Genomic DNA, 57,671 nt, shown 5'->3' with positions numbered 1-57,671 from the left:
CTGAAGCCCCTGATCGGCCGGCTGCACTCTCGACTTTTCAGCCTGAGAAATGAAATTATCCATATTTTGCTTGGCTTCCGCATATTTTCCATCGGCATACAATTGATAAGCCCGCAGTTTAAATTTGATCGGATCATTGATCTTATCAAAAATTTTATCCAATACCTGCTTGGAGTTTGCATAATCTTCATTGGTAAAATAAAGCTTGGCAATTTCCAGCTGGGTATAAGGATCTTCATCCGCATATTTTGTATAGTTGATCAGATCCTGAGTTGCTTTTGCGTTCTGCTGGTATCTAATGTCATAGGCAGCTAATGCTTTATAAGCAGGAGCATAGCTCGGATCAGTTGCAATTGCCTTATCAATACTTGTTTTTGCCTGCTGCCATTGTTGTGCAGCCATCCAAAGCGTACCGATTCTTGTATAAACAGAAGCCTTGTTCTTTGCTAACGGAAGTGCCTTATCATAAGCAGTCATTGCATCTCCCGGCATTCTTTTCAGACGGTAAGCGTCTCCTAAAGTATAGTAATAATAGGCAGGAACCCCTTTCTTCTCTGCTCTTTCAATAGCCTTATTCAGGAATTGGATTGCAAGGTCCGGCGAGTTGTTCTTTTCAAATAAAGTCAACGCTTCAGCAGCTCTGAAAAGTACTTCAGCATCTTTTTCACGGGAATCCGATACAATTTTCTGGATCTCGGCTACTGCATTTTTATCACCTTTTCCGAGCTTTACGGTGGCAAGTCCAAGTTTATTTAAATAGCTTTTGCTGTCTGCTGCAAGGCCTTTATTAAAATTATCGGTAGCCGCTGCGTAATCAGGCTCCCCTTGTTTTAAATAGGTATTTCCTAAGTAGAAGTAATTTTCAGCCGTAGGTGCTGAAGCAATCATGTTCGTAAAATTAGTTTTTGCCTGAGCATATTTATCGCTGTCTACGCTGTTGATCCCGTCCTGTACGGTCTGCGCAAAGGCAAAGTTGGTAAAAAACACCACTGCCGCACCAAAGGCAATCTTCTTTACATTCATATTCATTATATCTTTCATTTTATAATTCTAATCTAAATTTCGATTTATATTGACACAATTTCCAGACCAAAATACTATAATTATTTTGGTTAAAGGATTAATTTAATACTTTTTAACGCATCTGTACTTCTCTTCTGTACAGGTTATAAGGCTGCAATCCTTCTTTCTGAACGATCATCTGCCCAAGCTGGGTGCAGGAATACCGGATAAAACCGTTAGCAATGTTGAAGTTGCCTTCATTTGTTAAAAAATACAAAACTCTGGTAAAGGGATAATTCATTTTCCGTAGGTTTTCATAATCCGTATCATAGAGTTTCCCATGGCTTTCAACAGGAAGAATCTTAACCTTGTTCCTAAGTTGTTCAGATTCCTTGTCATAAGGCCGGCTGAAAGTATTTAATCCGATAACCCCGATTTTGTCAGGATACTTATTTAACTCTTCAATAATATTTTTATTGCCGGGAATTACGGAAAATTTTAAATCTCTGGGCTGTTTCTTAAGCCTCTGTGCAACAAAATTAAGATTGCTGGAATTTGTTCCGTCAAAAATAAACTCTTTGTTTTCAGACTGCATCCCTTTACTTATTTCGTCCATAGAAATACTTTCTTTGGTTGAATTTTTAGGAACAATAAAAACCACGGCATCGGCAGCAAAGCGGGCCGGTAAAAAATTACGGTCAACACGCTCCTTGTAGGTTTTCATTTCTTCAGGAGACAGATCTCTCGACATGACAACAATTCTTGCCTTATCATTCAATAAATCAAGAAATCCGAGATCCTCTTTTTTTGTGGAAACTTTAATTTTTGTTTCAGGGTAATTGATCATGTATCCTTCCGCCAGAGCTTCGGTTACACTTTTGAAAGATTCATCTGTAAGAATCGTCATTTCCCCTTTATGATAAGATGGCGACTTATCTTCGTTTTTACAGCCGCTTGTTATTACACTGAGAACAAACAGCATCATCATGGTAATCCTACTCTTCATTTCCTGAACTTTTGATTCTTGTAATTGCTCTGTAGATCCTGAAAATCCCATAGAGAATAAGCAGTGCACCCAATGCATAAGCGACACCCGGTTCCAGTACGGTGAAGAAGAATTTGTAAAAAATTACAACACCTCCCAGAACGATATAAAATAACCCCGTAACGAGGGATAACCAATTGAACATCATCTAACAAAAATACCAAAAAAAATAAAAAGAGAAGCATAAGCTTCTCTTTTTTCGTATTATTTAAAAGATAGATAATATAATTATCCTTCAAAATTCATAGTCAGCGGTAATCTGAATCGGTAACGTACAGACTGTCCGTTGATTTTAGCCGGAGTCCATTTGTTTTTAATCGATTTGATTGTTCTGATCGCTTCAGAATTGAAATCGGAATTTCCTCCTGACGCCTTCACATCGGTGATACTTCCATCTCTCTCTACTACGAAAGTGATTTCTGTTTTTACTGTACCTTCATCTCCGTTCATTGCAGAACCGTCGAAGTTACTTGAAACCTTATTACGGAATGCATTGATCCCACCAGGGAATTCTGCAGTCTGCTCTACCTCCGTATACACCTGGTTTTCATTAACCTGAGGTTTAACCTCTGCAGTTGATGTTCTTGTACCGGTAGATGGCGGCGGTGGTGGCGGTGTATAAGCCGGAGCTTTCACCCCTTCCTGATTGTTCAGACCGGTCGTCGTTTCCAACTGCTTGGAAATTGGCGGCGGCGGTGTTTCAATTTTTGGAGCTTTTACAGGCTCAGGAACTACGTTCTGAATAACCTCGATTTTTTCCTCTTTTGGCGGAGGTGGCGGTGGAGGTGGTTCTTTTTCTTTCGGCTGCTCGATAATTTTATCTTCCTGCAGGACATCTACCAACTCTGCCTTTACTTCCTGTTTAGGCGGCTCGGTAAGTCTTTTGATGGTAAGATAAATGAATGGAGACAAAGCAGCCACAAGGAACAGTGCGGTTCCGATGATAAAAGATTTTGTCAGAAGTTTTGGATACTGATTTCTTAAATCATACGCGCCATATTCCTTGTTTCTATTTTCAAATACGATCTCATCTAAAGTAAGATTCGGATCGTACACATTTTCATTTGCCATAGATTTACAATTTTATGGTTTAAATTACTTTGTAGCCGGTGCTGTAGCAGCAGCCGCTCCGGAATTACCCACTTTTCTGTCGTAAATAGCTTTCTCCCAAGGTTTCAGATCGGTAACCCCGTACTGCTCACTTTTGGTGATGGCCATTTCGTCAAGAATATCCACAAAGTTTTTGTATACGGCATCGTCAGTCGGTTTGATAATCACTGTAAATTTGGATTTATCTGCCGCATTGGCTTTTGCCTGCTCAATCACCTTTCTCACCCCTTCTCTATCAAAGGTCGTTTCGTTAAGATTCTGATCGGTAAGCGAGGTATTATCCTGCTGGTGCCAGAAGATCTTATTGTCTTTTCCTAATAATAAAGAAATAGAATTTGAAAGTTTAATTTCGGTTGGAGGTGGTTTTTGTTTGTCATCTTTCGGTTTTGCCGGAAGACCCAGATCCATCACATTCGGTTTAGAGAATGTCGTGGTGAACATAAAGAAGGTAATCAAAAGAAACCCTAAGTCCACCATCGGAGTCATATCTACGCGGGTATTCTGCTTCTTGGACCTAACCTTGCCGCCTTTCCCGCCTTTTTCCTGTACTTGTACTTCTGCCATTTCTAAATGATATTATTCATTAGGTTTACCTTCTTGTGATGTAATCAACCAAAATTTAAGAAAATCGATATCTCTTAAACCCTCAAATAAGCTTTTCACTTTCGGATATTCAGTAGTCACGTCACCTTTAATGGCTAATTTATAACCAGGATTAACGGCCAGACTTTCTTTTACCCAATCTACTAATTGCTTATTTGTACTATCCATAGGAATCCCGGTAGGACTCTTGAAATTCTTCTGCGCGTCATCTGGCAAATCAAGATAGCTTTTCAGCTGGTTCATAGGAACGCCGATAGCCTGTACTTTCTGGAATGCAGCTTTTTCATTATTGTCAAAAGTAACACCGTACTTTTTACCCATATTGTCCAAAAGCTGTATTCTTTCTGATGCATTCTCTACGGGCTGGAAATAAAATTTTCCGTCCGGAGTAGCGTTGATGGTCATCAAGCTGGCATCAGGAAGTAACTTCTCTGATATTGAAGATGGCGGTTTGATCTGCTCCACGTCAGGTTTTTTAAACTGAGTGGTCAAGATAAAGAATGTAAGCAGCAGGAATGCAACGTCACACATTGCCGTCATATCCGTCACTACTCCATGTCTTTTTGGTTTGACTCTCGCCATTATTATTAATGATTTTTAATTAAACTTCTTTTTACTTAGACCAATTCTCTGCTGATTAGTTAAATTCAGCGAAAGACTGCTGGATGCTCATAGCGATCTCATCGATCTTATAAGTCAATCCGTCGATTTTAGAAGTAAAATAATTATAAAGGATAATAGCGATTGCTGAAGTACCGATACCTAAAGCCGTGTTGATCAAAGCCTCGGAAATACCTGTAGAAAGTGCAGCCGCATCCGGAGTACCACCTCCTGAACCTAATGCAAAGAAGGCCTTGATCATCCCGATTACCGTACCCAAAAGTGCTACTAACGTTGCAACCGTACCTAAAGTGGAAAGGATCATCATGTTTTTCTCAAGCATCGGCATTTCAAGCGTGGTTGCTTCTTCAATCGCTTTGTTAAGCGCTACCATTTTCTGTTCTTTGTTCAGTGTTGTATCGTGAGATAAAGCCTTGTAAGTTGTAAGACCTTCTTTCACTACATTACCTACAGAACCCTGCTGTCTGTCGCACTCTTCCAAAGCTTCATCAATTTTGTTCTGATTAAGCAAGCTTCTTACCTGGATAACGAAATTGTCTAAGTTTCCTTTTCCTGCAGCCCTTCCTAAAACCAATGCTCTTTCAATAGAGAACACGATTACGGTAAGCATGAAGGTAATAAGGATCGGTACGATAACCCCTCCTTTGTAGATAATACCTAAGAACGACTCTGGGTGAATGTCTTTTCCTTCAACATCGGAAAAAGCAACAGATCCTGCACCAAGCTTATCTGCATCTTTAAAGTTTCCTGGGCTACCCAAGACGAATAAATAAATACAAATTCCTATTGCAAAGATGATAGGAATAATAATAGCCGGGTTTAAACCTCCCGCTTTTCTAGCAATTACTTGCTCATCATTTTTTGAAACATTCATTTCCATATTTAACTAAATTATATTGTTTTAAAATTTTACAAGATGTAAATTAAAGGCAAAAATAATTAAAATGCAAGAGTCTTAAATAAACATTTGCCTTTTTTTTGATAAGGAAATTTTAATACACTTCCGATATTATAATTATATTCTTTTTTTTTGGCAATATTTTTCAATTTCTATATTTACATTGAAAATATAAAAAATTTTAGCCTTCATTTTTTTTAATTTGCCAATGTTAATTTTTTTTTAAATTACTATATTCACAATTCTGTGAGGCACCACAATGATTTTATTTGGGATTTTACCGTCGAGAATCTGTTGCATTTTTTCATCCTTCAGGACCTCATCTTCCACTTCTTTTGCCGAAAGCTGAGCAGGAAGTGAAATTTTGAACTTCATTTTACCATTGACGCTTACCGGGTATTGGATTTCATCTTCCACCAGATAATCTTCATTCAGCTCTGGAAACTTCTCAAACTCGATGGATTCATTATGACCCAGCAGGCTCCAGAGCTCTTCACAGATATGCGGGGCGTACGGAGAAATGATAACGGCAAGAGGTTCTAAAATATTGCGCTTGTTGCATTTTATTTTCTGAAGTTCATTTACCGCGATCATAAATGATGAAACAGAAGTATTGAAAGAGAAATTCTCGATGTCATAAACCACCTTCTTTATTAAGGTATGTAAAACTTTATATTCTGCTTTTGTAGGTTCGTCGTCAGAAACTTCAAAAACCTCACCATTAAAATATAAATTCCAGAATTTTTTCAAAAATCCGTATACTCCGCTTAATCCTTGCGTGTTCCAGGGCTTGGATTGTTCCAGTGGTCCAAGGAACATTTCGTATAGTCTCAGTCCGTCGGCTCCGTATTCTTCGCAGATGTCGTCCGGGTTAACAACATTGTATTTTGATTTGGACATTTTTTCCACTTCACGGCCTGTAATGTATTTTCCGTCTTCCAGAATAAATTCAGCATCCGCATAATCCGGTCTCCAGGCTTTGAAAGCTTCCGTATCCAGTTCGTCGGAGGTTCCTTTTAATAAAGAGACATCTACATGGATCTGCTGGGTCTGATATTCTTTGGCCAAATTTTTAGATACATACTGATTGGTACCATCGATCCTGTACACAAACGCACTCATCCCCAAAATCATCCCCTGGTTGATCAGCTTCTGAAAAGGCTCGCTATGACTGATATATCCTCTGTCCTTTAAGAACATGTTCCAGAAACGGGAATACAGCAAGTGGCCGGTCGCATGCTCGCTTCCGCCGATGTATAAATCCACCTGACCCCAATATTCGGTAAGTTCTTTTTTTACAAATGCTTCATCATTGTGCGGATCCATGTATCTTAAAAAATACCATGAGCTTCCCGCCCATCCCGGCATCGTGGATAACTCCAATGGGAAAACGGTGGTTTCATTTAGTAAACCAGTATCCACGACTTTCTGGCTGATTTCGTCCCAGGCAAATGCTTTCGCATTCCCCAACGGCGGATCTCCGTCTTCAGTCGGTAAATATTTTTCAACTTCCGGAAGTTCCAAAGGCAGTGCAGAAACCGGTAAAGTGTAAGGCATTCCATCCTTATAATATACGGGAACCGGTTCTCCCCAGTACCTTTGTCTGGAGAAAATCGCGTCCCGCTGTCTGTAGTTGGTGGTTCCGTGGCCGATTGCTCTTTTTTCAATAGCGGAAATAATCAGTGCTTTGGCATCATTATAATTCAGCCCGTTTAAGAAATCGGAATTCACACATACGGAATCTTTGGAATCGAAAGAAGCTTCCTGAACATCTTCGTCCGTCTCCACGACTTTCTTGATTTCAAGATTGAATTTCCTGGCGAAACGGTGATCGCGTTCGTCATGCGCAGGAACGGCCATTACCGCTCCGGTTCCATAACCCATGAGCACATAATCCGAAATGAAAACCGGCATTCTTTCATTGCTGAAAGGATTCACGGCATAACTTCCGGTAAAGGCACCTGAAACGTTTTTCACGTCCGACATCCGGTCCCTTTCGGTTTTTTTTGAAGTTTCTTCGATATAGTTTTCGATTTCCGTTTTCTGGGCTTCGGTCGTAAGGGCTTCTACCAAAGGATTTTCAGGCGCCAGCACCATGAAGGTTGCCCCGAAAATCGTATCCGGCCTTGTAGTGAAGACTTCCACCGTTTCATTCTGCCCTTCGATGCTGAACTTCACCTGTGCGCCCTGAGATTTCCCGATCCAGTATTCCTGGGAATCTTTCAGGGGCTGTGGCCAGTCCAGTGTTTTTAGTCCCTGCAACAATCTTTCGGAATAAGCAGAGATCCTCATGCTCCACTGCATCATCTTTTTCTGGAACACCGGAAACCCTCCCCTCTCGGATTTTCCGTCTTTTACCTCATCGTTTGCCAGAACCGTCCCTAATGCCGGACACCAGTTCACGGTTGTTTCCGCCCGGTAAGCCAGACGGTAGTTCAGAAGAATGTCTTCTTTATCCATATTGGAAGCAGCGTTCCACTCGTCTGCGGTGAAATCAAGCTCCTCGTTCTGGTTGGCATTCAGTCCCTGTGTTCCTTTTGTTTCAAAATGTTGAATAAGCGTCTGAATAGGTTCGGCCTTATCGGTATCCTTATTATACCATGAATGGAACAGCTCAATGAAAATCCACTGGGTCCATTTATAATAAGAAGCATCGGAAGTTCTTACTTCGCGGCTCCAGTCGAAAGAGAAACCGATTTTCCGCAGCTGCTCCTCATATCGGGTAATATTTTGCTCGGTCGTGATCGCAGGGTGCTGTCCGGTCTGGATGGCATACTGTTCAGCAGGAAGTCCGAAACTGTCATACCCTACCGGGTGAAGCACATTGAATCCCTGGTGCCTTTTGTATCTTGCATAGATATCAGATGCAATATATCCAAGCGGATGGCCTACGTGAAGCCCTGCCCCGGAAGGATAGGGAAACATATCGAGAACATAAAATTTAGGTTTGTCTGTGCTGTCGGAAGTTTTGTACGTTTGGTTATCTTCCCAGTATTTCTGCCACTTTTTTTCTATCTGCTGATGATCGTAAAACACGTTTATTATAGATGTTAGATGTTAGACTTTTGAAAACGGATTACGTTTATAATGTAATCTCTCATTCAATATTCACAAAAATAATGATTTTAAAAGAAATGGAAATTTAAATTTGAATTAAATCTCATAAAACAAAAAATCCCATCCTGAGATGAGATTCTGTATAGTGTATTGAATTATTCAGAAGCTTACTGAGGAATTCTCTTGAAAGTATAGGTTTCGGAATGGAACTTCGTAGGATCGGTTTTATCTTCAATCATGATGTTCATGGAAGTATCGCTGATGCTGATGATTTTTCCCTGGTCCGGTTGTACGATCCCCTGATATTTGATCTGGATGGCTTTGCTTTCCTTATCATAGGTATAGCTGAAAGTTCTGTCGAAAGTCGGGGTACAGGTTCCCGGTGTCGTACTGTCTCCCATATCTTTTCTTTTTCCCGCATTTCCTGAAGAGAAAGTCCATCTTGATGTTTGCTGACATGTGGTATCAAAAGAAATTCCGTCGGAAACCGGCGTTCCTACAGTAGGCACTGTGGTCACTACTTTCTTGATCGGCTGCCACACGCCTACCAGCGGAGCTTCCATCACTTCCGTGGTATCATCGTTACAGCCCGTTGCTACGAATAATGATAAACCTGCAAATAATAATGCTAATTTCTTCATGTTCAAATTTTTCAAGGGCTAAAATTATGATTTATTTATATTATTATACAATTTTTTTGAAAAAAAATTATCAAATTTTATCATTTTCTGTTTATGAGCATTATAAAATCTTTCGAATAACCTTTATTTAATAAACATTCGTCATCAGAAAGCCATTTGTATTCTGCGAAAAAAACTATTTTTGCACAAAACAGTACAAATGCAAGACCTGACGAAAAATAATTTTGATTTCATCCGTGTTCTCCTCGCTTTTATCGTTTTCGTTGGGCATCTGGGTGCCTTAAGCGCTTCTCCCGAACTTAAAATTTTTGAAAACAGCCCGGTGGAAATTGCCGTCTTCGGATTTTTTGTGGTGAGCGGTTTTCTAATTGCCAGGAGCTATGAGCGGTCTTCCGGTTTAAAAAGCTATCTCAGAAAGAGGATCCGGAGAATTCTCCCGGCTTATCTGCTGGTGGTTTTCCTCTGTGCGATTCTCTTAAGCCTGATCAGCACTTATTCCTTCAGAGAATATTTCAGCAATATGCAGGTTTACAAATACCTGTTCTGGAATTCGATTTTTTTAAATTTCAAAGCCCCGTGGCTTCCGGGTGTGTTCGGCAACCAGGCCGTCAACGGAGCCCTGTGGACCCTGAAAATAGAAATGAGCTATTACTTCTGTGTCCCGCTGCTTTTCCTGCTGTTCGGAAAGAATAACAAATACCGCAATATCAGCTTACTCATTATCTATTTCCTATCACTGGTTTATCTTAATTATTTTGAATTGCTCGGTAAAATTTCAATGGCCAAACAGCTTCCGGGAACGCTATCCTATTTCATTCCGGGAATGCTGATTTATTTTAATTTTGAATGGTTCATCAGACATAAACATACCCTTTTCATCGTTGCCATTCTTACGGTGTGGATCGATCTGATAACAAACATCCAGTTTTTTTCACCGATGATGATCGGGATTATTGTGCTGTATCTTGCCTATTCCCTCAAGTTCCTGAACAATTTCGGGAAGTACGGTGATTTTACCTACGGCATTTATATTTTTCATTTCCCGATTATCCGGACTTTTACCGCCTTAGGCCTTTTCCGAGATTATAACCCGTATCTGATGGCTGTGGCCTGCATGCTGGTGGTGATTGCCGTAGGAGTAAGTTCGTGGCACTTTTATGAAAAAAAATTCCTATAATCCATCTATGAAAGAACTGGTTTCTATTATTACGCCTTCCTATAATTCTGCAGAATTTATTGAGGAAACCATACAGTCGGTCCTGAATCAGACGTATGAAAACTGGGAATGGCTGATTTCCGACGACCGTTCTACGGATCATACCGTTGAAATCATCAGAAAATACAAGGATCCGAGAATCAAGCTTCAGGTGCTGGAACAAAACGGCGGTGCTGGAAATGCCCGGAATAAAAGCCTCGGACGGGCGGAAGGAAGATATATTGCCTTTCTGGACTCCGATGACCTCTGGTACCCGGAATACCTGGAAACCATGACCGGTTTTATGCAGGAAAACAAGGCAGAACTGGTCTATTGCAATTATTCAAGATGCGATGAGCATACGATGGAACCGATTTTAAAGGACTTTGAGGCGGATACGGTTGTTACATTTTCCAATCTTCTTAAAACCTGCAGGCTGGCCCCGGTTTCAACGATGTACGACACCCGGAGGGCCGGGAAATTTTTCTTTCCCATAAAAAGCAAGCGCGAAGACCATGTGATGTGGCTGAACCTGCTGAAAGAAATCCCCAAAGGCTATCCGCTGAATAAAACTCTGGCCAAATACAGGATGCGCGAAAACAGTGTTTCGAGAAAAAAGAAAAACATCATCAAAGACCAGTATCTTGTCTATAAAGAATTCATGGGATTCTCTACCCTTACCTCTTTATACTACACTGCGAACTGGGCCATGAACGGATTTCTGAAATATTCGAAATTTTTTAATTAAATTTAAGAATGGAATATTCAAAAGAGTTTAAAGCCGCCCTCAGCAATTTTTCTTCTACTGAAAAAGACCGGCTGATTTTCAGACTGTTGAAAAAAGACAAGCTTCTATCCAAAAAACTGTATTTTGAGCTGATTGATCCTGAAACAACGGATAATAAGCGGGATGACATGGAAGAAACGGTTCAGGAAAAGGTTCTTCAGGCTTCAAAATACATCAGCAACCAGAAATATTTCCTGTCGGTGATCCGTAAAATAAGCGCGGAAATTACGGAGCATGTAAAAATCACAACCGATAAGTTCGGAGAAGTTACCCTCAATTTATTGTTGGTGAATGAAATCCTGAAGTATAACGAAGATCTCAGCCGCCAGCGGTTCGACAATGTCTACAAACTGTACCTGTACCTGATCAATAAGACGGTCAGGGCCCTTCTGCTGATCCGGAAACTGGACGCAGATTACTGGATGGAGATCGATGAATACCTGGATCCGCTGAAAGAAAAGATTCTCCGGAACAATTACCTCTCGAAGCTTTTCATCAACAATGGTATTGATTTCAAATGGCTGACCAGCGATCAGATTCCCGTGAATTTCGATCAGGTGATCAAAGACATTAGAAGCAGAGGATTTTTAAGATAAGATTTTTCTTAAAATCAGTTCGGTAGATTCCGGTTTTTCCGATACAAAGTTTTCCGCCTTCTCAGACATCGATTGAAGCAGCTCTCCGTTATTGATCAGGAACAATACAAAATCGGCAGCAAGCCCGGTATTTTCAAAGGAACGGCCGCCATCGACGGCAATCAGCTCATCGGCTTCCGGATTTTTTTTATAATGGTTACCGAAAATAACCGGAACACCAAAAGTAGCCGCTTCCAGGATATTGTGCAGCCCGGCATCGTGAAAGCCACCGCCTACCACCGCAATATCTGCATAAGAATAAAGTTTGGAAAGCAGTCCGATGCTGTCGATGATCAAAACAGTTGAATCAGAATTTTTAACGGACCTATCAATTTCACTGTAAAGAAGAGCCTCCGGGAACATCTGCTTCAGATTCTGAACCCTTTTGAGATCATGAGGCGCAATAATCAGTTTGGCATAAGGACTTAACTGTGAAACTTCCTCCGCTATTTTTTCCTCTGCCTGCCATGAGCTTCCGAAAACCACAGCCATATCATTCCCGATGAATTCCCGTATAAAATCCACATGATTGTTGCGGTCTCTCAGCTGTTTCACCCGGTCGAACCGTGTATCGCCGGTAACGGAAGACTGGCTTAAGCCTACAGTTTTAGCCAGTGCGTAGGACATTTCAGTCTGATGGAAAATCCAGTCGATATTCATCTTCAGCTGTTCTACAAACCATTTTCCGTAGGAGGTAAAAAATGATTGCCGGTCATAGAATAAAGCGGAAATCACATAAGTCTTAACCCCTTTGCTTTTTAACACTTCCAGCAGGTTATACCAGTAATCGTATTTCACCGTAAAAAATAGTTGAACATCAAACTGATCCACAAATTCTTTTATATACGACTTTTTATCAAATGGCAGATAACAGATTACATCTGCCTTATTTTTTCTTTTAACGACATGTTCATATCCGGATGGAGAAAAGAAAGTCACCAGGATTTTATGATCGGAAAAATTTTCTTTCAGTTTTTCCAACACCGGCAATCCCTGTTCATATTCTCCGAGACTGGAAGCATGCATCCAGATCACTTTATCGGATTTTGAAAAGTTTGCCTTTACTTTCCGTAAAGATTCTTTTCTTCCTTCAACGCCCTTTTTAGTTTTATCATCAAACAAAGAAAGGACCTTCATCCCGAAGATGAGCAGATTAATGAATATATTGTATAATAAAGACATCCTTTAGCTTTTGCTTAAACCTCTGAAAAACTGAATTCCCCCGAAAATGACAGCGCCGTAAGCGATTATCCCTCCATGCCCATTACTCAGGGAAATAATGGTAACAATCAGCCCTCCTGCAAACCATAATCCTCCGTATAGTAAATCATTCTTCGCTTGTTTCTGATTCTGCTGTTGTATCTGAGCCATCCTCAGCTTTCTTAATTGTTCAAGATACAATCTTTCTTCATCGCTTTTCTCTAAAACCTGCGTATTGGCAGCAGCATATTCTGTATAATCCTTCACCCCTTTCATTTCAAAAAATTCTTTTTCCAGCTGTTTGAAAGGTTTTCCGGCATTCTCTGAAAAGCCGGAAATCAAAGATTCCATTTGGCCGTTAATAGGAACATTCCTTTTTTTCAGTTCTGCAACCGATAAAAGAACCGTGGCCTGGTCATAGTTTTTCCAATTGACCAGAACTTCAGACAAACCTATATTTTTTGTTTGGGTAATTTCAAGTAAAGTTTTATTCATGTATTATTAGATTTATTCTGTAGTTAATCAGCTATTTGATTACACTTTTAATCACTCTCAGCTTATGCGTATGCTTATTCAGTTCTTTATTAAAGATTCCGGTAGAATCCAGGGTGTCGATCCTTACTTTGCCCGAGGCATGGATGATCCGCTGGTTCTCGAGCATAATTCCTACATGAACGATCTTCCCCTCAGGATTTTCAAAGAAGGCAAGATCACCGGGCCGGCTTTCCCCGATAAAGCTCAGGGATTCCCCGACGTTTACCTGCTGGGAAGCATCCCGGGGCAATTTGATCTCATGAATTTTATAAACCAGCTGGGTAAAACCGGAACAGTCTACCGCAAAAAAGCTTTTTCCGCCCCATAGATAGGGAACATTGATAAATTCTTTTGCCGTAAGCGCTATACTTTCGCGTACATCGTGGCTTCTTCTGGAAGCTACTGCCGGAAACTCTACTTCCGAACCCATCGAAAGAAGTGTTTTTCCGTCGTTCATCATAACGGAGGAGAAATCTTCAGTAACGACGGTCACTTTACGTTTAGCCAGTATTTCATCGGCTACCGGCCGGAGCTGTTTGGTATCCATCCATCCTTCGTAGCCGTCGTAGTGCATTTTTATTTTCGTCCAGTTTTTATTCACTTCCAGAATATCTGCACTTTCACCAAACAGTATTTCCGTCACAATTTCTGCGCGGTCAGATGCTTCTGCACGGACCGGTGCTACCGTAACACTACAAATTCCTTTATCCATCGTTTATATTATGTTTAAGGTTTAGGTTAAGACTGAGAAATCATGATCTATCTCAACTTTTACCTACCAGTTCTATTTTCTTCTCAGAAAATTTACCCCGTCACGCAAAGGTAAAATAAGATTTTCAAAATCGTCATCTTTGGCGATCAAATCATTGAGTTCCCTGATCACCTGAGTGGATTTCTGCGTAGGGTTTTCCTCCAGCACTTTGCCATACCAGAGCACATTATCGAACAGCACCACCGATCCGGATTTTGTTCTCGGCTTGATTAGCCTGAAATACTCTGCATAATTTTCTTTGTCGGCATCAATAAATACCAGATCAAAGATCTCATCGGTTTCTTTTAAAAATGCTTTGGCATCCTGAAGCTTAAAATCAATCTGTCCGGAAAATTCGCTTTCTGCAAAATATTTTCTGGGAAGGTAGGCTAAATCTTCATTCACATCAAGGGTGGTAATTTTTCCGTTTTTAGCCATTCCCGCTGTAAGGCAAAGTGTGGCATATCCGGTAAAAGTCCCTATTTCCAGAATATTTTCCGGCTGCATCATCCGGGAAATGATCGTTAATAATCTTCCCTGCTGGTATCCGGAAATCATATGCGGCTGGGTCGTCTTCCGGTAGGTTTCCCGTCTCAGTTTTCTCAGGATTTCCGGTTCTGATGAAGCATGGGTTTCAAGATATCGGTCCATCTCCGGATTTTTTTCTTCAAAAAAGCTCATTGTACACGTTTTAGGCAGTTCAAATTTAATTAAATATAACAAAAGCGGCGATATAAAGGCAAAGATTCTAAAAAAACAGGCCGGTTTCTGATGCAAATTCCGTAAAAATACGGATGGTTTTGTTTCCAGATAGAACTACCTTTGCATGGCAGGGTAGAAACACATGTTTGCAGAAAAAAAACAAATTAACCACAAGAATCAAAAGACTCCGGATGCTGAAAAGACATCCGGAGTTCTCTTCAGCAAAACTAATAAACCAGAAATATCCTATTCATTTTTCAGAGAGTATTTCTTTATTTAAAAGTATTCATCTGATTAGCTAAAAAAAGAAATCCCGAATTGTTCGGGATTTCTTTTTTTATGGATTAAGGAGATCTGAAAATTATTTTTTCGGTGCGATATCCATTAATTTCATGAATTCATCAAGCTTAGGCATAATGATAATCTCCGTTCTTCTGTTTTCCGCTCTTCCGGAAACACTCATGTTAGTTGCCTTAGGATTGTATTCGGAACGTCCGCCCGCCGTAATCCTTGCCGGGTCCACACCAAACTGAGTCTGCAGTATTTTGGCGACTGAAGTCCCTCTTAAAGCAGAAAGATCCCAGTTGTCTCTTGGCAGGTTCGGTGAATTCAGGGCAGCATTATCGGTATTTCCTTCGATCAGCACAGAGTATTTATCGTAATCGTTGATTACTTTAGCTACTTTCCCCAATACTTCCTGAGCAGCAGGCAGAATGTTGTAATCTCCGGTTTTGTATAACATTTTGTCTGAAAGTGAAATCATAACCACTCCTTTCAGAACTTTCACCTGAACATCGCTGTCCGCTACGTTATCCAAAGACCGCTTCAGTTTATTAGACAGGGCCATATTCAGGCTGTCGTTTTTCGCATTGTTTGAAATCAGCTGTTTAATATAAGAGTTTGAAGAATTAATCTCCCCTACCAGCTTATCGATATTGGCAGAACTTTTTCCTGTGTTTGAAAGACACGCATCCAATGAAGACTTCAGCGCATCATGCTGGCTCTTCAGTAAATTATTTTCACTGGTAAGTGCCGAATTCTGAGACTTCAGATCCTGAATTTCCCTCTGTCTTTCTCCTACGTTTTCAATACACTGCTTGTAATTCGAGCTTAAGGCATCGTATTGCTTTTTGCTGATACAAGAAGTCATTCCCAGCGCCATTGCAGAAACTGCTAAAATTTTAAAAATTTTCATAAATAATCATTTTTAGACGGACCAAAGGTAACAAAATTCATTTTAATTATATAGGTTATCTTTGTACAAAGAAATTTCAAACTTCCATGTTGAACCTGTCAGCATTTAAAAGCCAGCTGGATAAACTGATCCATTCCCCTGAAAATCAAAGCTATCTCCTCGCCGTAAGCGGAGGTGCCGATTCTATGGTACTGGCCTTCTGTTTTAAGGAATTGGGAATCAGATTCCAGGTGGCGCATATCAATTATAAGCTCCGTGGAGAGGATTCGGAACGGGATCAGAAGACGGTGGAGAAGTTCTGCGGAGAGCATCATATTAAATTTCATTTATATTCGGTTTCCGGAAAAGACCGGAAGCCTGAGCATTCCATCCAGCTCTGGGCACGGGAACTGCGGTATGATTTCTTCAAACGGATCCAAAAAAGTGAGAACCTGGAATTCCTGGTGACGGCCCATCACCTGAACGACCAGCTGGAAACCTTTATCATCAACCTGTCAAAAGCGGCGGGCATAACCGGATTGAGCGGAATACCGGCCAACAGCAACCGGATCCTCAGGCCGCTTCTGGATTTTACAAAAGAGGAAATCTATGCTTTTGCTAAAGAAAACGGGATTGAATACCGTGAAGACCTTTCCAACAGGAAAAATGATTATTTAAGGAATAAGATCAGGAATGAGATTGTCCCAAAACTCATGGAGACCAATGACCACTTTTTAGACAATTTCAGGAAGAGTTCTCTTTACTTAAACCAGACGAAAGATTTTGTTCGGCAGCAGATCGGGGAAATAGAAAAACGCATCACGGTCTTTGATACATCCCGCAAAGTTTTATCAAAAGAACAGTTAAGCCGGGAAAGCGATTTCGTGAAATTTGAAATCTTGAAAAAGTACGGTTTTGATCAGGAAAAAGAAATTTCTAAAATTTTTAAAGCTGAAAACGGCAGCCGGTTTTTTTCCAAAGACTACCAACTGGTGGTGAACTATGATGAATTGATTTTAACCGAGAGGACTGATGACGAAGGACCGAAAAAAGATGATGAAGAGATCCTCCTGGTGGAAAAACCTGATTTTTCTGAAAACCAAATGGCGGTAAATCTCGAAAATATAATGGGCATTGAGGAAATCAATAAAAGCTTTGCCTGGGATTTTGATGCCCGTAAACTTCACTTTCCTTTGCTTTTAAGGAGACTTCAGAACGGTGATGAGTTTTACCCGTCCGGATTTTCAGGCAAAAAGAAAGTTTCCAAGTTTTTTAGGGACGAAAAATTATCTATTTTAGCGAGGCAAAAAATATGGATCCTGGCCGATGGTAAAAACTCCGTACTCGGGGTAATTCCTTTGCGGCAGGACCGGCGATATTCCGGGGATGAAAACACCGGAACTATTCTCAAAATTTTTAATAAGAAGTACAATGAAATTTAAAAACTGGTTTTTATTGGTGCTGTTGTTTCTGGCAACCGGCATCAATGCACAAATCAAAAATCCTGTAAAATTTAAATTTACCATCAACGAATTAGGCGACAATCAGTACGAAGCGGTACTGAATGCGACGATGGAAAGCGGCTGGCACATTTATTCCAAAGATCTTCCCGAAGATACCGGAATCCCGACCAGCTACAAGGTTTCCGGAAAAAATATCGAGCTGATCGGGAAGTTTACGGAAACCGGAAAAAAACATGAAGAGTTTTCCGAGGCTTTCGGAGGTAAGATTGTATTTTATTCCGATGCAGCGGGTTTTAAGCAGAAATTCAAATTGAAAGACGGTACAAAACCTGGAGATGTAGTAGCGGAGATCACTTACCAGACCTGTGACGACAGGGTGTGCCTGGCCCCGAACACCTTGGAATTCAATAAACAGGTAATGCCAAAAGGCACTGCCGAAGAAACCAAAACGGATGAAAAAGCAGCGCCGGCAAAAGATTCCGTACAGCCTGTAGTCGATACTTTAGGAGTTGTGGTTCAGAATACTGCTCCAATGGCGCAAACGGCCCAACTCGACCCTAAGCAATTGAAAATAAAATCCATTGATATTGCCCATCCTTTGACGGACTGCGGAACCGGATCGTCCAAGATCAGCGAAAACTACTGGACGTATCTTTTACTGGGATTTATCGGAGGGCTGATTGCCCTGCTGACCCCTTGCGTATTCCCGATGATTCCGCTAACGGTTTCTTTCTTTACGAAAGGGAACAAAAATCCGGCAAAAGGAAAAAGGGATGCCCTGATTTACGGGTTTTTCATTCTGTTGATCTTTGTCTTGCTAAGCGTACCTTTCCATCTGATTGACGGAATTGCCGGAAACGTATTCAATGAAATTTCGACCAATGTCTGGCTGAATATTGCTTTCTTTATCATCTTTATTTTCTTTGCAGGAAGCTTCTTCGGATATTATGATATTACACTGCCGAGTGCGGTCGCCAACAAATCTTCAAAGGCGGAAGAAGCCGGAGGGATTATCGGAATTTTCTTCATGGCACTGACGCTCGTAATCGTATCATTCTCCTGTACAGGCCCGATTCTGGGAAGTTTACTGGGAAGCGCCATTACCGGCTCGGCAAACGTTCCGATGCTTCTTACTTTCGCTTTAGGCGGTTTCGGACTGGCATGGGCCATTGTTTTCGGACTGCTGGCCTTGTTCCCGCAGGCTTTGCAGAGCCTTCCGAAATCCGGAGGATGGATGAATACCGTAAAAGTGGTTTTAGGTTTCGTAGAGCTGGCCCTGGCCCTGAAATTCCTTTCAAAAGCCGACCTGGTTTCCAAAACGTTCCTTATTAAAAGAGAACTTTTCATTGCCATCTGGATTATTGTTGCCATCGGATTAGTGATCTATTTATTCGGGCTGATCAGATTCCCGCATGATGATAAAAAGCCTAAAATTTCCATCACCAGAAAAATACTGGGTGTGTTGGGAATCGGTTTTATAATCTACCTGATCCAGGGACTGATTCCTGCCGAACGCCCGAAATTACAGCTGTTAAGCGGCATTTTGCCTCCGCTCAACGTCAGCTATTTCCACGATGAAAAAGACGGGATTTTAGGAATGCATCCCGAACATGACTTCTTTAAGGCCATTGAAATTGCCAAAAAAGAAAATAAGCCAATCCTGATCGACTTCACAGGCTACGGCTGTGAAAACTGCAGAAAAATGGAAGAGTTCGTCTGGAGCCAGGAAGATATTTTACCGATCCTTCAGAACGATGTTGTGCTGGCTTCTCTGTATGTAGATGACAAGGAAGAGCTTCCTGAAGATCAGAAGACCAAAATCGATCTCGGTGACGGGCAGATGAAAAAGGTACAGACCATCGGAGACCGCTGGAGCCTCTTCCAGACTGCGAATTTCAACAACAATTCCCAGCCGCATTATGTACTGCTGACTCCGGAAGGAAAAGTAATCAACACGCCGGTTTCAGGATATATGGAAAAGGAAAAATTCAAACAATTCCTTGAGTGCGGTGTCAATTATTACAAACAGAATAAATAAAAAATTCAAAACATTTCTAAAACTCATGCTGAAAGGCGTGAGTTTTTTTGTTTTGGCAGGTCATAAAATATTCATCAAAGGAATTCTGATTTTTATCCCGCTGACAGACAATCCATTTAACATAAAAAACAATATACTATTAATTATTTAATATCAATTTTATTTATCAGGTACGAAATTTGTATCTAACACGTTATTAAAGTAAGTATTTAACACCTTTTATTAAAAACTGTTTAACTTTTAAAAACTAATAATTATGGCAGAAGCAATTGCACAGGAAAAGCAGGGCGGAAGCAAGCAGAGAAAAAAACTGATCCGCGTAGACATGACCCCGATGGTCGATCTGGGATTTTTATTAATCACCTTCTTTATGTTTACCACGAACTTTACAAAACCTAACGTCATGGATCTCGGATTGCCGGCAAAAGGCCCCCATCAGCCGGGTAATGTAGTAGATGTAAGAAATCAGGTCACTTTTATCCTCGGTAAAGAAAACAGGGTATTTTATCATCAGCAGGCTAAAGAAGATTTAAACAGAAACAATCTGAAAGAAACGGATTTCAACGGGCTGAACATTACCAAAATTATCTCTGAAGCTTACAACAAAGCGCCTAAAAAAGAGAATTTCACGATCATTATTGAGCCGACCGACGATGCCAATTATAAAAACTTCGTTGATGTGCTGGACAATATCGCGATTTCGAAAAAGGAAAGATACGGCGTTACGGATATCAGGCCCTGGGAAAAGAAAGTTTACGAAGAATTAACCCGATAAAAGAGGAAGAGCATTTTCAGGATGCTCTTTTTTTATTTATTTTTGACTATAATTTTATTGAATGAAAAACTTTTTAACCGCAATCGCTGTTGCATCCGTACTTGTTTCATGTTCTAAAAAAGAAACCACTCCTTCCTCGGAAAAAGCAGACAGTACCAAAATAGTAGATTCCATTAATGCTGCAAGAACAAAGATCAACGACAGCATCCGGTCTAAAAATCATTTTAAAGATTTCAGCGGAACCCATCAATTCACCCATAATTCGATAAAAAATCCAGGTTCCGTACATTTTGAAAAAATAAAGGGAGAGGCCGACCATTATAACATCAAAGGAGATATAAGATCCGGTAAAAGTTATGTGCACATCAATGGTTTCATGGCAGTAGTCTCCGACAGGCATATGAATTTCACAGGGAATATTTCTGAAAGCGTAGCTGAAAGTGAAAACGGAAAACTTTATGTAAGGCAGGGAACAAAAACCTTTATGTCTAAAGACGGCGGAAAAACATACAGGCTGCAGGACATGGTAAATGGTTCGGGATTTGTTGAATATATTGACATTCACTTTTAACTGACGAACTATGCTGAACTTCGAGAAAAAAGGAAACGGAAAGGAAACCCTGGTCCTGTTGCATGGATTTATGGAAAACCTTTCAATCTGGAATGATATGGAACCTCATCTTTCCGAGGATTTTTCGTTGGTTAAAATCGATCTTCCCGGCCATGGGCAATCAGAGATCATTGCAGAAGTGCAGACGATGGAACTGATGGCGGAAGAAGTAAAAAAAGTCCTGGACGACCAGAACCTGAATAAAGTCCACCTGCTGGGCCATTCGATGGGAGGCTATGTTTCCCTGGCATTCGCTGAAAAATATCCGGACTCACTAAAGAGCCTGACTTTATTTTTCTCCACCTATTTTCCCGATGATGCTGAAAAGAAAGAACAGCGCATCAAAAGCTACCGCATCATCAAGGATGCATTTGCTCATTATGCCAGAGCCGGCGTACCGAACCTCTTTAATCCTAATGAGAAGGATATCCTGGAAGGAAAAACGGAAACCGCGCTGGAAACTGCCCTTTCCACCAATAACCTTGGGGCATTAGCCTCTGCAAAAGGGATGGTGGAAAGAACGGATAAAAGACATATCCTGGAAAACCTGGATGCCAAAATCCTGATTCTTGCCGGCAAGCATGACAACGCCGTAAAAACCGGAGTGATGATCAGGAACCTCCCTGACCGGACCAATATCAAATCCTACATCCTCGACTGCGGACACAACGGCCATTGGGAAAAACCGGCCATCTGTGCAGCCGTCATCAATACCGAACTTCTCCACAACCTGCCGAAACATCTGGTATTCTGATATGTTTGACTTCCTGTCCTCCAAAAAAAAGAAACCGGTGATCGGACTCACCCTTTCAGGGGGAGGCATGCGCGGAATCGCCCATATCGCCGTCCTGAAGGCCCTGGAGGAGTACCATCTGAGACCGGACATTATCTCAGGGACCAGTGCAGGCTCCATTGTCGGTGCATTTTATTCTTTGGGAAAAACGCCGGAAGAAATGATGGATATCGTCAAGCAGACCACATTCTTTTCCCGGTCTTACCTTAAACTTTCCAAAAACGGTATTTTCAGTTCTAAATTCATCATGAAGCTGTTTACGGATTATTTTCCTCAGGATAATTTTAATATCCTGAAAATCCCGGTCTATGTAGCGGCAACAGAAATGACCCACGGGATTGTTGATTTCTTTTCGGAAGGTGAATTGTTTGCCCCTTTACTGGCCTCTTCCAGCGTCCCGTTTATCCTGCCTCCGGTGAAAATAGGTGAAAAAATTTATGTGGATGGCGGCGTTCTGGATAATCTGCCGATCGAGCCGATTATGGACAAGTGCGATTTTCTGATCGGTTCCCATGTAAATTCCATCAGCTACGACAGCCTGGAAAAGATGAGCCTGATGAAGGAATTTGACCGGATCCTGCATCTTGCAATCGCCAAATCGGTTTATTCCAAAGCAAAGTCCTGCGATATTTTTTTAGACCCTCCCAAAATGACGAAATTCAGTCTGTTTAATAAGAAATTTCTGGATATGATGTTTCAGGAGGTGTACGAATATACCTGCAAGGAACTTGAAGAAAAAGGGTATTCAAGATTTGATAAGGATTAACAGGCTTATATTTTAATAAAATTTTCCTTAGCTTAAGGATTATTTTAATATGAATGTGAATTAGAGTACATTAAAAAATAAAATTAAGGCTAAATCAATCAGAGTTTTAAACAGAATTTCCCTCAGTTAGAATGAATAAGAGGTTTACGCTTCTGACAGGATTTTATCTTATTCTATAGTAAACCGTCCCTTTGGGATTTTAAAACAAGGTAAATCCGACTGTATCCATTTCAAATTCATTTAGTCATTGAACTAAAAATAAAAGTAAGACTATTAAATTTTGAATAGAATTACATTTAATGGATAACAAAAGACTTCGTTTTCGACGAAAGGAACTTCCGGCATACTGCTTCCCTATTCCCGCCTTTCCACTTCACTTTATTTTTCTATCTACAGATTTTCCTCCGCTTTTATTCTCTTTTTAAAGGTTTCGATGGTTCCCTGTAAAGACTCATCGGACTTTCCGCCGGCCGCATTGATGTGCCCTCCCCCGTTGAAATATTTCCTTGAGAACTGGTTCACGTCCATATCATCCTTACTTCTGAAAGAAATTTTAATAAAGTCCTCATACAGGTCCTCCATAAAGAAAGCTGCCATCTTTACACCGAGAATGCTCAGCCCGTAGTTTACGAAACCTTCGGTATCCCCTTTCTGGAAGCCATATTCTTTCAGTTCTTCTCTGGTAAGATATAAGATAGCCACTTTACCGTCTTTTACCACTTCTATTCTTCCCAGAATCAAAGCGAGAAGAAGCAGGCGGGACACCGTATTCGTATCCCAGGTATTGGATGTAATCAGGGCAGGATCGGCACCATGCTCAATTAAGTTGGCAATGATCCGGTGGGTCGCCGCACTGGTAGAACGGAACCTGAATCCGCCGGTATCCGTCATGATCCCGGTGTACAGGCACTCGGCAATATCTTTATTCACCAGTTTTTCATCATCCATCGCTTCGATGAAATGATACACCATCTGGCAGGTCGCCGGAATTACCGTATCGGAATAAACAAAATCAAACTTTTCAGGCTGCTGGTGATGATCGATCAGGATTTTCTTGCCTCTCGCATTTGTCAGCCAGTCTCCGAGGATACCGATTCTTGACGGCGCATTGAAATCCAGGCAGAAAATTACATCCGCTTCATTAATAAGGTCGAAAGCAAACTTCCTTTTGTAATCGGCAATCAACACCTTTTTAGCTTCCGGCATCCATTTCAGGAATTTCGGAAAATCATTCGGAACAATGACATCAGCAAAAATTCCTTTTGCTCTCAGATAATGTTTAAGACCAAGGCTGGAACCGATCGCATCCCCATCCGGATTGTAGTGGGTAAGGATAACGATTCTATTTTCTGGAGTAAGTAACGTATTAATTTCTAAAAGTTCTGCCGGTGTAAACATCATGATGTTTATTTTCTTTAAATTTGAGTCTCCAAAGATAGAGCTTTTATATAAATCCCGGCGATTATTTTTACCGGCGGAGAAAATCGCTTCATAACCGGGCTTTGCAAAAGGCCATTGAAAAAACAGGCGAAGATTTGTAAAAAAATATTGTGAAAATTTGCAACTTTTAAAAAATTCCATATCTTTGCAACCTGAAAATTAATAGATAATTACGATTTAAACATAAAGTAATGAGTAAAAGAACATTCCAGCCATCAGAAAGAAAGAGAAGAAACAAACACGGTTTCAGAGAAAGAATGTCTACGCCAAATGGAAGAAGAGTTTTGGCTGCGAGAAGAGCTAAAGGCAGAAAGAGTTTAACTGTAAGTGCAGCACGCGCTAAGAGATAATCTTTTTATTATCATATACAAATCATGCTTGAAAAGAACTTTTTCAGGCATTTTTTGTTGTTAAAATTTCCTAAAATTTAGGTTCTTAAGTCTTCTTTTTCCTATTTTTAAAATCTGAAAAAATATTTTAGAAAAGTACTTTTAAAACTGAATTATGCCACATACCCATATCGCCGGAGACAACATCATCAGCTTACAGCACGCGAAGATTGCCCAGAAAAACTTCACGGTGCTTTCAGATGTTAACCTGAATATAAAAAAAGGAAGATTCTGCTACCTGATCGGAAAGACGGGATCCGGAAAAAGCTCTTTATTAAAGACTTTGTATGGACACATTCCTTTAGCTTCAGGACATGGCGCAGTGGTAGGTTTTGATCTTGCCAAGCTGAGAGCTTCGGAAGTACCGAACCTGAGAAGAAAACTAGGAATCGTATTCCAGGATTTCCAGCTGCTTTCCGACAGAACGGTTGAAAAAAACCTGAGATTTGTGCTTGAGGCAACAGGATGGAACGATAAGACCAAAATAGAAGACCGCATCAATGAAGTCCTGGCCAGTGTGAACATGAAGAGCAAGAAGCATAAGATGCCGCATGAACTTTCCGGAGGTGAACAGCAGCGTATCGCCATTGCAAGGGCTTTGCTGAACCATCCGGATCTTATCTTAGCCGATGAGCCCACCGGTAACCTTGATCCTGAAACCTCCAATGAAATCATGACGCTGCTGAAGCAGGTTGCTCTTGAAAACGGTGCAGCCGTCGTCATGGCAACCCACGATTACCACATGATCCAGAACTTCCCGGGCGAAGCCATCCGTTGTGAAGACGGGAAAGTTTCCGTTTTGGATACCGCTGAATTATTTGAATAAGATATGATTATGAATGTAAGTCCAAACTCCTTAACAAACTGGAAAACAGACATTGGAAATTTCTTATGCCAAGATTAATAATCAGTTGGAATGACTGGAACAAATATTTTATTTCCTGAAAACATGAAATTCTTTAGTGAGTTCAAGATATGGGTCCGAGTATTTTCTCGGACTTTTTTCTATAATAAACTCCGATTCTGACAAGGATTGTTCAGATAATGAAAATTCAAGGATCAGCCTTTTGATATTTGCTGTTTCAATGCCTTTGATATTGATTTTCCGGATCAGAACTAATCCATGCTCTTTAGCGGTCTCAATAAATCCTTTTCCTGCTTCTGCGGGAATAATCACCGATAAAATTCCTTCTTCTGACAGGAACTTCGCTGATTTTGAAATCAGCTGCAGGAAATTCAGTTCTACCGTTTGCCGTGCAATTTTATCTTTTTCCGAATCCGATGCTTCAAAATAAGGAGGGTTGGACACAATAAGATCAAATTTTTCCGGTATATTAAAAGATTTAAAATCCTTGCAGATAGTATTAAGCCTGGATGCAAAAGGCGAGTTTTCAAAATTAAGCCGGGTTAGTTCTACTGCTTCTTCATTTATATCAATTCCCAAAAATTTTGCCTTCAAATTCCTCTGGGCCAGCATCAGGGAAATCAGTCCGGTTCCTGTACCTACTTCCAGCACTTTTGAAGCATGAGACACGGTAGCTGAAGCACCCAGCAGAACACCATCCGTGCCTACCCGGAAAACTTCCTCGGATTGCCGGATTTCAAATTGCCTGAAGATAAAAGGTTTCACTATAAATTGGTGGGTAAAGTGATCGTAAATGTAGTCCCCTTCCCTACTTCGGATTTTACGGTAATTTCACCTTTGTAGTCTTCTACCATTTTTCTTACCATCGAAAGGCCAAGCCCCATCCCGCTGTTTTTGGAGGTAAAGTTCGGCTCAAAGATTCTTTCGTAAATATTTTCCGGAATGCCTACCCCATTATCCTGAACCGAGATCATTACCCGGCGCTGATGCTGTTCGATATCTACGTTGACAATCAGTTTACGTTCTTCACTTTCTGCCTGTTTTGCATTGGTCACCAGATTGGTAATAATCCTGGACAGGTAAATCTTGTCCATGCTGATCATGATATTGCTTTTATTGGCATGCATGAAAACGCTCTCATCATTGAAAACCCGAAGGATATCTTCTACTTCAGCATTCAGATTGATGGTTTCGTTATTTTTTTCAGGAAGTTTGGCAAATTCTGAAAATGCAGAAGCAACAGTAGCAATCAGGTCGATCTGGTCTACCATGGTTTTACTCATCTGCTTTACCCGCTCGCGGACATTCGGATCTTCGGGATCAAATTTCCTTTCAAAATTCTGGATCGTCAGTTTCATCGGTGTCAGGGGATTTTTCACCTCGTGTGCCACCTGCTTGGCCATTTCCCTCCAGGCTTCTTCCGATGCCTTAAAGCGGAGCCTTTCTTTCTGATCCTGAATCTGCAGGATCATCCGGTTGTAGGCCCGTGCCAATGCGTTCAGCTCATCATTTTTATAATAGCGGATCGGGCGCATCTCATTTTCAAATAAGGTAATCCGCGTGATCATGTCTGAGAATTTGGTGATATTTTTTGCCAGGTTATTGGACATCACCCAGCTGAACCATATACTGAAAAGAATCAGCAGTACATCGATCAGTACAATATATTTCAGATAGGTATTAAGAACATCCAGGTAAGAACCTTCATCATGATACAGGGGAATATAGACGATAGCAATCGGCTCGAAGTCATTATTCCGCAGCAATAAATAGGATGAGGTAAGCACGGCATCTTTGGAAGCATCATACCCTTTTATATCCACCCTTGCCTTCGTTGCAAGAATCCTGTTAACAATATTTATAGGAATTGCTTTCCGGTAAGATGCATCTCCCTCTACACTGGAGACCAGGTAATTCCCCCTTAAGTCATACAGGACCACGGGATGCTGATTGATATCTGAAATTTCATAGATTTTATTATCCAGGAGTTCGGGAAGGTCCCGGGTTTCGGTATGCTTCATGCTTACGGCATAGTCCAGGAATCTCATGACGGCACCGGTTTTATTCTGCATATCGATTTCGCTCTGTTTTTCAGAGTTTTTCCGCAATACAAAATACGGGACCAGCGAAGAAGCTACAACACTTAAAAGGCATACAAGGAGGAAGCCGAAAAACACACGGTTCCTTAAGCTATATCCCTTATACATATTAATTGACATCCGCTACTTTTTAATTAACCTAGCAATATACTTACCAACTATATCAAATTCTAAATTAACTTTATCTCCGGCCTGTAAATGTTTCATGTTTGTAAATTCCCAGGTATAAGGAATGAGGGCTACCGAAAATTGGGTATCCCCGCTTTTTGCAACGGTGAGGCTGATGCCGTTCACGGTAATGGAACCCTGGGGAACCGTGACGAAGCTTCCGTCGTCTTCGTATTGTATAGTAACAAAATAACTTCCGTCTTTATTTTCTATGCTCACTACTTCTCCGGTCTTATCCACATGGCCCTGCACAATGTGCCCGTCTAATCTTCCGTCCATTTTCATGCAGCGCTCAAGATTGACTACCGTTCCCGTTTCCCATTTTCCCAGATTGGTTTTCTCCAGGGTTTCATTAATGGCTGTTACCACATATCGGTCTCCTTCAATCTTGACTACCGTTAGACAACAGCCGTTATGGGCCAGGCTCTGATCGATCTTTAATTCATCGGTAAAAGGGCAGGTTAAAGTAAAATCAATATTGCTTCCGTTTTCCTCGATCTTCTCAATTATCCCGACTGCTTCAATAATTCCTGTGAACATATTATTTTTTGCTAAATTTGTAGTTTATTAATCTTCAAAGATAATCAAAATGAGCCCAAAAAACCATACAGTAAGAGTAGGAATTTCAATCGGAGATTTCAACGGCATCGGTCCTGAAATTATTATGAAATCCCTTTCCGACAAAACCATCACGGATTTTTTCACGCCGGTAATTTTTGGCTCGGGAAAATTATTTACCTATCAGAAAAATATCTTCAAGCTCAACCTGAATTTCAATTACATCAACGAGGCTTCACAGGCCCTTCCTGGAAAGCTGAACATGGTAAACCTGGTGAAAGAAAATTCTACGGTGGAACTCGGAACGCCGACGGAGGAATCTACCAAAATGGCCATCGACTCCCTGGAAGCAGCAACGGAAGCTTTGCTGAAAGGTGAAATCGATGTATTGGTAACCGCTCCCATCAATAAGGATGAAATGGTGAAAATGGGCTTTAAGCATGCCGGGCATACGGGATATTTTGAAGAAAAGTTCAACAAGAAAGGACTGATGTTTCTGGTAACGGACGACCTTAAAGTAGCCGTCTCCACCCACCACATTCCCATTACCCAGGTGGCTGAAAATATTTCCAAGGACAAAATAAAGAAGCAGATCCGGATGCTGAATCAGACGCTGATCGAGGATTTTGGCGTCACCCGGCCGAAGATTGCGGTTCTGGGGCTGAATCCCCATGCCGGAGACGGAGGCGTTATCGGGCATGAAGAAATCGAGATCATTTCGCCTGCGATTAAAGAACTTTCGGATAACGGTATCCTGGCTTTCGGACCCTTCCCTGCAGACAGCTTTTTTCAGCCGGGAAAATATAAAAGTTTCGATGCGGTTTTAGCGATGTACCACGATCAGGGATTAGCCCCCTTCAAGACCCTGGCTTATGAAGAAGGCGTAAATTATACGGCCGGACTGCCTTTTATCAGGACATCCCCCGATCACGGGACAGCATATGATATTGCCGGAAAAAATATGGCGGACCCACAAAGTTTTACGGAAGCTATTTTTGCAGCTTTGAAAATTTATAAAAACCGAAGCGAGTACAACGATCTGATGAGCAACCGCATGCAGCCGAGGAAAATGGCAGTAGATAACGGGATAGACGAAGACCTGCCGGATGAAACTGAGGCCTAAATCTTTAATGAAGATTTTAAAATTAATTTGTTAGAAATTTTATTTGTTATTATAAAAAAATTGCATATTTTTGCACACTCATTTTATGGACAAGTTAAGAAACTACGACGTAAGCTTTTCCGGACTGAAAACCGGCAGGCACGAGTTCAGGTTTGAGATAGATAAAGAGTTCTTTCAATTGTTTGACACTGAACAGGAATTTACAAATCCTAAAATTGCGGTGGATGTTCTACTGGACAAGCACAGCACATTTCTGGAATTTGAGATCAAAGTAAAAGGGACGGTAGAATTGGTTTGTGATATTTCCAACGAAAATTTCGATCATCCTATTGAAAATGAAATTAAGGTACTGGTAAAATTCGGAGAGGAGTATGATGACAGCGAAGAAGATGTGATTACCATCCCTGCTGCAGACCACGCCTTCAATGTAGCCCAGCTGATTTACGAAAACGTGGCTCTTTCCATTCCGATGAAAAAGATTTCACCCAACGTAAGCGAGGAAGACCTTGCCATCCTGGATAAGTTCAGTCCGAAAGAAGATGACGAGGAAGAACATGAAAGCGACCCGAGATGGGACGCGTTAAAAAATTTGAAGAATAAAAATTAAATAGTTTAATGATGAGATGATGAATCTCATCGCTCATCAATTAAAAAAGTTATTACACAATGGCACATCCAAAGAGAAGACAATCGTCTACAAGAAGAGATAAGAGAAGAACACACTACAAAGCGGTAGTTCCTCAATTGGCTAAAGATGCAGCAACAGGAGAGCTTCACCTTTACCACAGAGCTCACTGGCATGAAGGAAAACTTTACTACAGAGGTAAAGTAGTACTGGAAAAAGAAGTAGCAACTACTGAAGAAAACTAAGAGTCCGTTTTCACCCGAAAACACTCGTTTTAATACAAAAACCGCTCAATTTTGATAAAATTTGGCGGTTTTTTGTTGTTTTTTATGTTTTTTTGGTATCTTTGATCCAAAATCAAATATCAATTTTATGGACATTAAAGACATACAAAATCTTATTAAGTTTGTATCCAAGGCAGAAGTTTCTGAAGTGAAGTACAAGACTAAAGATTTCGAAATCACCATTAAAACTCCATTAGCAGGAAGCGAGGTTGCTTATGCACAGCCTGCAGTTTACCACACGGCACCTCAGCAGATGGCTGCAGCACCTGCGCCCGCTGCTGCTCCGGCTGCAGCACCTGCACAAAATACAGAAGCTGCGTCTGATGACAGCAAGTATGTAACGATCAAGTCTCCGATGATCGGTACTTTCTACAGAAAGCCTTCTCCTGATAAAGAGGTTTTTGTAAATGTAGGTGACGAAGTTTCCAACGGTAAAGTAGTCTGCGTTATCGAAGCGATGAAGTTATTCAACCAGATCGAATCTGAAGTAAGCGGAAAAATCGTAAAGATTTTAGTGGATGACGCTACTCCGGTAGAATACGACCAACCATTATTCTTAGTAGATCCATCTTAAGGAATTCCAGATTAGAGATTATAAATTTTAGATGATGCTCTTCATTTAAAATAATTAAAATTCAAAATTTATAATTTAAAATTCCAGAAAGATGTTCAAAAAAATATTAATTGCCAATCGTGGCGAAATTGCAATGCGTATTTTACGTACTTGTAAAGAAATGGGGATCAAAACCGTTGCGGTATATTCAACGGCCGATAAAGACAGCCTTCATGTAAGGTTCGCTGATGAAGCGGTTTGCATCGGTCCTGCAATGAGCAAAGATTCTTACCTGAAAATCCCTAACATTATCGCAGCAGCGGAAATCACCAATGCAGATGCGATCCACCCGGGTTACGGATTCCTTTCCGAAAATTCCAATTTCTCCAGAATCTGCCAGAAAAACGGTATCAAATTTATCGGTGCCACGCCTGAGCAGATTGAAAAGATGGGCGACAAAGCCAACGCCAAGGCGACTATGAAAGCAGCCGGCGTTCCCTGTGTACCGGGATCCGACGGCCTGATCGAATCTTATGAGCACGCCGTGAAGATCGCTGAAGAAACAGGATATCCGGTGATGATCAAAGCGACTGCCGGAGGTGGTGGAAAAGGAATGCGGGCGGTATGGAAGGCAGAAGACCTGAAAGACCACTGGGAATCTGCCATCCAGGAAGCGGTAGCCGCTTTCGGAAACGGCGGGATGTATATGGAAAAACTGATCGAGGAGCCACGGCATATCGAAATCCAGGTTGCGGGAGACCAATATGGTAAAGCCTGCCACCTTTCTGAAAGAGACTGTTCCGTACAGCGAAGAAACCAGAAATTAACGGAAGAAACACCTTCCCCATTCATGACGGATGAACTTCGTGAAAAAATGGGTGAAGCTGCCGTAAAAGCAGCGGAATTCATCGGATACGAAGGAGTGGGAACCATCGAATTCCTCGTAGACAAGCACCGGAATTTCTATTTCATGGAAATGAATACGAGAATCCAGGTAGAACACCCGATCACCGAGCAGGTTATTGACTATGACCTGATCAGAGAACAGATCCTATTGGCTGCGGGAACACCGATCTCCGGAATCAACCATTACCCTAAGCTTCACTCGATCGAGTGCCGGATCAATGCCGAAGATCCTTATATGGATTTCAGACCGTCTCCGGGGAAAATTACAGGATTGAATATCCCGGGCGGACACGGGGTGAGAGTAGATACCCACGTTTATTCAGGATATACGATCCCTTCCAACTACGACTCTATGATTGCCAAGCTGATCACGACCGCTCAGACGCGTGAGGAAGCGATCGCCAAAATGAGAAGAGCTCTGGAGGAATTCTATATCGAAGGGGTGAAAACCACCATTCCGTTCCACAGACAGCTGATGGATCACGAGGATTACCTTGCAGGAAACTACACGACGAAATTCATGGAGGATTTTGTAATGGACAGAAAATACGATAATCATTAAGATTATTTTATAAATTTAAACCGTCTCAATAATTTGAGGCGGTTTTTTATTATCTTTCCACAAGTATGAAGAATTTATTTTTTTTTGCTGTAGTACTTTTTCAGACCACACTTTATGGTCAGAGCAATTATCAGAAATACAGTCATAAAAATATTATTGTAAAAGGAGATTTCCTGAAAAACAAATTCAGCGACCGTTATCTGCTGATTGGAGATTTTATGCCCATTGAAGAAAATTCTCAAAAGAAAGCCGCAAAAGTATTTACATCGAATGGTTGGGGATACATTGATGAGAACGGACATGAAATAATCCCGACAATATACGAATCAATCTCCGATTTTCGACATGGTTTGGTATCTGCTAAAATTAAAGTACCCCTTCCTTCTCAAGACGGCATAAAAAGACTTGAAATACGCAACGAAATTTTGAACTATTCAGGGAAAAAGCTTATCGACAACAATGGCTTTGTACAGGATTTTAGCAACAGCTACTATTACCAAAAAGATTTTTTCGTAGCATTTCAAGGCAACAATCAGGGTGTAATGACAAATTTGGGGAAAGTCTTGGTTCCTTTCAAGTACGAGCAAATAGATTGCAGCAATAATTTTTTTTTCGCATATCTGAAATCTTCAAAAGGCGACAACTACAGAACCGTGGATATTTATTCAAAAAACGGAACGCTTCTGAAAAGTCTCGTCAACTATGGAATCGGAAATTGTGACGGACACTTAACTGCCTCGGAATACTATGATAACGGGGAAAACTTTGGCAGTTTTTTTATTGATAATAAAACTTTCGAGCCTTTGGACAATCGCCGTTTCAGTACGATAAATAATGTTGAGAATTCTAATCTTTTTAAAATCACAGTCTCGTTTGAGAACAAAAAAGATGACACGTATCCCTCTTTTTATCTGGATAAAAACCTTAAAATCATAAGTCCCGATTTTCCGGATACTTATATCTGTGACGACAAATTTCTTGTACAGCCAATTCCTGTAGGAAAAAATCCCGATCATGCAACGAGCTTTGCAATAATAGATTTTAAAAACAATAAAATTGCAGAATACAGTTATGAAGATTTTATGCTTTACCAATACTTTGCATACGGAAGATTAGATGATCCTAAATTTCTTGAGAGCCAAAAAAATTACTGGAAACAGCTTCAAAAATATCAATACAGCGAGTATTTCTATGTCAATAAATGGGATTATTTTAAAAATCTGGAACGAAGAGAACATTTCTCAAAATTTTTTGAGGTTGATGCTTCCGGAAAAGAAATCAGCAGCGGCTTTGTAGATGCAACGACGGGAAGAATTTGTATAAAAAGAAATCTGGATGAAGTTGCTTATGTTGGAAATATAATCGGCACAGATTTCTTTCAGGTAAAATATAAAAATACTGTAAATGGAGACAAGTTTGATATTTATGATTCCTACGGAAAATTTGTGAGAAGCGATTTCGGCAATTATATCAATACAGATTTTGATATTCTTAATAAGCATACTCCGGATTACTACATTTTGGATAAAGGAAAAGATACGATCTTTAGCCAACGACTTAATTTTCAACAACTACTGAACAGGCAAACCATGGAGCCCGTTTTTAAAAATCAACTGATGTATTTTGCAGATCCTCATTACCTCTACAGCTATGGTGTAATGACATTTACTGACTTTAAGACAAAAAAAACAGGAATTATTGATAAGAATTATAATATCAGAATCATGGGAGATTACGATATTATAAGAAGCTTTTACACTAAAGATAATACTAACAGAGGTTACAGCATTATTTACTTAAAAACAAAATCCAATACTATTGAGATCATTAAGAATAATACTTTTGAACATTTACTAAAAATAGAATTCGAGCCCGGAATACTCAAAAATTATGGAGACAAGGATAAATATGGTAAAGAAATTACCTCCGATGCAATTATTCTTGGTCAGTATAAAAACGGTTTTTATCTCATCAATGAAGAGCAGAAAGTAATCGATCGATATGGTAATATAATCGATACGCCGGAAAACTTCAGCCTCAACGATTAATCAATTTGTTTAAAATTATTTTAAATTTTTATCGATCAAAGATATTAACCCTGCAACTTTCAATATGCATCAGCACTAATTCCCTGTCCTGCCTTTATTACTTTCAAAACACACTTTATCCAGATAAGTTTCCGGTAGATTTCTGTTTTTATTCATGTCATTTATATTGTTTAAATTTGCGGAAAACCTAAATTTATGTCAACAGCAGAAACAGCAAAAAGTTCACAATATTTTATTGACCTTGAAGACAAGCACGGTGCCCACAATTACCACCCGCTTCCTGTGGTTCTGGACCGCGGCGAAGGCGTTTTTGTGTGGGATGTGGAAGGCAGAAGGTATTATGATTTCCTCTCGGCTTATTCTGCTGTGAACCAGGGGCATTCTCATCCTAAAATTGTGGAAGCACTGGTAGCGCAGGCCAAGAAACTGGCACTGACTTCAAGAGCATTCTACAATTCGAATCTGGGCGAGTACGAACAGAAGATCACAACCCTGTTCAGCTTTGATAAAGTCTTGCCGATGAATTCAGGAGCTGAAGCCGTGGAGACTGCCGTAAAATTAGCCAGAAAATGGAGCTATGAAGTAAAAGGAATCTCTGAAAATGCTGCGAAAATCGTGGTTTGCGAGAATAACTTCCATGGAAGAACCACTACCATCGTTTCGTTCTCCAACGATCCGGATGCCAACCGGAATTATGGACCATTCACCCCGGGATTCATTAAAATCCCCTACAATGACCTTGCTGCTCTGGAGGAAGTTTTAAGCAGGGAAGCTGAACAGATCGCCGCATTTTTAGTGGAGCCCATCCAGGGAGAAGCGGGTGTTTATGTGCCGGATGCCGGTTTCCTGAAAAGTGCCTCCGAACTGTGTAAAAAATATAACGTCCTTTTTATTGCCGATGAAGTGCAGACCGGCATTGCACGGACAGGAAAACTGATTGCCTGCCATCATGAGGACGTACAGCCGGATATCCTGATTTTGGGAAAAGCCCTGTCCGGAGGAATGTACCCTGTTTCAGCTGTATTGGCCGACAACGAAATCATGAATGTCATCAAACCGGGGCAGCACGGTTCCACATTCGGAGGAAATCCCATTGCCTGTGCCGTAGCTATGGCTGCTCTGGATGTTGTTGCCGACGAAAAGCTTTCCGAAAGGGCGGAAGAATTAGGAAAATTATTCCGTTCTGAAATCGATAAACTGATTGAGAAGACAGACCTGATTACCAAAGTAAGAGGAAAAGGATTGCTGAACGCTATTCTGATCAACGATACGCCGGACAGCTCCACGGCATGGAATCTTTGTCTGCAGCTGAAAGAAAACGGATTACTGGCCAAGCCTACACACGGAAACATCATCCGTCTTGCACCACCATTGGTCATTACCGAAGAGCAGTTGATGGATTGCGTAAGGATTATTGAGAAGACGGTTTCCGAATTCAGAAAATAATGAAGATTTTAATCATACAGAAAAAATTTATGGGGGATGTGCTGGTCACAAGTACCCTCCTCCCCCTTCTAAAAAATAAATATCCGGATGCGGAAATAAGCTTCCTGCTGGAGGAAAAATACGCCCAGATATTAATCGGGAATCCTTACATCCATCAGATTATCTTTTTCAAAGACAGCCTGAAGGATACTTTAGCTGAAATAAAAGCCCAAAAATTCGACCTGGTAATCGATCTTTATTCAAAGCTTGAGACAGCGCTTATCACTTATTTTTCCGGCGCCGGAACACGCATCGGTTTTTTTAAAAAATATACTAAGTTTTTCTACAATTATCCTGTAAAAAGAGAAAATAAGGTAAAATCAAAAAACACAACCCTGGGGATTGAACACCGCCTGTTGCTGCTGGAACCTCTGGGAATCCCGTTTCAGGAAACATTCCCAAAAGTTTATCTGACGGATGAGGAGATCCGGAATGCCCATGGAGTCCTGGCAAAATACGGCCTGTCTGAAAATGATCATCTGGTGATGATCAGTACCTTCGGAAGCTCGGAGGAGAAAACTTACCCCATCGAATATATGGCGGAACTGTTGAATGATATTGCTGCCCAAAAACCTGACGCGAAAATCCTCTGCAATTATCTTCCTTCCCAAAAAAAACTTTTTGAAGAACTGCTGACGTTGATGTCCGCAGAAACCAAAGAAGCAATCATACAGGATTTTGATACTAAAGATTTGCGCGAATTTGCGGCGGTAACCAGTTTATGCAGATGCCTTATCGGAAATGAAGGCGGAGCCACGAACGTAAGCAAAGCACTGGGCATTCCTACGTTTACCATTTTCTCCCCGCACATCCGGCTGTCGGATTGGGCCTGGAGCAGCCGCCCGGATGTAGACCGTTTCCTGCATGTTGCAGATTTTGTGAAAGACTCAACAAACTATCAGGATTTTAAGCCTTCCTTTATAAAAAGTGAACTTGAAAAATTTTTAGATAAAACTTTGGTATAACTCACTGTGCAAACCTCAAAAAAACAGAAATGACAGAAAATAAAAAACTTATCCTTCTCATCACTTATGATAACTGGGGGTATAACCAATACATTGCTAACGCGCTTGAAAAAAAATCATATGAGGTAAAACATATCAATTTCCACAGTTTCCGGTATAAATATCCGAGTTTCCGGCATAAAGCCCTTAACTTCTTCACAAAAAACCTGGGGATTTCAAACCTTAAGCATATTCATTACAACGAAGTGATCTTAAATGCGATTAGGGATATTGAATCCATCGATGCTGCGGTTTATATAAAAGCTGACTTCTTATCACCGGTCACCATAAAGACCATCAACAAAAAATCACGCCGGTCTGTGTTTATCATCAGTGATTCCATCAACCGGTATCCTAAAACCAAAAAGATCCTTTCCCTTTTCGACAAAGTCTTTTCATTTGAGAAGAAAGACTGTGAAAAATACCATCTCCATTTTAAGACGAATTTTATTTATAAGACCCTGGATAAAAGTCCATCATCCTATAAATATAAAGTTTTCAACATCAGTTCCTACGACAGGCGATTTCCTGTTCTAGAAAAGATTGCGAAGGCGCTTTACAAGATGAAGATCAACAGTAAAATCATTGTTTTCAAGCCGAAGAAAAGAAGCGAGCCTTATCTTGAATTTGTCGACACTCCTCTCCCGATTTCTGAAATCAATAATTTTATGGAAGAATCCGAAATTATGCTTGATGTGAGCAGAAAAGGACAGCAGGGATTAAGTTTCAGGGTCTTCGAAAGCATGGGACTAAAAAAGAAACTGATCACGACGAATACGGACATCGTGACTTATGATTTTTACAATCCCGCAAATATTTTTGTGATTTCCGACATCAACAACATCAGGATCCCTGAATCTTTTTTCAGCACGCCCTATGTGGAGATTCCGGAAAATATCTTTAATAAATACCTGATCGATTATTGGGTGGAGGAATTGATTGAGTAATAAATTGTAATTTTGGAAATTAAATGGTATTATAGCACCGCTAAGTGATAAAATTTTCAAATTCAATGATTAAAAGCCCTTATGATCTCCTATAAAAAGACTTCCTCCATCATTATATTCTGTCCTCCGAGAAAAGTTACAGGTGGCCCGGAAGCATTGCATCAGCTGTCGGACAAGCTTTATGAGCTGAATTATGAAAACGTGTTTATGCATTATGTTCCGCAGAAGAGCAATGCCAAAGCAAAAAACTATGACGCCTATAAAACCCGGGAAATCAAAGCATTTGAAGACCGTCCGGAAAACATCCTGATTATCCCGGAATCCATGACCCACCTGATCCGCAAATATCCTCAAAGCCAGAAAATCATCTGGTGGCTGAGTGTGGATTTCTATAAGATTTTAATGGATTACCGCATCAGAAAGCAGAGCTTTTTCACAAAATTATTCTACCAGCAAAAAGACAGGGAATATTATTTTGAGCCGCTTCCGAATGTTTTTCAGTGGGCGCAGTCATTCCGGTCCGGTGTTTATCTGAGGGAACATGGAATTCCTGAAACCCGGATTGATTATGTGTGTGATTATATCAATCCGCTGTTTCTGGACAGCCGCCAGCCTGTTTCAAAAGACCTGAACAATAAAACGATCCTCTATAACCCGAAAAAGGGGAAGAAGGAAATTGCCGCACTGATCCTGGCTTCTCCTGAACTGGAATGGATCCCGATTCAGAATATGAATGCCCTTCAGATCAAAGAGCTGATGGCAAAATCCTTATTGTATGTGGATTTTGGAGAAAATCCGGGCAGGGATAAAATGCTGAGGGAATCCGTATCACAGGACTGCTGTATCATTTCCGGGAAAAACGGTTCTTCAGCCTATTATGAAGACCTCATGATCCCCGAAGACTATAAATTCGATTTCCGGAAAGAGCGGATTCCTGAAATCATCAGCAAAATAAAATCCGTCCTGGAAGATTATCCGCAACATATCCCTCATTTTAAAGTTTATAAAGAAATGGTTTTGGAAGAAGAGGCTTTGTTTGAAAAAAAATTAAGAGAAATTTTTAAAATTAATTGATATGAGTAACGATAAAGAGACATTTGGAGTAAATATGTCTGGCTTTTTTAATGCAGAAATCGGATTCGGGGAAGCCATCCGCAATAACCTGGCTGCACTTAAAAAAGTGGGCGTTCCTGCAAAACCAATTAATTTTAACCAAAATGTAAGAAACCGCCTCAATGATACTTCGGTAAGCTTTGAGGATAATATCAACAATTATCCGGTAAATATTGTCCATCTGAACATCGATGCGATCCTGAGTTTCATCCAGGAAAAATCGACCGATTATTTCCAGGGAAAATACAACATCGGGTATTGGGCATGGGAAATGGAAGAATTTCCGGATGTGTATGCCGAATATTTTAAATTTTATGACGAAATATGGACGTGCTCGAGGTATTGCCTGGATTCCATGTCGCTGAAAGCACCCATCCCCGTTGTCAATATTCCTCATCCTATTCATATTAAACAGGAAGACATTGATACGGATTTTGAAACCGGACTTTCTGAAGACTGTTATAATTTCCTGTTTGTTTTCGACTATAACAGTCTGATTGAAAGGAAAAACCCCATCGGCCTGATCGACGCTTATGAAAAGGCTTTCGGGCTCAACAACGAAAAAGTAAAACTCGTCCTGAAAACCTCGCTTTCCAACCAGCATGGAAAATCCAAGAAAAAGGTAATGGAACGAATCGGAAATAATACAGGCATCATCTATAAAGAGGAGATGCTCCGTAGGCCGGAACTGTTGGCACTGATGAACAAAGCCGACTGCTATATTTCCCTGCACCGTTCAGAGGGATTCGGTCTTACGATAGCGGAAGCCATGGCTCTGGGCAAGCCGGTGATAACCACAGGCTATTCCGGGAATTTAGATTTCACCCAGGTCAACAATTCCTTTCTGGTAAAGTATAAAATGCTTAAGCATGAGGTAGATTTAAGCGTTCTCCCGAAGAACAATTACTGGTCTGAACCGGATACTGACCATGCTGCCGAGCTGATGAAATTCGTATTTGAAAATCATGACCATGCTGCCGAGATCGGCCGGAAGGGAAAAGAGGATATTGAGACCCATTTTTCTTTAGATGCCATCGGCAACCGGATGAAGACCCGGCTTGATATCATTGAGAAAAAAATCCTTACGGAAAGAAATGATTTTGAAGCACAGAACAACCTGCTGAAAATTATGAGTGAAAACAAGATCCTGGAAAAACGGGTGAAATACCTGGAAAAGGGGTTATACAATAAAGCCAGAAAAAAGGTAAACGAAATTTTAAAGAAGATAAAAGGAAGATAATTCGGCTTCGCCAACGTTATTATATGAAAGACAAAATTGCCATAGTGGTCCAGAGATACGGACTGGAGATCAACGGGGGAGCCGAACTTCATGCGAAACTTCTGGCTGAAAAGCTTTCTTCCCTTTATGAGGTGGAAGTCCTGACGAGCTGTGCAATTGAATACGAATTCTGGGATAATTACTATCCGGAAGGAGCCGGATATATTAACGGAATAAAAGTCTGGCGTTTCAAGACCCTAAAAAAAGATCTTCAGAAATTCAATAAGCTGAGTAAGACAGTCCGGAATATCCATAAATACAGTACCCGTAAACTGACTCCGCTGAATTTTGCCTATCTTTTGTACAAGAGAAAAAAATATAATAAAGAAGGATTTAATTTTAATGATTGGCTGGAAGCGCAGGGGCCCTTTTCTGCAGACCTGATTAATTTCATTAAAAAAGAAAAAGAGAAGTACAAAGCCTTTATTTTTTTCACTTACCTATACCACCCTACCAATATGGGAATTCAGGAAGCGGCTGGAAAAAGCATCCTGATCCCGACAGCGCATGATGAGCCCCAGTTTTATCTTGAAGGTTATCAAACGCTGTTCTCCCTGCCGAAATTCATCATCTATAATACCCAAACCGAAAAGGATCTTGTGGAAAAGGTCTATCCCCAGACAAAAAGTATACATTCCGCAATCGCAGGAATCGGCTTTGACGATTATGATTCTTCTGCAGGTCCATTGCCGGAATACCTTTCTGCGGGAAAATATTTTGTTTACGTCGGAAGAATTGTAGAAGACAAAGGCTGTGTCATGATGATCGACTATTTCAGGAACTTCAAAAAAGATCATCCCGAATACCGTGATACCAAACTGGTGCTGGCCGGTAAAAATGCGCTGGATAAAAGGATCACCCAGGGGGAAGACATCATTCTCACCGGATTTGTGGATCATGATCTGAAAAACGCACTGCTAATCCATGCCGCAGCCCTGATTATGCCCTCGTTCTACGAAAGCCTCTCCTTAATCACGTTGGAAGCCATGCTGCTGAAAGTTCCGGTCATCGTCAACAGAAACTGTGAGGTTTTACACGACCATACAGAAAAAAGCAAAACCGGAAAAAGTTTTTCCGGCAGTACGGAATTTTCGGAAGCCCTTCTTTTTTACCTCACCCGTACCCCGGAGGAATCTGCAGCCGAAGGAAACAGGGCAAAAGACTATGTCTTGGAAAACTATTCCTGGGATTCGGTCATCAACACCTTCAATTCAGCTATTAAAACGTTATAAATGTCAAAAAAGATTTTATTTTTTTTCCCGGAAAACCCGTTCTCGAACAGAGCCGGAAATGTAACGCGGGCCAAAACCACCCTTACGATTTTAAAAAAACTGGGACATCGTATTGATTTGGTTGGGGTGAAAGATATTTATGATGAGCAGAAAGATTCCACGGCTGTTGATCCTGCTATTGTCGACAATTTATTCCTGATCCGCCGGCAACCCCCTAAAAATAAGACATCCCGCGATTACTGGGAACATAAGCTTTCCAAGATGTATCAGAAGCCCAATGAATATAATGCGGCACTGACTGCTTTTGCAAAAAAAGAATTCGTTAATTTATTTCTTGCCAAAAAATATGATGCTGTCATCATCAATTATGAATTCTGGACGGGGTTAATTGATCATGATGCTATGAAAAACACCCTGAAAATCATAGATACCCACGACTGGATTACTCTGAACGAATTTTATAAAAATAAAAAGCTGGACATCGGAAAAAGATTCAGTGAAGAAATCAATAATCTTTCAAAGTTTGATAAAGTCATTACCATTTCTGAAGATGAGTATATTGTCTTTAACCGGTTTTTAGAAGATAAAGTCATTAATATTCCACCTTCTTTTTTTTCTCACTTCAATACTCATTCGGAGAAAAAGTACGATTTAATCTTTGTCGGTTCTGAAAATTATTTCAATAGACAATCCATGCAGTGGTTTTTCAAAAATGTATATCCGCTGTTACCGGAAAATATCAATATCATCATTATCGGAAGAATCTGCAGGCATCTTGAAGAAATGAAAAATGTTACCTTACTGGAATTTGCAGAAAATTTGGAGCAATACTATCATCAATCCGGAATTGCCATTTGTCCGATGCTGGAAGGCACAGGCATCAAAATAAAAGTCATTGAGGCCCTTTCGTATGGGCTTCCTGTTGTCGGGACCGAAAGAGCGGTTGACGGTTTTTCTTCCAAAACAAAAAATGGATGCCTGATCGGCAATTCCCCTGAAGGATTCAGAGACCACCTATTGTCTTTACTGCAGAGCGAAGAATATTATGCGAAATTAAAACGTGAAGCGGAAGCCTATTTTATGGATCATTTTTCGGAAGAAAAGGCTGTTGAAAAATGGAAAAATATTTTAATCTGATCAAACCTCAACCGTAAGCGAACAATATTCCTGTTATTAACGGTTGTCCAGGATCTTTTTGTAGATAGCGACCTGTCTTTCCGCACTCAGTTTCCATGAAAACTTTTCAGACTGTTTTAATCCCTTTTCAGCATAATACATTCTGAGATCCTCATCCTGATATAAACGCAACATGGTCCTGTACAAAGCCTCTTCATCTTTAGGGTCCAGCATAATCCCTCCGTCCTCCACCACTTCCGGCAATGAGGACGTATTCGATGTAACGGCAGGAACACCGCACTGCATCGCTTCCAGCGGTGGTAATCCAAATCCCTCGTAAAGCGACATATAGTAGAAAGAATGAGCATTACTGTACAGACTGGCCAGATCTTCATCAGGGACTTTTCCAGTGAAAACAATCTTGTCCTTCAGTTCCTGTGCACTTTCGTATTCATCAAAAATCTTATCAAAATTCCATCCCTTTGCGCCTACCAATACCAGGCTCATGTCTGAAATTTCATGCTCCCTGACCAGTTTTAAAAAAACCCTTATGACGTGATCAACATTTTTTCTCGGTTCCAGAGTACCCAGACTTAAAAAATACTTTTCAGGAAGATGATATTTCTTTCTCATTTTTGAAAACTTTTCTTTATCCCGGCAGACATAAAAAAGTTCTTTTGAGGCTGCCAGATGATTCACAAAAACATGATCCGGATTAAGATATGGGGCATAGGTTAACAGATCCCTTTTTGTGCTTTCCGATACACATACCGCAAAACCATCGGTGCCGATGCTTTTAATGATTTCCTTTATCAGCTCTGCCGTAAAATGTAAATCAGGGAATAAGATCGGAATAAGGTCGTGAACAGTAATTACTTTCTTTAAATGCGGATATTGCTTTATATCATTGTTGATGGGATAATAAAAAGAATGAAAGATCTCAGCTCCCTCAAATAATACCTGATGATGAGTATTTTTATAATTATAAACGCCTATTTTTTTATATAAATACCTGAACAGCTTTTCTTTCCGGAAGGGAAGAAAGGTCCTTCTCTCTCTATTGTTTACCGCCTGAATCCTGATATTATTATGAATAAAAAAATCATCCAGTTCCTGAACCGATGTTTCTCCATTAAAAAGAGCTAAATGGGAATAAAAGGTTTGAATATCTTTATGTCCGCTTAATTCTTTAAACAGTTCAAAGGTAACCCTGAAAATACCGGTCCTGTTATCCTTATAGAAATCCGCAATGACGTCTGCATCCAGGATGATTTTGTTATTCATACGCTCGTTACTGAATGGTGTCATAAAATGAATTTTGCTGCTCCTGTCTTTGTATTTCCTTTATATGCAGAAGGCACATTGAAAAATCAGAAATGGGCAACGCTATTTTCTGCTGATAATTACAAAGCTTCTCATGCACCTTATTTTCCCACTTTATTCCTTGGTTTAATTTAAATATACGGTCCTGAGCATCAGGGAAATTGATATATCCGTCTTTATTGAGGCTCCAGTTCCATTTTTTTATGTGGTCCTCGGTTATTCCGTTCACGATATTGATCCGTGGAACCATAAAGACATCGTATTTCTTCTTTTTGAACAGAAAAAATTTTATTTTACGGATTAGTGATGGTTTGGGCACTTCGTCCGCATCGATCTGAAAAAGGTAATCTTTTGACGCCGTTTTGATCAGATTGTTTTTAAAAGCAGCGAAGTCACCATTAAGCTTTGCCTCTACCCGTATGATCTTATTCCCGTACCCATCGAGAATTTTGGATACATTTTCATCTTTATGCGTCGTATCCTGCAGAACGATAACTTCATCTTTTTTACTGACTAATGGCAACAAAACCTCCAGCAGCCTGGTGATTTCTTCCGCTTCATTATTAACGGTAATACCGTATGAAATGGTAGGCAATGGTAATAAATCCCTTAATATTTTCATTAAAACAGTTCTTTATAGATCAGTAATTTTTCCTTTCTCGGAGCTTCCTTGAAGAAGATGAGCGGTCTGTAAGGCTTGAATATTTTTAAGAATAACTTCTGAAAAACAGCAGGATTGATATATTTGCTTTTGCTTTCAAGAATAAGCTGGGCAATGTTTTCCATCATATTAATTGTTTTCTGATTAATGGCCTTTCCGTTAATATGGATGAGTATATCGTGCTTCTGAAGTCCGGAAATAGGTTTTATCCTTTCCCGCAAGTCATATTTGGTATTGGCCTGTTCTTTTACAATATAATCTTCAAACGGAAAATCGGTATAAATTGTATTCGCAAGATGCTCCAGCTGGTATAGACTGTGTATATTTCCGCTTTTTATGATAATCCCGATATCATATTTCACCGGTAATGTCCGCCCATTGCTTACGCCCCACTTTCTTATAAAATTTCTTTGGGAATTCAACTCAATGGCATTCGTCTTATTTTCATACTCCTCTGAAAACCTTGATGTCTTACTCACAAAATGATATACCATGGCACGATGGAGCTGGATTGTTTTCAGTCCCAATAACCTGAGCCGGATAATTAAATCGTCATCTTCACAAAACATAGGACTAAAAAGATTATCCAAACCTCCTATTTCGAGCAGCACATCCCTACGAACGCATAAGAAGAATGAAGTATGAGCCGTTTCGCCGGCAGGTTCTGCTCTTTCAGAAATATAGGTTTCTTCAAAATCGAAAAATCGCTGAAAATCAAACGAATGGATATCGCTTCCAAAATCACGGGTTTCTTTCCAGTCGCGGACGTCCCCTGTAAAAACCGGAGGTTCAATAACTTTATAGAAATTAAGGTCATTTTCAGCCATGTCTTTGGATAAATAGTCTAAGAAGAATTTGCCTAGGACCATATCATTATGAAGAAAACACACCTTATTTTTTGTAGCAATCTCTATGGCTTTATTATAGGTATCCGATAATGTTCTGGATTCTTCAGCATAAAAATATTTAAGAAAAGGATCATCCAGCTGATCCAGCCACTGATGGGTACCGTCTGTACTGCCATAGCTCACAAAAACGATTTCTACCTCAGAGTATATCTTCCTGACGTGATCATAAAAAAAGCGGGTATATTCTAAGTTATTCTTTAATCCTATTAAAAAGGAAATATCATTTTGCATAAATCCTTGTTTTATACTCGGTCATATTCGTCTTCCAGCCTTACGATATCGTCCTCTCCAAAATAAGTCCCGGTCTGTACCTCGATAAAAACAACCGGCTTATCTGAAAGATTCATCATCCGGTGCTTTGCGCCCAGCGGAATGAAAATGCTTTCGCCGTAATTCAGGCTGATTTCCTGATCATCCAGAACCACAGTGGCATGCCCTTTGATAACCGTCCACTGCTCCTGTCTTTTGTGGTGGTACTGGTAAGATAATTTCTGCTCCGGGTTTACTTCAATCCTTTTTAATTTGTAATTCGGCTCATCTGCCAAAACAAAATATTTGCCCCAGGGTCTTTCTCCGATTTCCAACATATTCTATAGTTAACACTACAAAAGTAAATTAATTTCCATAATAACCGGTGAATAAAAGGCCAGAAATGAAAAGAGGACAATTTTTCACTGCTATTAAATCCTTTAAAAAAGGATTAATCGTAATATAAATGCCTGAATTATATGAAGCGTGGAAAATAACATTTTATACGTATTGAGAATTAAGAACCTACTATTTTAAAAATGGGAGGAATATTAAATATTTTCTCCTCTTTTTTAGTGATTAACAGAGCCTTCTGCATTCACCCAAAAATAAATTCCACTGGTTCAGAATTTTTTCAGGATTAAATCCAATCATTTCAGAATGTCCGTTCTTTCCCATTTTTGATCTCAAATTTGGATCTTCCATCAATTGTTCAAGATACCGTGTTAATTCCTCCACATCGTTTGCAAGAAAGCCGCTCACATTATGCTTTATTAATTCATTGACTCCGGAACAAGCAGCAAAACCCAAAGCAGGAAGTCCAAGTGACATTCCTTCTGCTAAGGCTAAACCAAACCCTTCATATTTACTTGGGAAAATAAAGATATCGGATTCTTTAAGCTTTGAAACAGGATCATCGGTGAAACCATTCAAAAATATCTTATCCTGCAGATGGAGCTTTTTTATTGTATTGTTTAAAAAATTAAAATCTTTTCCTTCCCCCCAAAAGTGCAGTTCCCACGCAGGATATTTTTCCGAAATTGCAGCAAAAGCCTCAATCGCCATGTGCTGCTGTTTACAGTGATTGGCTAACGTGGCGACATTAATAATTTTGTACGTCTGTTTTAAGTGTTCGTGTTTTACAATTTCGTTATCATTAAATTGGGGAACCGGGTTTGAAATCACGTTTATTTTTCCCCGAAAGGTCTCCGGAAGGAAATCCCGGTAACTTTCAAACAAAATCTGAATTCCCGCAAGACTTTTGTATGCACTTTTTAATGCATCCATTTCAAAAGGGCTGCGGTATCCGAGAATATCAGAATAATCGTAATCCGGTCTTCCGTTTACCGAATTGATGATCGGAATACGATATTCGTTTTCAAAAGTAATTTCCAATACCGAGCTTACAGACATGGTGATTATAATATCCGGCTGTTGCAATTCTATATATTCTCTCCAGGCTGCTGCCCGGATCCTGAGATTATGTTTAAACAGTCCTTCAGCTCCACCTATCTTTTTCAGAATCTCCTTATTTGCTTTTTTTGCTGCCTTCTTTCTGATTTTATATTTAATCCATTCCAAAGGATTGGAACCCTTATAATTGAAAAGAGGTTTCAGTCTGGTCTGAGGAATATTTTCAGAAAAAATATTGGTTACTTTTATTCCGGCATTTAAAGGAAAAACAGGCCTGCCTTCAATATCCTGGCATGTTGCAATTTCTACCTCATGCCCGAACCGATCAAAGCCATTGGCTAAAAAAGTACAGATCTTTTCTGTGCCGCCGGATCCGTTAAGAAAGTTAAGATGCTGAATCAGGAGAATTTTCATTAGGGATACTTGATGTTTATTTCTTTCCGTAGATCACGACGCAGTTTACCGACAGGAATAAGCTTTGCAAAAAAAAGCCTGGTCTTTTTATTAAACCTTTTGTTTTTCAGATATTTCCTGAGTTTTTCATCAAATTCAGAAGATTGGCCTGACTGGATAAAATAAATAAACGGAAGGCTCAATTTTGAATAATCCTTTTTTCCGAGATAAGGAATTACATGTTCATCAGCAAAATTTCTGATTATTTTAAACAACCGTTCTTTCTGCTCTTTGGTAAAGGGCGTATTAAGATACCTGAGCCCGAAAGGTTCGTGCTCAACAAACAAAGCTAAATGCAGAGCATGGGTTTTATATAAATCGTACTTGGTATAGAATGCTTTTAAAATTTCAAACCAGTCGGGAATCTGCCGGATAATTTTTTCAGTATTTTCATTAATTTTCAGACTGTTCTGATTTTCATGGGACCTGTAATGATAGATACCACAACGATTGGTACCCATGTTATCGGTAAGGGCAATCAACCGATGCGAGAACAACCCGTCTTCACAGGGCTGAATATCTTCAGGAAAACGAACATCCTTATACTGCTGCAAAAATTCCATGCGCAAGAATTGCGCACAGGTAGGCAAAGCTGAGACATCCGGCAACATCCGGCAATAGTGGTCTCCCACAATGGTAAAGTCGCTATTCTGTTCTTTTGCGCTTTTATACGATGTTTCAATAAATTGTTTGTTGATGGTATCATCGGAATCCATAAAAAATACATATTCCCCCGTTGCGTGGGAAAGCCCAGAATTCCTTGCTACGGAAACCCCTGAATTGTGCTGGGAAAAATAGCGGATCCGGCTGTCTTTTTTTTGGTATGCTCTGCATATCTCAGGAGAACCATCCGTACTTCCGTCATTGATTAAAATAAGCTCAAAATCGGTTAAAGTCTGATCAAGAACACTTTCGATGGTTTCTGAAAGAAATTTCTCGACATTATACACCGGTATAATAACAGATACAAGAACTTTATTTTTCTCAGGGCTCATTACATTTCTATTTGGAAAGACAATCGTCTATTTTCTGCTTACTTAACTGGAATTCCCTGTATTTAAAAACTCCGGTTTTATAGGCAATAACAGCACCGAAATTAATAGCATTACTGGTGGTAGTCATCGGAAAAACACAGGATCTGTAGGTATCATGTTCCACCAGAGGCTTAGGCAATACCTTGAAGTTTTCTCCATCTTTAGAGAATGCCAGGTAAAGGGTATCTGCAGTACATTTTTTAACATCGCCGGCAGCGATGCATAAAAAATAGTATCCATCTACATAAGTTGCCTGGATATGCCATGGAGCAAACACCGGGTTTACCTGAACCCAGGGCTTATTGATAAAATTTACAACTTTGCTTTGCTTAAAATTTGAAAAATCCAGTCCGTTGGCAGATGTTCTTTTAATAACATATGAAGGGTCATTCCCAGGGAAATTCGGACTGATATTATTTTCTACTTCATAGCTTACATAGCCGCTTCCGTTATAGACAAAACTTGGGGAAATGATATGATTGTCCTTAGGAGAATACGGCAGGTTGCTGGTATAGGCTATCTCAAGACGTTCCCAATGTACTCCGTCTGCAGAAGTTTGTCTTACAATCGTTCGCTGGGCATTTTTATCTCCTTTACGTACATTATTCTGGCTTTTAGCCCCTCTGCTCTTAAAAGCCATTGCTTTGATAAAACTTCCTCGGTAATACAGAGAAAACCGGCCGTTTTCAAAAGTCCAGTCTACATCTGACCAAAATCCCTGTTTGGGTTCGTCTTTCTTTTCTGAAAGACTTTCGTTGACTGATGGGGTCCTTTGAAGCGGCCCCTGAGCTGAAGTAGCCGGGCTCCAGTTTAAACCGTCATTAGAAACCACAATGGTAGGATTCTCATATCTTTTGGAATCCTGGGTGGTTCCCACGGTACCGAAATACGGTGTAAAGACCATCCAGTACCTGTATCCGTTGAATCCGTTGGGAAAATACTGGACATCCGGATGGCAGTATCCGAAATTGGGTGCATTGATATTTTTAATAAAAGACTGGTCATTTCTTCCGGGATGATTTCCATTGGCCATAACATTGATGTTAATGGTACCGATATCGGTAAGGTAATCTACAGGGCCTGTATAAGTATGATCATTTGAAACAGGCTCTACATTTTCAGCATACAAACCCTCCTCCTCTCTTGAGCAGGAAAACGAAAAAATCAGAAGCAGAATAATCAGGATATTCTGTTTTTTGGTATAAGCGGCCATCTTTAGTGTGTAGTTATTTATTGACGGTCATATTCGTCCTCCAGCCTTACGATATCGTCCTCTCCAAAATAAGTCCCGGTCTGTACCTCGATAAAAACGACAGGCTTATCTGAAAGATTCATCATCCGGTGCTTTGCCCCCAGAGGAATGAAGATACTTTCTCCATAGTTCAGGCTGATTTCCTGATCATCCAGAACTACGGTGGCATGCCCTTCGATAACCGTCCACTGCTCCTGTCTTTTGTGGTGGTACTGGTAAGACAATTTCTGCCCCGGGTTTACTTCAATCCTTTTTAATTTATAATTCGGCTCATCTGCCAAAACAAAATATTTGCCCCAGGGCCTTTCTCCGATTTCTAACATATTTTTAATGTTTAAGGTTACAAAAGTAAATTAATTTTCAAAATAACAGATGAACAAAAAAACTATTTCATCTATTGAAAATTAAAATAACAATTTTATAAACAAAAATGAAGTTTCCTTGGGAAACTTCATTTTAATTAAATATATGTTGCGAATCAATTAGCAGGATAAGCATAAAAAGCAATTCCTTGATTATCTTCTTATTTCCTGCAAAGGGTGGATAATCTATGTACACAACCCTTTTCAAATATTTGATTATATTTAAATAACTTCTATCCTGCACATTCCAGCCAGATCAGCTTTCAGAATACAAATTAATTTTCAAAAATAATTGCGGCTTCAAAAAAAAAGTGGGATTTTTGCTTTTTACTAATATGACTAAATGAAAATCAGCGCGTTCAGCTACGTCAGAAATGGCTTTACTTATGGAGTTCCTTTCATAGAATCAATCCGATCCGTCCTTCCTTTATGCAGTGAATTTGTAATTGCCGTAGGAGATTCCACAGACGGGACCAGGGAAGCGATTGAAAATATTGGAGATCCTAAAATAAAAATCATCGATACCGTTTGGGACGACTCACTGACGCGTGGCGGTAAAATATTTGCCCAGCAGTGCAACATTGCCTTTACCCATGTATCTCCGTCTTCGGATTGGGTCATTCACATTCAGGCGGATGAGGTTTTACATGAAAAAGATTATCCTCTGATCCTGGACAAGATGAAGGAAGCCGATCAATATAAGGAAGTGGAAGGGCTGCTTCAGCCATTCATCCATTTCTGGGGCGATTACAACCATATCCGGAACAGCAGACGGGTCCATAAGAACGAGATCAGAATTTTCAAATACAATCCTTATATAAGAGCATATATCGATTCCCAGGGATTCAGGAAATTCAATTCCATCGAGAATTATGAGAACGGTTCCGAAAAAGGCGAAAAGCTGAAAGTACTGGCCTTAAATGCTCCTGTATACCATTACAGTTCCGTAAAATCCAAAAGAACCATGTCTTTAAAGGCCAATAATTTTGTCTATTATTACGGCCATACCGATAAAAAGCTGGAAGAGGCGCCGAAAGACGAGTTCAACTACAATACGGTAGACCGGGTAACAAAATTCAAAGGAACCCATCCCCGGGTGATGGCAGAAGCGATTGCCGCCTATGATTTTGTTTTTAACCATGACCAATCCCAGGCGGTCTGGAAAAAGAAAGACAAATACCTTCAGCCGATCGAAGACCTTCTGAAAATCCGTTTCGGGGAATATAAAAACTATATCCTTCTTAAAAATCCAAAATAGAATTTCTCTTTTTCACGGAAAGTCCCTTAACTTTGCACCAAAATAAAATTAAAATGGACAAAGTAAGAGTACGTTTTGCTCCGAGTCCTACGGGACCTCTACATTTAGGCGGCGTAAGAACGGCATTATATGATTATCTTTTTGCTAAAAACCAGGGCGGTGAATTTGTATTGAGAATAGAAGATACAGACACGGCAAGATATGTGGAAGGAGCTGAAGAATATATTGAGGAAGCCCTTGAATGGTGTGGAATCATTGCCGATGAAAGTCCTAAGAAAGGAGGAAAATTTGCTCCGTACAGACAATCCGAAAGAAGAGACATCTACGACCGGTATACGGAGCAGATCTTAAAAACAGATTATGCCTACATCGCTTTTGATACAGCCGAAGAACTGGATGCGATCCGTGCCGAATATGAAGCAAGAGGCGATGTTTTCTCCTACGACAATAAGACAAGAAATAAGCTCAGAAACAGTCTGACGCTTTCTGAAAAGGAGGTTCAGCAGCTGCTGGATGAAAAAACGCCCTATGTAGTACGCTTTAGGATGCCGGTAGACCGTACGTTGAACCTTGAAGATATCATCCGTGGAAAATTCTCCGTTAATACCAATACGTTAGACGACAAGGTTCTGGTAAAAAACGACGGGATGCCTACCTATCATTTTGCCAACATCATCGATGATCACGAAATGGAAATTTCCCATGTGATCCGCGGTGAAGAATGGCTGCCTTCTTTAGGGCTGCATACCTTATTATATGAAGCCATGAACTGGCAGGCGCCTCAGTTTGCCCACCTTTCCCTGATCCTAAAGCCGGAAGGCAAAGGAAAACTGAGCAAAAGGGACGGTGATAAATTCGGATTCCCGGTATTTCCGCTGAACTTTACGGATCCTGCCACAGGAAATGTTTCCAAAGGATACCGTGAAAGCGGTTACCTTCCGGAAGCGTTCATCAACATGGTAGCACTATTGGGCTGGTCGCCTGCAGACGATAAGGAAATTTTATCGCTGGACGAAATGGCTAAAGAATTTGATTTGAATAAAGTTCATAAAGCAGGTGCCCGCTTCAGCAAGGAAAAAGCGGAATGGTTCAACCATCAATATATGCAGCAGAAACCGGACGGGGACTTGCTTCAGATACTAAAAAGCTCAGACTTAAACCTGACGCTTCCCGATGATAAATTACTGAAGGTGATCCAACTGATGAAAGAAAGGGCTACTTTCCCGAAAGACATTTATGAAAACGGGAAATTCTTTTTTGAAGCACCGGTATCTTACGATGAAAAAGCTGCCAAAAAAGCATGGAACGAAGAAACTTCCGGAATTTTACAGGAGCTTGCCCGACAACTGGAGACCGTGGAGTTCAGTGCTGAAAATCTGAAGCAGGCCATTCATGATTTTGCGGAAAACAAAGGACTGGGAATGGGCAAGGTCATGATGCCGCTACGGTTATCGTTAGTAGGAGAACTGAAAGGGCCGGACGTTCCGGACATTATGGAACTTCTTGGAAAAGAGGAAACTACCGCCCGGATAAACAATGCTGTGAATAATTTTAAATAGATTTTGATAATTTTTCATACATTTGAAAGATTTAATTTACTTCAAGAATGGAATATTTAAGTTTCGAACTTCCTATAAAAGAATTAATGGACCAATACCAAACCTGTTCTTTAGTAGGAGAAGAAAGTGGTGTTGATGTAAAATTAGCATGTAGCCAGATCGAGGATAAAATCATAGAAAAGAAAAAGGAAATCTATGGAAATCTTACCCCGTGGCAGAGAGTACAGCTTTCCCGCCATCCGGACCGTCCTTATACCCTGGATTATATTAACGGAATGGTGGACAAAGGAAGTTTCCTGGAACTTCACGGCGACCGTAATTTTGCGGATGATCCGGCTATGATCGGTGGTCTGGCCACCCTTGACGGCCAGAAAGTAATGATCATCGGTACCCAGAAAGGGAGAACTACCAAAGAAAGACAGCACCGCAGATTCGGAATGCCGAATCCTGAAGGATACCGGAAAGCATTGCGTCTGATGAAGCTTGCTGAAAAATTCAGAGTTCCTGTGGTAACCTTAGTGGATACGCCGGGAGCTTATCCGGGACTTGAAGCAGAAGAAAGAGGACAGGGTGAAGCCATTGCCAGAAACATCTTTGAAATGACCATGCTGAAAACGCCTATCTTCACCTACATCATCGGTGAAGGGGCCAGCGGCGGAGCATTGGGCATTGGTGTCGGAAACAAGGTATACATGCTGGAGAACACCTGGTATACGGTAATAGCACCGGAAAGCTGCTCTTCTATCCTCTGGAGAAACTGGGATCACAAGGAAGATGCAGCCAACGCACTGAATCTTACCCCGAAAGATGCCCTGAGAGAAAAATTCATCGACGGCATCGTGGAAGAACCGCTGGGCGGAGCACATTACGATCCCCAGACCACTTACCTCAACCTGAAAAGCTCGATCTTACAAAACATCAAAGCCTTTTCAAAATTCACCGGAAAAGAACTGGAAACCCAGAGACAGGACAAATTTATTGCCATGGGGCAGTTTAAAGGATAATAAAAAAACCGGTTAAAAAATTCTTAACCGGTTTTTTATTTCTATTCTATTTTTCTACTCACTCAGATTCAGCTCGATCTCAATATCCTTATTGATCTTCTTGACAGAAGAATACTTGGCATCACAGACCATCGTCGTCAGAACATATTCCCCTTTTTCCACCAGCAGGAAATTCTGTCCGTTGGCCGGAACATCCAGGTTATAATATTTTTTTCCGTTGATTTTTACAATCAGCCGGCATTTTGACCGGTTCTTGATGTTGATGTAGGCCTCCTTATCCATCGGATCGTTGTTGAAAAGATGGGTAAGCATCGCCGCGGTCTTTTTATTCTGCTCGCTGGCTCCGGAAGATTTTTTGCTTGTCCCTGCAACACCGGCGTAATTTACGGTCCGTTCCGTTTTTTCAGAACCTGTACCGGCGGCAGCTATGGTCTTTGCATTATTCAGTTTATTGTTGTCCAGCACCATCTGCCGGATCTTATCTTCACTCACCGGTTTAATCGTCGGCTTGGCCTCCGGGGAATTATTGGCCATAATCATCTGGATGAGCTTCTTTTTAAAATAATCGGTTTTGACATGCCCGGGATTCTGTTTCAGGAAGCCGGCAACCACCCGGGCCTCTGCCGTTGTTTCCGCATCATTTTCCGTATAAATGATGGCTGTTTCCTTTTCGACGATGGCTTTGGATTTCGTTTTTTTCTTTTTTTGAGAAAAACCGAGGGTGAAAATGCATAAAAATATGAGGAGAAATATTTTTTTCATTAAGTAAACATTTAAAAATTTATTAAATATACAAATAACGCAAAAAGTCATTTTTTAGTTTATCATTAAAATCATTATCTTTGCATCGCTTTAAAATTAAGCTAAAAATTAATACTAAATCTTAAATAAAAAAATAATAGATATTATGTCTTATACACCAGCTGCTGCAGACGTAGCAAAATTGAGAAACCAAACAGGTGCAGGTATGATGGACTGCAAGAAAGCTTTAGTGGAAGCTGAAGGAGATTTCGAAAAAGCAGTAGATATCCTTAGAAAAAAAGGACAGAAGGTTGCAGCTAACAGAGCGGACAGAGAGTCTTCTGAAGGAGCAGTAATCGCAAGAGTAAACGAAGACAACACTTTAGGGGTTGTGATCTCTCTAAACTGTGAAACCGATTTCGTTGCTAAAAACGAAGCGTTCATCGAGTTGGCTTACGAACTGGCTGAAATGGCTATTTTCGCTGCAACAAAAGAAGAATTACTGGCTACTGATTTCCACGGGCTTACGGTTGCTGAAAAATTAATCGAGCAGACCGGAGTTATCGGTGAGAAAATTGAGATCGGTGCATTCGAAAGAATTGAAGGACCTTTCCTTGGAGCTTACATCCACGCAGGAAACAAAATCGCTTCTATCACTGCCCTTTCTGCAAACGTAGAAGGAGCCAGCGAAGCTGCCAAAGCCGTTTCCATGCAGGTAGCTGCCATGAATCCGATCGCTCTTGATGAGAACGCTGTTTCTCAGGCAACGATCGATAAAGAACTGGAAATCGAAAGACATAAACTGACAGAAGAAGGAAAACCTGCCAACATTATCGATAACATCCTTAAAGGTAAAATGCAGAGATTCTACAAAGACAACACTTTGGTACACCAGGATTTCATCAAAGACAGCAGCATGTCTGTTGCCGACTATGTAAAATCCGTAAACGGAGACCTTAAAGTAACAGGATTTGTAAGAGTTAGCTTATAATCTTTTTCAGATTGAAAATATTTAATCCCGATGATTTTATCATCGGGATTTTTTTACCCCTGGATTAAAGTGGATTTTAGATAAAGCTGCCCTTTGATACCACAGTAAATATTTCCGTTTGATGGCGGTCCCATTAATCGTTATGTTGACTAGATAAATTTCCATCCCGGCTTCTCTCTTTCAAACCATTGCAGAACTGCAATTCAGAGTTTATACTAAATTATCAGATCAGTGGAATATTAACTGATTATTAAATATTTAGCAATTTCACGAATTAACATGTTTGGAAGGAAAATTTAAACTAAAACCCCACTAATAATGCTTAAATTTGCAGCCCTTTATTATTAGACATGAAAAAATTTCTACTAATCTTTTGCACTTTTTTTTATTTAATCTTTAATGCACAATTGGATATAGAACATTGGTTTGCCCCGATGTCTGCCAGTTCTCTTCAGGGAACCCCGGAATGTTATCTGTATCTTTCCACCAACGAAACGGTTCCCTTTCCGGTACAGATCTCCAACAACAATTCGGTTTTCTCCACCGTGCAGGTAAGCAAAGGCAATCCCGTTCAGGTAACCGTTCCCAGCAGTTACATGATTGCTTCTACTCTATCGAACCTTTTCACCCAGCGGAACATGGGACTGCACGTAAAAGCCAACAAAAAGTTCTTTGCTAATTTCCGGTTTGCGGTTCCCAATCAGGCAGAGATTATTACCTCCAAAGGACTGGCCGGCATCGGTAAAAACTTTTTTGTAGGCGTTGCCCCCAACACAACCGCAAAGCCATACGTAAATTCAACCATCGGCGTAATTGCCACGGAAGATAATACCACCGTTACTTTGTCGGGCTATAATCCGGGAGTCGTTTTTTCCGATGGTATTTCAGCTACGTCCAGGACTTTTACCCTGAACAGAGGAAAATCATATATCATTGAAGCCCGGAGCGACCTGTCCACCAATAACCTGGCAGGACTGGTCGGTGCAAAAATTACAGCCAACAAGCCCATTTCGGTAACCAACGGAAATTTCAACAGCATCTATACCAATCAAAATAACAGCAACGTGGATGTCCTGATGGACCAGGCAGTTCCTGTAGAAAGGCTGGGGAAAAACTTCGTGATGGTAAAAGGGAACGGCCCCGTCGGTTCCGGAATGGAAGCTGCATTGGTGATTGCTACCGAAAACAACACCAAGATTACCGTCAACGGCAGCCTTCTGGGAAATGTCACATTAAATGCCGGCCAATATTATATTGTACAGGGCATCAATTATATCAATCAGGGAAACAATCATTACAACATGAGTATTTCCGCCAATAATAACGTGTATGTTTACCAGCTTCTTGCAGGGACCTCGGGAAGCACCGTTTATGCTACCGGCGGAATGAACTTTATTCCGCCATTGAGCTGTTTCCTGCCGAAAGAGATCAATGAAATCGGATTCATCAATAAAATCGGCAGCGATTCTTTTGACACCAAGCTTAATATCATCACCCAGACCGGCGCAAACGTTACCTTCAACGGAAGTGCAATCGGTTCGGTGAGCGGACCATATCCCGTTACCGGAAATCCGGGTTGGGTAACCTATTCGCTTCAGGGGGTTACCGGGAATGTCACCGTTAATTCAACACTGCCGGTAACTGCGGGAATTGCTGCCGGGAACGGAGCAGTGGGCTACGGTGGCTATTTCGCAGGATTCTCTTCCGTACCGGCCATTACCAAAACCGGCGACTGCTATGCAGGCATTCTTTTACAGGTAGACAACAATTACGACAGTTACCAGTGGTTTTTAAACGGCAACCCTATTGCAGGAGCCACAGCCTTTTCCATTAATCCCGAACTGTACGGCGCAGGAGATTATACCTGTCTGGTTACAAAAAATAATTGTGAAACCCGGCTAACCAGCGTCTATAATTATACTTTATGCCCTCCGATTTCTACAACCGCCTATACCATCGGCTCCTGTAATACCAAGGTTATCACGCCTGCCTTTACCAATTCCACCCAAGCAATTGTTCCTTCCCTCACCGGTATCATTTCACCGCCGGCATCAGGAACTGCAACGGTAAATCCAACGACAGGGCAGATTACTTACACGCCGAATCCCGCTACCATAAGTAATACCGATTCGTTTATCTACTATGTTCAGGGCAACGGCAATCCTTTCGATTTTGAATATTTTAAAATCATCATCAATACCCATGTTTTGCAGGTAAACAACGGTACACTGGCTTCATGTGCAGGTACCAGTGGAAACGGAACCTAC

At 40.6% G+C, this 57,671-nt stretch carries 56 protein-coding genes (1 of these 56 running past the window's edge); 29 read left to right on the top strand and 27 right to left on the bottom strand.

Features of this window, described 5'->3' with window-relative positions; translation table 11 throughout:
• The 9 genes from CHA01nite_RS12990 to CHA01nite_RS12950 form a co-directional block, all read right to left on the bottom strand.
• Positions 1 to 1,041: the 5' portion of a tetratricopeptide repeat protein gene (locus CHA01nite_RS12990; RefSeq protein ID WP_146942030.1), read on the bottom strand. The gene continues 612 nt to the left of window position 1, outside the view; only the first 1,041 of its 1,653 coding nucleotides appear in the window; its start codon is at positions 1,039 to 1,041; its stop codon lies off the left edge, out of view.
• A gap of 94 nt (positions 1,042 to 1,135) precedes the next feature.
• Positions 1,136 to 2,008 (bottom strand): PstS family phosphate ABC transporter substrate-binding protein, encoded by an 873-nt coding sequence (locus CHA01nite_RS12985; protein ID WP_146942028.1) that lies wholly within the window; start codon positions 2,006 to 2,008, stop codon positions 1,136 to 1,138.
• Positions 1,998 to 2,195, bottom strand: a complete 198-nt coding sequence (locus CHA01nite_RS12980) for a C4-dicarboxylate ABC transporter (protein ID WP_174771827.1) — start codon at positions 2,193 to 2,195, stop codon at positions 1,998 to 2,000. The genes CHA01nite_RS12985 and CHA01nite_RS12980 overlap by 11 nt, the downstream gene beginning before the upstream one ends.
• An 80-nt stretch (positions 2,196 to 2,275) precedes the next feature.
• Complete coding sequence (locus tag CHA01nite_RS12975; protein WP_146942026.1) at positions 2,276 to 3,118, bottom strand: energy transducer TonB; 843 nt, start codon at positions 3,116 to 3,118, stop codon at positions 2,276 to 2,278.
• 24 nt (positions 3,119 to 3,142) lie between these two features.
• Positions 3,143 to 3,721: an ExbD/TolR family protein gene (locus tag CHA01nite_RS12970; protein WP_146942024.1), complete on the bottom strand. Its 579-nt coding sequence runs from the start codon at positions 3,719 to 3,721 to the stop codon at positions 3,143 to 3,145.
• Positions 3,722 to 3,733: 12 nt separating this feature from the next.
• The gene (locus CHA01nite_RS12965; protein WP_146942022.1) at positions 3,734 to 4,342 is read right to left on the bottom strand and encodes an ExbD/TolR family protein; all 609 of its coding nucleotides are present in this window, start codon (positions 4,340 to 4,342) and stop codon (positions 3,734 to 3,736) included.
• 55 nt (positions 4,343 to 4,397) lie between these two features.
• Positions 4,398 to 5,261 carry a MotA/TolQ/ExbB proton channel family protein gene (locus tag CHA01nite_RS12960; RefSeq protein WP_146942021.1) on the bottom strand — a complete coding sequence of 288 codons (864 nt, stop codon included), beginning with the start codon at positions 5,259 to 5,261 and terminating at the stop codon, positions 4,398 to 4,400.
• 240 nt (positions 5,262 to 5,501) lie between these two features.
• A complete protein-coding gene (leuS, locus tag CHA01nite_RS12955; protein WP_146942019.1) occupies positions 5,502 to 8,315 on the bottom strand; it encodes a leucine--tRNA ligase in 2,814 nt (937 codons plus the stop codon).
• Positions 8,316 to 8,503: 188 nt separating this feature from the next.
• A complete protein-coding gene (locus CHA01nite_RS12950; RefSeq protein WP_146942017.1) occupies positions 8,504 to 8,977 on the bottom strand; it encodes a lipocalin family protein in 474 nt (157 codons plus the stop codon).
• A gap of 199 nt (positions 8,978 to 9,176) precedes the next feature.
• Here CHA01nite_RS12950 and CHA01nite_RS12945 point away from each other — a divergent pair, with 199 nt between their 5' ends.
• From CHA01nite_RS12945 to CHA01nite_RS12935, 3 genes are read left to right on the top strand one after another with little or no spacing between them, the layout of a single operon-like run.
• Positions 9,177 to 10,154 carry an acyltransferase family protein gene (locus CHA01nite_RS12945; protein WP_146942015.1) on the top strand — a complete coding sequence of 326 codons (978 nt, stop codon included), beginning with the start codon at positions 9,177 to 9,179 and terminating at the stop codon, positions 10,152 to 10,154.
• Between the two features lie 7 nt (positions 10,155 to 10,161).
• Positions 10,162 to 10,920 carry a glycosyltransferase family 2 protein gene (locus tag CHA01nite_RS12940; protein ID WP_146942013.1) on the top strand — a complete coding sequence of 253 codons (759 nt, stop codon included), beginning with the start codon at positions 10,162 to 10,164 and terminating at the stop codon, positions 10,918 to 10,920.
• Positions 10,921 to 10,928: 8 nt separating this feature from the next.
• Positions 10,929 to 11,555: a deoxyuridine 5'-triphosphate nucleotidohydrolase gene (locus CHA01nite_RS12935; protein WP_146942011.1), complete on the top strand. Its 627-nt coding sequence runs from the start codon at positions 10,929 to 10,931 to the stop codon at positions 11,553 to 11,555.
• On the opposite strand, the gene CHA01nite_RS12930 is transcribed toward CHA01nite_RS12935, so the two are convergent.
• The 5 genes from CHA01nite_RS12930 to CHA01nite_RS12910 form a co-directional block, all read right to left on the bottom strand.
• A complete protein-coding gene (locus CHA01nite_RS12930; protein WP_146942008.1) occupies positions 11,547 to 12,776 on the bottom strand; it encodes a 3-deoxy-D-manno-octulosonic acid transferase in 1,230 nt (409 codons plus the stop codon). The genes CHA01nite_RS12935 and CHA01nite_RS12930 overlap by 9 nt on opposite strands.
• Before the next feature lie 3 nt (positions 12,777 to 12,779).
• Positions 12,780 to 13,289 carry a hypothetical protein gene (locus CHA01nite_RS12925; protein ID WP_146942006.1) on the bottom strand — a complete coding sequence of 170 codons (510 nt, stop codon included), beginning with the start codon at positions 13,287 to 13,289 and terminating at the stop codon, positions 12,780 to 12,782.
• A gap of 31 nt (positions 13,290 to 13,320) precedes the next feature.
• Positions 13,321 to 14,040, bottom strand: coding sequence for a C40 family peptidase (locus CHA01nite_RS12920; RefSeq protein WP_146942004.1), 720 nt, complete (start codon positions 14,038 to 14,040; stop codon positions 13,321 to 13,323).
• A gap of 72 nt (positions 14,041 to 14,112) precedes the next feature.
• The gene (locus tag CHA01nite_RS12915; protein ID WP_146942002.1) at positions 14,113 to 14,760 is read right to left on the bottom strand and encodes an O-methyltransferase; all 648 of its coding nucleotides are present in this window, start codon (positions 14,758 to 14,760) and stop codon (positions 14,113 to 14,115) included.
• A gap of 382 nt (positions 14,761 to 15,142) precedes the next feature.
• Positions 15,143 to 15,976, bottom strand: coding sequence for an OmpA family protein (locus tag CHA01nite_RS12910; protein ID WP_146942000.1), 834 nt, complete (start codon positions 15,974 to 15,976; stop codon positions 15,143 to 15,145).
• Between the two features lie 86 nt (positions 15,977 to 16,062).
• Here CHA01nite_RS12910 and tilS point away from each other — a divergent pair, with 86 nt between their 5' ends.
• From tilS to CHA01nite_RS12880, 6 genes are all read left to right on the top strand, one after another.
• Positions 16,063 to 17,397 carry a tRNA lysidine(34) synthetase TilS gene (gene tilS, locus CHA01nite_RS12905; protein ID WP_146941998.1) on the top strand — a complete coding sequence of 445 codons (1,335 nt, stop codon included), beginning with the start codon at positions 16,063 to 16,065 and terminating at the stop codon, positions 17,395 to 17,397.
• Complete coding sequence (locus CHA01nite_RS12900; protein ID WP_146941996.1) at positions 17,387 to 19,456, top strand: protein-disulfide reductase DsbD family protein; 2,070 nt, start codon at positions 17,387 to 17,389, stop codon at positions 19,454 to 19,456. Before tilS ends, CHA01nite_RS12900 begins: the two co-directional genes overlap by 11 nt.
• Positions 19,457 to 19,712: 256 nt before the next feature.
• Entirely contained in the window at positions 19,713 to 20,231 is a 519-nt protein-coding gene (locus CHA01nite_RS12895; protein ID WP_146941994.1) for a biopolymer transporter ExbD, read from the top strand.
• 61 nt (positions 20,232 to 20,292) lie between these two features.
• Positions 20,293 to 20,802 (top strand): hypothetical protein, encoded by a 510-nt coding sequence (locus tag CHA01nite_RS12890; protein ID WP_146941992.1) that lies wholly within the window; start codon positions 20,293 to 20,295, stop codon positions 20,800 to 20,802.
• A 10-nt stretch (positions 20,803 to 20,812) separates the two neighbouring features.
• Positions 20,813 to 21,595 (top strand): alpha/beta fold hydrolase, encoded by a 783-nt coding sequence (locus CHA01nite_RS12885; RefSeq protein WP_146941990.1) that lies wholly within the window; start codon positions 20,813 to 20,815, stop codon positions 21,593 to 21,595.
• Between the two features lies 1 nt (position 21,596).
• Entirely contained in the window at positions 21,597 to 22,400 is an 804-nt protein-coding gene (locus tag CHA01nite_RS12880) for a patatin-like phospholipase family protein (RefSeq protein WP_146941988.1), read from the top strand.
• 390 nt (positions 22,401 to 22,790) lie between these two features.
• Here CHA01nite_RS12880 and CHA01nite_RS12875 read toward each other — a convergent pair whose 3' ends face one another.
• Positions 22,791 to 23,798: a DHH family phosphoesterase gene (locus tag CHA01nite_RS12875; RefSeq protein WP_146942127.1), complete on the bottom strand. Its 1,008-nt coding sequence runs from the start codon at positions 23,796 to 23,798 to the stop codon at positions 22,791 to 22,793.
• 233 nt (positions 23,799 to 24,031) lie between these two features.
• Between CHA01nite_RS12875 and rpmH the strand changes: the two genes are divergently transcribed.
• Both rpmH and CHA01nite_RS12865 read left to right on the top strand, forming a co-directional pair.
• Positions 24,032 to 24,190, top strand: a complete 159-nt coding sequence (rpmH, locus tag CHA01nite_RS12870) for a 50S ribosomal protein L34 (protein WP_039365072.1) — start codon at positions 24,032 to 24,034, stop codon at positions 24,188 to 24,190.
• Positions 24,191 to 24,344: 154 nt separating this feature from the next.
• The gene (locus CHA01nite_RS12865) at positions 24,345 to 25,055 is read left to right on the top strand and encodes a cell division ATP-binding protein FtsE (protein WP_146941986.1); all 711 of its coding nucleotides are present in this window, start codon (positions 24,345 to 24,347) and stop codon (positions 25,053 to 25,055) included.
• A gap of 108 nt (positions 25,056 to 25,163) precedes the next feature.
• Here CHA01nite_RS12865 and CHA01nite_RS12860 read toward each other — a convergent pair whose 3' ends face one another.
• The 3 genes from CHA01nite_RS12860 to CHA01nite_RS12850 are packed head-to-tail and all read right to left on the bottom strand — an operon-like array spanning position 25,164 to position 27,901.
• Positions 25,164 to 25,859, bottom strand: coding sequence for a tRNA1(Val) (adenine(37)-N6)-methyltransferase (locus CHA01nite_RS12860; RefSeq protein ID WP_146941984.1), 696 nt, complete (start codon positions 25,857 to 25,859; stop codon positions 25,164 to 25,166).
• Positions 25,859 to 27,313, bottom strand: a complete 1,455-nt coding sequence (locus tag CHA01nite_RS12855; protein WP_146941982.1) for a sensor histidine kinase — start codon at positions 27,311 to 27,313, stop codon at positions 25,859 to 25,861. Before CHA01nite_RS12855 ends, CHA01nite_RS12860 begins: the two co-directional genes overlap by 1 nt.
• A gap of 3 nt (positions 27,314 to 27,316) precedes the next feature.
• Entirely contained in the window at positions 27,317 to 27,901 is a 585-nt protein-coding gene (locus CHA01nite_RS12850; RefSeq protein ID WP_146941980.1) for a riboflavin synthase, read from the bottom strand.
• A gap of 49 nt (positions 27,902 to 27,950) precedes the next feature.
• On the opposite strand from CHA01nite_RS12850, the gene pdxA reads away from it, so the two are divergent.
• The 13 genes from pdxA (at position 27,951) to CHA01nite_RS12785 (ending at position 42,217) form a co-directional block, all read left to right on the top strand.
• Positions 27,951 to 29,042: a 4-hydroxythreonine-4-phosphate dehydrogenase PdxA gene (pdxA, locus tag CHA01nite_RS12845; RefSeq protein ID WP_146941978.1), complete on the top strand. Its 1,092-nt coding sequence runs from the start codon at positions 27,951 to 27,953 to the stop codon at positions 29,040 to 29,042.
• Positions 29,043 to 29,127: 85 nt separating this feature from the next.
• Complete coding sequence (locus CHA01nite_RS12840) at positions 29,128 to 29,649, top strand: YceD family protein (protein ID WP_146941976.1); 522 nt, start codon at positions 29,128 to 29,130, stop codon at positions 29,647 to 29,649.
• 59 nt (positions 29,650 to 29,708) lie between these two features.
• Positions 29,709 to 29,912: a 50S ribosomal protein L32 gene (gene rpmF, locus CHA01nite_RS12835; protein WP_039365059.1), complete on the top strand. Its 204-nt coding sequence runs from the start codon at positions 29,709 to 29,711 to the stop codon at positions 29,910 to 29,912.
• Between the two features lie 127 nt (positions 29,913 to 30,039).
• Positions 30,040 to 30,525: an acetyl-CoA carboxylase biotin carboxyl carrier protein gene (gene accB / locus CHA01nite_RS12830; RefSeq protein ID WP_146941974.1), complete on the top strand. Its 486-nt coding sequence runs from the start codon at positions 30,040 to 30,042 to the stop codon at positions 30,523 to 30,525.
• A gap of 91 nt (positions 30,526 to 30,616) precedes the next feature.
• The gene (gene accC / locus CHA01nite_RS12825) at positions 30,617 to 31,972 is read left to right on the top strand and encodes an acetyl-CoA carboxylase biotin carboxylase subunit (RefSeq protein ID WP_146941972.1); all 1,356 of its coding nucleotides are present in this window, start codon (positions 30,617 to 30,619) and stop codon (positions 31,970 to 31,972) included.
• Positions 31,973 to 32,037: 65 nt separating this feature from the next.
• The gene (locus tag CHA01nite_RS12820; RefSeq protein WP_146941969.1) at positions 32,038 to 34,020 is read left to right on the top strand and encodes a WG repeat-containing protein; all 1,983 of its coding nucleotides are present in this window, start codon (positions 32,038 to 32,040) and stop codon (positions 34,018 to 34,020) included.
• A gap of 195 nt (positions 34,021 to 34,215) precedes the next feature.
• Positions 34,216 to 35,466 carry an ornithine--oxo-acid transaminase gene (gene rocD / locus CHA01nite_RS12815; protein WP_146941967.1) on the top strand — a complete coding sequence of 417 codons (1,251 nt, stop codon included), beginning with the start codon at positions 34,216 to 34,218 and terminating at the stop codon, positions 35,464 to 35,466.
• On the top strand, positions 35,466 to 36,470 hold the full coding sequence (locus tag CHA01nite_RS12810; protein ID WP_146941965.1) for a glycosyltransferase family 9 protein: 1,005 nt from the start codon (positions 35,466 to 35,468) through the stop codon (positions 36,468 to 36,470). The genes rocD and CHA01nite_RS12810 overlap by 1 nt, the downstream gene beginning before the upstream one ends.
• Before the next feature lie 29 nt (positions 36,471 to 36,499).
• Positions 36,500 to 37,456 carry a WaaS/CpsH family glycosyltransferase gene (locus CHA01nite_RS12805; RefSeq protein ID WP_146941963.1) on the top strand — a complete coding sequence of 319 codons (957 nt, stop codon included), beginning with the start codon at positions 36,500 to 36,502 and terminating at the stop codon, positions 37,454 to 37,456.
• Positions 37,457 to 37,537: 81 nt separating this feature from the next.
• A complete protein-coding gene (locus tag CHA01nite_RS12800) occupies positions 37,538 to 38,530 on the top strand; it encodes a hypothetical protein (protein WP_146941961.1) in 993 nt (330 codons plus the stop codon).
• 1 nt (position 38,531) lies between these two features.
• Entirely contained in the window at positions 38,532 to 39,809 is a 1,278-nt protein-coding gene (locus CHA01nite_RS12795; protein WP_146941959.1) for a glycosyltransferase family 4 protein, read from the top strand.
• Between the two features lie 23 nt (positions 39,810 to 39,832).
• On the top strand, positions 39,833 to 41,080 hold the full coding sequence (locus CHA01nite_RS12790; RefSeq protein ID WP_146941957.1) for a glycosyltransferase family 4 protein: 1,248 nt from the start codon (positions 39,833 to 39,835) through the stop codon (positions 41,078 to 41,080).
• The gene (locus CHA01nite_RS12785) at positions 41,081 to 42,217 is read left to right on the top strand and encodes a glycosyltransferase family 4 protein (protein ID WP_146941955.1); all 1,137 of its coding nucleotides are present in this window, start codon (positions 41,081 to 41,083) and stop codon (positions 42,215 to 42,217) included.
• Positions 42,218 to 42,253: 36 nt separating this feature from the next.
• On the opposite strand, the gene CHA01nite_RS12780 is transcribed toward CHA01nite_RS12785, so the two are convergent.
• From CHA01nite_RS12780 to CHA01nite_RS12745, 8 genes are all read right to left on the bottom strand, one after another.
• The gene (locus CHA01nite_RS12780; protein ID WP_146941953.1) at positions 42,254 to 43,504 is read right to left on the bottom strand and encodes a glycosyltransferase family 4 protein; all 1,251 of its coding nucleotides are present in this window, start codon (positions 43,502 to 43,504) and stop codon (positions 42,254 to 42,256) included.
• Positions 43,488 to 44,141 carry a glycosyltransferase gene (locus CHA01nite_RS12775; RefSeq protein ID WP_146941950.1) on the bottom strand — a complete coding sequence of 218 codons (654 nt, stop codon included), beginning with the start codon at positions 44,139 to 44,141 and terminating at the stop codon, positions 43,488 to 43,490. The genes CHA01nite_RS12780 and CHA01nite_RS12775 overlap by 17 nt, the downstream gene beginning before the upstream one ends.
• Positions 44,141 to 45,319, bottom strand: a complete 1,179-nt coding sequence (locus CHA01nite_RS12770) for a glycosyltransferase family 2 protein (protein ID WP_146941948.1) — start codon at positions 45,317 to 45,319, stop codon at positions 44,141 to 44,143. The genes CHA01nite_RS12775 and CHA01nite_RS12770 overlap by 1 nt, the downstream gene beginning before the upstream one ends.
• An 11-nt stretch (positions 45,320 to 45,330) precedes the next feature.
• Positions 45,331 to 45,672: a phosphomannose isomerase type II C-terminal cupin domain gene (locus CHA01nite_RS12765; protein WP_174771828.1), complete on the bottom strand. Its 342-nt coding sequence runs from the start codon at positions 45,670 to 45,672 to the stop codon at positions 45,331 to 45,333.
• A 244-nt stretch (positions 45,673 to 45,916) separates the two neighbouring features.
• A complete protein-coding gene (locus CHA01nite_RS12760) occupies positions 45,917 to 47,164 on the bottom strand; it encodes a glycosyltransferase (protein WP_146941943.1) in 1,248 nt (415 codons plus the stop codon).
• Positions 47,164 to 48,198: a glycosyltransferase family 2 protein gene (locus CHA01nite_RS12755; RefSeq protein WP_146941941.1), complete on the bottom strand. Its 1,035-nt coding sequence runs from the start codon at positions 48,196 to 48,198 to the stop codon at positions 47,164 to 47,166. The genes CHA01nite_RS12760 and CHA01nite_RS12755 overlap by 1 nt, the downstream gene beginning before the upstream one ends.
• Positions 48,199 to 48,205: 7 nt before the next feature.
• Complete coding sequence (locus CHA01nite_RS12750; RefSeq protein ID WP_146941939.1) at positions 48,206 to 49,450, bottom strand: hypothetical protein; 1,245 nt, start codon at positions 49,448 to 49,450, stop codon at positions 48,206 to 48,208.
• 17 nt (positions 49,451 to 49,467) lie between these two features.
• Positions 49,468 to 49,812, bottom strand: coding sequence for a phosphomannose isomerase type II C-terminal cupin domain (locus CHA01nite_RS12745; protein WP_146941937.1), 345 nt, complete (start codon positions 49,810 to 49,812; stop codon positions 49,468 to 49,470).
• A gap of 382 nt (positions 49,813 to 50,194) precedes the next feature.
• Here CHA01nite_RS12745 and CHA01nite_RS12740 point away from each other — a divergent pair, with 382 nt between their 5' ends.
• From CHA01nite_RS12740 to CHA01nite_RS12730, 3 genes are read left to right on the top strand one after another with little or no spacing between them, the layout of a single operon-like run.
• Positions 50,195 to 51,109 (top strand): glycosyltransferase family protein, encoded by a 915-nt coding sequence (locus tag CHA01nite_RS12740; RefSeq protein WP_146941935.1) that lies wholly within the window; start codon positions 50,195 to 50,197, stop codon positions 51,107 to 51,109.
• Between the two features lie 53 nt (positions 51,110 to 51,162).
• Positions 51,163 to 52,668 carry a glutamate--tRNA ligase gene (gltX, locus tag CHA01nite_RS12735; protein WP_146941933.1) on the top strand — a complete coding sequence of 502 codons (1,506 nt, stop codon included), beginning with the start codon at positions 51,163 to 51,165 and terminating at the stop codon, positions 52,666 to 52,668.
• A 47-nt stretch (positions 52,669 to 52,715) separates the two neighbouring features.
• A complete protein-coding gene (locus CHA01nite_RS12730) occupies positions 52,716 to 53,672 on the top strand; it encodes an acetyl-CoA carboxylase carboxyltransferase subunit alpha (protein ID WP_146941931.1) in 957 nt (318 codons plus the stop codon).
• A gap of 54 nt (positions 53,673 to 53,726) precedes the next feature.
• Here the strand turns inward: CHA01nite_RS12730 and CHA01nite_RS12725 are convergent, their stop codons facing one another.
• Entirely contained in the window at positions 53,727 to 54,434 is a 708-nt protein-coding gene (locus CHA01nite_RS12725) for a DUF6759 domain-containing protein (protein WP_146941929.1), read from the bottom strand.
• Between the two features lie 145 nt (positions 54,435 to 54,579).
• Between CHA01nite_RS12725 and tsf the strand changes: the two genes are divergently transcribed.
• Positions 54,580 to 55,404, top strand: a complete 825-nt coding sequence (tsf, locus tag CHA01nite_RS12720; RefSeq protein WP_146941927.1) for a translation elongation factor Ts — start codon at positions 54,580 to 54,582, stop codon at positions 55,402 to 55,404.
• A 407-nt stretch (positions 55,405 to 55,811) separates the two neighbouring features.
• A partial coding sequence (locus CHA01nite_RS12715; protein ID WP_174771826.1) for an IgGFc-binding protein occupies positions 55,812 to 57,671 on the top strand: 1,860 nt, incomplete at its 3' end.

The sequence above is a fragment of the Chryseobacterium hagamense genome (genome assembly GCF_007991455.1).
Classification (GTDB): domain Bacteria; phylum Bacteroidota; class Bacteroidia; order Flavobacteriales; family Weeksellaceae; genus Chryseobacterium; species Chryseobacterium hagamense.
The sequence above is the reverse complement of the archived record's forward strand: the minus strand, read 5'-3'. Positions and strand labels throughout refer to the sequence as shown.

What these genes read in the sequence shown, in the direction of transcription:
- CHA01nite_RS12985 (WP_146942028.1), bottom strand. Translation starts at nt 2,008, where the DNA reads ATGAAGAGTAGGATTACCATGATGATGCTGTTTGTTCTCAGTGTAATA.
- CHA01nite_RS12980 (WP_174771827.1), bottom strand. Translation starts at nt 2,195, where the DNA reads ATGATGTTCAATTGGTTATCCCTCGTTACGGGGTTATTTTATATCGTT.
- CHA01nite_RS12975 (WP_146942026.1), bottom strand. Translation starts at nt 3,118, where the DNA reads ATGGCAAATGAAAATGTGTACGATCCGAATCTTACTTTAGATGAGATC.
- CHA01nite_RS12970 (WP_146942024.1), bottom strand. Translation starts at nt 3,721, where the DNA reads ATGGCAGAAGTACAAGTACAGGAAAAAGGCGGGAAAGGCGGCAAGGTT.
- CHA01nite_RS12965 (WP_146942022.1), bottom strand. Translation starts at nt 4,342, where the DNA reads ATGGCGAGAGTCAAACCAAAAAGACATGGAGTAGTGACGGATATGACG.
- CHA01nite_RS12960 (WP_146942021.1), bottom strand. Translation starts at nt 5,261, where the DNA reads ATGGAAATGAATGTTTCAAAAAATGATGAGCAAGTAATTGCTAGAAAA.
- CHA01nite_RS12950 (WP_146942017.1), bottom strand. Translation starts at nt 8,977, where the DNA reads ATGAAGAAATTAGCATTATTATTTGCAGGTTTATCATTATTCGTAGCA.
- CHA01nite_RS12945 (WP_146942015.1), top strand. Translation starts at nt 9,177, where the DNA reads ATGCAAGACCTGACGAAAAATAATTTTGATTTCATCCGTGTTCTCCTC.
- CHA01nite_RS12940 (WP_146942013.1), top strand. Translation starts at nt 10,162, where the DNA reads ATGAAAGAACTGGTTTCTATTATTACGCCTTCCTATAATTCTGCAGAA.
- CHA01nite_RS12935 (WP_146942011.1), top strand. Translation starts at nt 10,929, where the DNA reads ATGGAATATTCAAAAGAGTTTAAAGCCGCCCTCAGCAATTTTTCTTCT.
- CHA01nite_RS12930 (WP_146942008.1), bottom strand. Translation starts at nt 12,776, where the DNA reads ATGTCTTTATTATACAATATATTCATTAATCTGCTCATCTTCGGGATG.
- CHA01nite_RS12925 (WP_146942006.1), bottom strand. Translation starts at nt 13,289, where the DNA reads ATGAATAAAACTTTACTTGAAATTACCCAAACAAAAAATATAGGTTTG.
- CHA01nite_RS12920 (WP_146942004.1), bottom strand. Translation starts at nt 14,040, where the DNA reads ATGGATAAAGGAATTTGTAGTGTTACGGTAGCACCGGTCCGTGCAGAA.
- CHA01nite_RS12915 (WP_146942002.1), bottom strand. Translation starts at nt 14,760, where the DNA reads ATGAGCTTTTTTGAAGAAAAAAATCCGGAGATGGACCGATATCTTGAA.
- CHA01nite_RS12910 (WP_146942000.1), bottom strand. Translation starts at nt 15,976, where the DNA reads ATGAAAATTTTTAAAATTTTAGCAGTTTCTGCAATGGCGCTGGGAATG.
- tilS (WP_146941998.1), top strand. Translation starts at nt 16,063, where the DNA reads ATGTTGAACCTGTCAGCATTTAAAAGCCAGCTGGATAAACTGATCCAT.
- CHA01nite_RS12900 (WP_146941996.1), top strand. Translation starts at nt 17,387, where the DNA reads ATGAAATTTAAAAACTGGTTTTTATTGGTGCTGTTGTTTCTGGCAACC.
- CHA01nite_RS12895 (WP_146941994.1), top strand. Translation starts at nt 19,713, where the DNA reads ATGGCAGAAGCAATTGCACAGGAAAAGCAGGGCGGAAGCAAGCAGAGA.
- CHA01nite_RS12890 (WP_146941992.1), top strand. Translation starts at nt 20,293, where the DNA reads ATGAAAAACTTTTTAACCGCAATCGCTGTTGCATCCGTACTTGTTTCA.
- CHA01nite_RS12885 (WP_146941990.1), top strand. Translation starts at nt 20,813, where the DNA reads ATGCTGAACTTCGAGAAAAAAGGAAACGGAAAGGAAACCCTGGTCCTG.
- CHA01nite_RS12880 (WP_146941988.1), top strand. Translation starts at nt 21,597, where the DNA reads ATGTTTGACTTCCTGTCCTCCAAAAAAAAGAAACCGGTGATCGGACTC.
- CHA01nite_RS12875 (WP_146942127.1), bottom strand. Translation starts at nt 23,798, where the DNA reads ATGTTTACACCGGCAGAACTTTTAGAAATTAATACGTTACTTACTCCA.
- rpmH (WP_039365072.1), top strand. Translation starts at nt 24,032, where the DNA reads ATGAGTAAAAGAACATTCCAGCCATCAGAAAGAAAGAGAAGAAACAAA.
- CHA01nite_RS12865 (WP_146941986.1), top strand. Translation starts at nt 24,345, where the DNA reads ATGCCACATACCCATATCGCCGGAGACAACATCATCAGCTTACAGCAC.
- CHA01nite_RS12855 (WP_146941982.1), bottom strand. Translation starts at nt 27,313, where the DNA reads ATGTCAATTAATATGTATAAGGGATATAGCTTAAGGAACCGTGTGTTT.
- CHA01nite_RS12850 (WP_146941980.1), bottom strand. Translation starts at nt 27,901, where the DNA reads ATGTTCACAGGAATTATTGAAGCAGTCGGGATAATTGAGAAGATCGAG.
- pdxA (WP_146941978.1), top strand. Translation starts at nt 27,951, where the DNA reads ATGAGCCCAAAAAACCATACAGTAAGAGTAGGAATTTCAATCGGAGAT.
- CHA01nite_RS12840 (WP_146941976.1), top strand. Translation starts at nt 29,128, where the DNA reads ATGGACAAGTTAAGAAACTACGACGTAAGCTTTTCCGGACTGAAAACC.
- rpmF (WP_039365059.1), top strand. Translation starts at nt 29,709, where the DNA reads ATGGCACATCCAAAGAGAAGACAATCGTCTACAAGAAGAGATAAGAGA.
- accB (WP_146941974.1), top strand. Translation starts at nt 30,040, where the DNA reads ATGGACATTAAAGACATACAAAATCTTATTAAGTTTGTATCCAAGGCA.
- accC (WP_146941972.1), top strand. Translation starts at nt 30,617, where the DNA reads ATGTTCAAAAAAATATTAATTGCCAATCGTGGCGAAATTGCAATGCGT.
- CHA01nite_RS12820 (WP_146941969.1), top strand. Translation starts at nt 32,038, where the DNA reads ATGAAGAATTTATTTTTTTTTGCTGTAGTACTTTTTCAGACCACACTT.
- rocD (WP_146941967.1), top strand. Translation starts at nt 34,216, where the DNA reads ATGTCAACAGCAGAAACAGCAAAAAGTTCACAATATTTTATTGACCTT.
- CHA01nite_RS12810 (WP_146941965.1), top strand. Translation starts at nt 35,466, where the DNA reads ATGAAGATTTTAATCATACAGAAAAAATTTATGGGGGATGTGCTGGTC.
- CHA01nite_RS12805 (WP_146941963.1), top strand. Translation starts at nt 36,500, where the DNA reads ATGACAGAAAATAAAAAACTTATCCTTCTCATCACTTATGATAACTGG.
- CHA01nite_RS12800 (WP_146941961.1), top strand. Translation starts at nt 37,538, where the DNA reads ATGATCTCCTATAAAAAGACTTCCTCCATCATTATATTCTGTCCTCCG.
- CHA01nite_RS12795 (WP_146941959.1), top strand. Translation starts at nt 38,532, where the DNA reads ATGAGTAACGATAAAGAGACATTTGGAGTAAATATGTCTGGCTTTTTT.
- CHA01nite_RS12790 (WP_146941957.1), top strand. Translation starts at nt 39,833, where the DNA reads ATGAAAGACAAAATTGCCATAGTGGTCCAGAGATACGGACTGGAGATC.
- CHA01nite_RS12785 (WP_146941955.1), top strand. Translation starts at nt 41,081, where the DNA reads ATGTCAAAAAAGATTTTATTTTTTTTCCCGGAAAACCCGTTCTCGAAC.
- CHA01nite_RS12780 (WP_146941953.1), bottom strand. Translation starts at nt 43,504, where the DNA reads ATGACACCATTCAGTAACGAGCGTATGAATAACAAAATCATCCTGGAT.
- CHA01nite_RS12775 (WP_146941950.1), bottom strand. Translation starts at nt 44,141, where the DNA reads ATGAAAATATTAAGGGATTTATTACCATTGCCTACCATTTCATACGGT.
- CHA01nite_RS12770 (WP_146941948.1), bottom strand. Translation starts at nt 45,319, where the DNA reads ATGCAAAATGATATTTCCTTTTTAATAGGATTAAAGAATAACTTAGAA.
- CHA01nite_RS12760 (WP_146941943.1), bottom strand. Translation starts at nt 47,164, where the DNA reads ATGAAAATTCTCCTGATTCAGCATCTTAACTTTCTTAACGGATCCGGC.
- CHA01nite_RS12755 (WP_146941941.1), bottom strand. Translation starts at nt 48,198, where the DNA reads ATGAGCCCTGAGAAAAATAAAGTTCTTGTATCTGTTATTATACCGGTG.
- CHA01nite_RS12750 (WP_146941939.1), bottom strand. Translation starts at nt 49,450, where the DNA reads ATGGCCGCTTATACCAAAAAACAGAATATCCTGATTATTCTGCTTCTG.
- CHA01nite_RS12745 (WP_146941937.1), bottom strand. Translation starts at nt 49,812, where the DNA reads ATGTTAGAAATCGGAGAAAGGCCCTGGGGCAAATATTTTGTTTTGGCA.
- CHA01nite_RS12740 (WP_146941935.1), top strand. Translation starts at nt 50,195, where the DNA reads ATGAAAATCAGCGCGTTCAGCTACGTCAGAAATGGCTTTACTTATGGA.
- gltX (WP_146941933.1), top strand. Translation starts at nt 51,163, where the DNA reads ATGGACAAAGTAAGAGTACGTTTTGCTCCGAGTCCTACGGGACCTCTA.
- CHA01nite_RS12730 (WP_146941931.1), top strand. Translation starts at nt 52,716, where the DNA reads ATGGAATATTTAAGTTTCGAACTTCCTATAAAAGAATTAATGGACCAA.
- CHA01nite_RS12725 (WP_146941929.1), bottom strand. Translation starts at nt 54,434, where the DNA reads ATGAAAAAAATATTTCTCCTCATATTTTTATGCATTTTCACCCTCGGT.
- tsf (WP_146941927.1), top strand. Translation starts at nt 54,580, where the DNA reads ATGTCTTATACACCAGCTGCTGCAGACGTAGCAAAATTGAGAAACCAA.